The organism is Leisingera sp. CC-HEC096, assembly GCF_059429235.1.
Genome location: NZ_JCAIJS010000001.1, coordinates 2,761,229 through 2,817,437, shown reverse-complemented (window position 1 = coordinate 2,817,437; position 56,209 = coordinate 2,761,229). Strand labels below are relative to the sequence as shown.

General features: G+C 63.2%; 51 protein-coding genes and 2 tRNA genes (2 of these 53 cut by a window edge). 31 read left to right on the top strand and 22 right to left on the bottom strand.

Annotated elements, in window-relative coordinates; genetic code table 11:
- Positions 1-548, top strand: the 3' portion of a protein-coding gene (locus AC5STI_RS13490; protein WP_495447028.1) for a L,D-transpeptidase. It extends 70 nt beyond the left edge of the window; only the last 548 of its 618 coding nucleotides appear in the window; its start codon lies beyond the left edge, outside the window; it ends in the stop codon at positions 546-548.
- Between the two features lie 138 nt (positions 549-686).
- Entirely contained in the window at positions 687-869 is a 183-nt protein-coding gene (locus tag AC5STI_RS13485; RefSeq protein ID WP_024092111.1) for a hypothetical protein, read from the top strand.
- Between the two features lie 76 nt (positions 870-945).
- On the opposite strand, the gene AC5STI_RS13480 is transcribed toward AC5STI_RS13485, so the two are convergent.
- From AC5STI_RS13480 to AC5STI_RS13470, 3 genes are all read right to left on the bottom strand, one after another.
- The gene (locus AC5STI_RS13480; RefSeq protein WP_495447027.1) at positions 946-3,954 is read right to left on the bottom strand and encodes an aminotransferase class III-fold pyridoxal phosphate-dependent enzyme; all 3,009 of its coding nucleotides are present in this window, start codon (positions 3,952-3,954) and stop codon (positions 946-948) included.
- A gap of 71 nt (positions 3,955-4,025) precedes the next feature.
- Complete coding sequence (hemH, locus tag AC5STI_RS13475) at positions 4,026-5,087, bottom strand: ferrochelatase (RefSeq protein WP_495447026.1); 1,062 nt, start codon at positions 5,085-5,087, stop codon at positions 4,026-4,028.
- A gap of 105 nt (positions 5,088-5,192) precedes the next feature.
- The gene (locus AC5STI_RS13470) at positions 5,193-6,014 is read right to left on the bottom strand and encodes a methyltransferase domain-containing protein (protein ID WP_495447025.1); all 822 of its coding nucleotides are present in this window, start codon (positions 6,012-6,014) and stop codon (positions 5,193-5,195) included.
- Positions 6,015-6,027: 13 nt separating this feature from the next.
- On the opposite strand from AC5STI_RS13470, the gene AC5STI_RS13465 reads away from it, so the two are divergent.
- The 4 genes from AC5STI_RS13465 (at position 6,028) to AC5STI_RS13450 (ending at position 8,382) form a co-directional block, all read left to right on the top strand.
- On the top strand, positions 6,028-6,756 hold the full coding sequence (locus AC5STI_RS13465; RefSeq protein ID WP_495447024.1) for a double zinc ribbon domain-containing protein: 729 nt from the start codon (positions 6,028-6,030) through the stop codon (positions 6,754-6,756).
- Positions 6,757-6,838: 82 nt separating this feature from the next.
- A complete protein-coding gene (gene grxC, locus AC5STI_RS13460) occupies positions 6,839-7,096 on the top strand; it encodes a glutaredoxin 3 (RefSeq protein ID WP_475048435.1) in 258 nt (85 codons plus the stop codon).
- 15 nt (positions 7,097-7,111) lie between these two features.
- The gene (locus AC5STI_RS13455) at positions 7,112-7,942 is read left to right on the top strand and encodes a carbon-nitrogen hydrolase family protein (protein ID WP_495447023.1); all 831 of its coding nucleotides are present in this window, start codon (positions 7,112-7,114) and stop codon (positions 7,940-7,942) included.
- Positions 7,942-8,382 (top strand): MarR family winged helix-turn-helix transcriptional regulator, encoded by a 441-nt coding sequence (locus AC5STI_RS13450; protein WP_024092104.1) that lies wholly within the window; start codon positions 7,942-7,944, stop codon positions 8,380-8,382. The genes AC5STI_RS13455 and AC5STI_RS13450 overlap by 1 nt, the downstream gene beginning before the upstream one ends.
- Positions 8,383-8,691: 309 nt before the next feature.
- Here AC5STI_RS13450 and ubiG read toward each other — a convergent pair whose 3' ends face one another.
- On the bottom strand, positions 8,692-9,438 hold the full coding sequence (gene ubiG, locus AC5STI_RS13445) for a bifunctional 2-polyprenyl-6-hydroxyphenol methylase/3-demethylubiquinol 3-O-methyltransferase UbiG (RefSeq protein ID WP_490397813.1): 747 nt from the start codon (positions 9,436-9,438) through the stop codon (positions 8,692-8,694).
- 50 nt (positions 9,439-9,488) lie between these two features.
- Here ubiG and pip point away from each other — a divergent pair, with 50 nt between their 5' ends.
- From pip to infB, 6 genes are all read left to right on the top strand, one after another.
- Complete coding sequence (gene pip, locus AC5STI_RS13440; protein ID WP_490397812.1) at positions 9,489-10,469, top strand: prolyl aminopeptidase; 981 nt, start codon at positions 9,489-9,491, stop codon at positions 10,467-10,469.
- Positions 10,466-11,311: an ABC transporter substrate-binding protein gene (locus AC5STI_RS13435; RefSeq protein WP_495447022.1), complete on the top strand. Its 846-nt coding sequence runs from the start codon at positions 10,466-10,468 to the stop codon at positions 11,309-11,311. The genes pip and AC5STI_RS13435 overlap by 4 nt, the downstream gene beginning before the upstream one ends.
- 181 nt (positions 11,312-11,492) lie before the next feature.
- On the top strand, positions 11,493-12,083 hold the full coding sequence (gene rimP / locus AC5STI_RS13430) for a ribosome maturation factor RimP (protein WP_475048424.1): 591 nt from the start codon (positions 11,493-11,495) through the stop codon (positions 12,081-12,083).
- Complete coding sequence (gene nusA / locus AC5STI_RS13425) at positions 12,083-13,699, top strand: transcription termination factor NusA (protein ID WP_495447021.1); 1,617 nt, start codon at positions 12,083-12,085, stop codon at positions 13,697-13,699. The genes rimP and nusA overlap by 1 nt, the downstream gene beginning before the upstream one ends.
- Before the next feature lie 26 nt (positions 13,700-13,725).
- Positions 13,726-14,346 carry an RNA-binding protein gene (locus AC5STI_RS13420; protein ID WP_495447020.1) on the top strand — a complete coding sequence of 207 codons (621 nt, stop codon included), beginning with the start codon at positions 13,726-13,728 and terminating at the stop codon, positions 14,344-14,346.
- A gap of 8 nt (positions 14,347-14,354) precedes the next feature.
- Positions 14,355-16,829 (top strand): translation initiation factor IF-2, encoded by a 2,475-nt coding sequence (gene infB, locus AC5STI_RS13415; protein WP_475048416.1) that lies wholly within the window; start codon positions 14,355-14,357, stop codon positions 16,827-16,829.
- Positions 16,830-17,492: 663 nt separating this feature from the next.
- Here the strand turns inward: infB and mutT are convergent.
- The 3 genes from mutT to AC5STI_RS13400 are packed head-to-tail and all read right to left on the bottom strand — an operon-like array spanning position 17,493 to position 19,968.
- Positions 17,493-17,891 (bottom strand): 8-oxo-dGTP diphosphatase MutT, encoded by a 399-nt coding sequence (mutT, locus tag AC5STI_RS13410; RefSeq protein ID WP_475048413.1) that lies wholly within the window; start codon positions 17,889-17,891, stop codon positions 17,493-17,495.
- A complete protein-coding gene (gene argJ / locus AC5STI_RS13405) occupies positions 17,888-19,114 on the bottom strand; it encodes a bifunctional glutamate N-acetyltransferase/amino-acid acetyltransferase ArgJ (RefSeq protein WP_495447019.1) in 1,227 nt (408 codons plus the stop codon). The genes mutT and argJ overlap by 4 nt, the downstream gene beginning before the upstream one ends.
- Positions 19,115-19,116: 2 nt before the next feature.
- Positions 19,117-19,968 carry a peptidylprolyl isomerase gene (locus tag AC5STI_RS13400; protein WP_495447018.1) on the bottom strand — a complete coding sequence of 284 codons (852 nt, stop codon included), beginning with the start codon at positions 19,966-19,968 and terminating at the stop codon, positions 19,117-19,119.
- Positions 19,969-20,144: 176 nt separating this feature from the next.
- Between AC5STI_RS13400 and secA the strand changes: the two genes are divergently transcribed.
- From secA to AC5STI_RS13385, 3 genes are all read left to right on the top strand, one after another.
- Positions 20,145-22,835 (top strand): preprotein translocase subunit SecA, encoded by a 2,691-nt coding sequence (gene secA / locus AC5STI_RS13395; RefSeq protein ID WP_495447017.1) that lies wholly within the window; start codon positions 20,145-20,147, stop codon positions 22,833-22,835.
- A 296-nt stretch (positions 22,836-23,131) separates the two neighbouring features.
- On the top strand, positions 23,132-24,037 hold the full coding sequence (locus AC5STI_RS13390; RefSeq protein WP_495447016.1) for a hypothetical protein: 906 nt from the start codon (positions 23,132-23,134) through the stop codon (positions 24,035-24,037).
- Between the two features lie 24 nt (positions 24,038-24,061).
- Positions 24,062-25,615 (top strand): phosphate ABC transporter substrate-binding/OmpA family protein, encoded by a 1,554-nt coding sequence (locus AC5STI_RS13385; RefSeq protein WP_495447015.1) that lies wholly within the window; start codon positions 24,062-24,064, stop codon positions 25,613-25,615.
- Between the two features lie 19 nt (positions 25,616-25,634).
- Here AC5STI_RS13385 and radC read toward each other — a convergent pair whose 3' ends face one another.
- The 3 genes from radC to dnaK all read right to left on the bottom strand — a co-directional run bounded on the left by radC (position 25,635) and on the right by dnaK (position 29,778).
- Complete coding sequence (radC, locus tag AC5STI_RS13380) at positions 25,635-26,399, bottom strand: RadC family protein (protein WP_495447014.1); 765 nt, start codon at positions 26,397-26,399, stop codon at positions 25,635-25,637.
- Between the two features lie 218 nt (positions 26,400-26,617).
- Positions 26,618-27,778 (bottom strand): molecular chaperone DnaJ, encoded by a 1,161-nt coding sequence (gene dnaJ, locus AC5STI_RS13375; protein ID WP_490397801.1) that lies wholly within the window; start codon positions 27,776-27,778, stop codon positions 26,618-26,620.
- A 77-nt stretch (positions 27,779-27,855) separates the two neighbouring features.
- Positions 27,856-29,778: a molecular chaperone DnaK gene (dnaK, locus tag AC5STI_RS13370; RefSeq protein ID WP_475048400.1), complete on the bottom strand. Its 1,923-nt coding sequence runs from the start codon at positions 29,776-29,778 to the stop codon at positions 27,856-27,858.
- Between the two features lie 214 nt (positions 29,779-29,992).
- On the opposite strand from dnaK, the gene AC5STI_RS13365 reads away from it, so the two are divergent.
- Positions 29,993-30,595: an alpha-ketoglutarate-dependent dioxygenase AlkB family protein gene (locus AC5STI_RS13365; RefSeq protein WP_495447013.1), complete on the top strand. Its 603-nt coding sequence runs from the start codon at positions 29,993-29,995 to the stop codon at positions 30,593-30,595.
- A 76-nt stretch (positions 30,596-30,671) separates the two neighbouring features.
- On the opposite strand, the gene AC5STI_RS13360 is transcribed toward AC5STI_RS13365, so the two are convergent.
- Positions 30,672-31,493 (bottom strand): ABC transporter permease, encoded by an 822-nt coding sequence (locus AC5STI_RS13360; protein ID WP_475048394.1) that lies wholly within the window; start codon positions 31,491-31,493, stop codon positions 30,672-30,674.
- 110 nt (positions 31,494-31,603) lie between these two features.
- Between AC5STI_RS13360 and cysQ the strand changes: the two genes are divergently transcribed.
- From cysQ to AC5STI_RS13320, 8 genes are all read left to right on the top strand, one after another.
- A complete protein-coding gene (cysQ, locus tag AC5STI_RS13355; RefSeq protein ID WP_495447012.1) occupies positions 31,604-32,401 on the top strand; it encodes a 3'(2'),5'-bisphosphate nucleotidase CysQ in 798 nt (265 codons plus the stop codon).
- Positions 32,401-33,201, top strand: coding sequence for a 3-deoxy-manno-octulosonate cytidylyltransferase (locus AC5STI_RS13350; protein WP_475048391.1), 801 nt, complete (start codon positions 32,401-32,403; stop codon positions 33,199-33,201). The genes cysQ and AC5STI_RS13350 overlap by 1 nt, the downstream gene beginning before the upstream one ends.
- A 179-nt stretch (positions 33,202-33,380) precedes the next feature.
- Positions 33,381-34,274, top strand: a complete 894-nt coding sequence (gene galU / locus AC5STI_RS13345) for a UTP--glucose-1-phosphate uridylyltransferase GalU (RefSeq protein WP_475048389.1) — start codon at positions 33,381-33,383, stop codon at positions 34,272-34,274.
- Between the two features lie 47 nt (positions 34,275-34,321).
- Positions 34,322-35,305: a UDP-glucose 4-epimerase GalE gene (gene galE, locus AC5STI_RS13340; protein ID WP_495447011.1), complete on the top strand. Its 984-nt coding sequence runs from the start codon at positions 34,322-34,324 to the stop codon at positions 35,303-35,305.
- A 2-nt stretch (positions 35,306-35,307) separates the two neighbouring features.
- On the top strand, positions 35,308-36,348 hold the full coding sequence (locus AC5STI_RS13335) for a glycosyltransferase family 2 protein (RefSeq protein WP_495447010.1): 1,041 nt from the start codon (positions 35,308-35,310) through the stop codon (positions 36,346-36,348).
- 188 nt (positions 36,349-36,536) lie between these two features.
- Positions 36,537-37,523, top strand: coding sequence for a glycosyltransferase family 2 protein (locus AC5STI_RS13330; protein ID WP_495447767.1), 987 nt, complete (start codon positions 36,537-36,539; stop codon positions 37,521-37,523).
- On the top strand, positions 37,520-39,220 hold the full coding sequence (locus AC5STI_RS13325) for a DUF5927 domain-containing protein (protein WP_495447009.1): 1,701 nt from the start codon (positions 37,520-37,522) through the stop codon (positions 39,218-39,220). Before AC5STI_RS13330 ends, AC5STI_RS13325 begins: the two co-directional genes overlap by 4 nt.
- 6 nt (positions 39,221-39,226) lie before the next feature.
- On the top strand, positions 39,227-40,663 hold the full coding sequence (locus tag AC5STI_RS13320; RefSeq protein WP_495447008.1) for a nodulation protein NodH: 1,437 nt from the start codon (positions 39,227-39,229) through the stop codon (positions 40,661-40,663).
- Positions 40,664-41,014: 351 nt separating this feature from the next.
- On the opposite strand, the gene AC5STI_RS13315 is transcribed toward AC5STI_RS13320, so the two are convergent.
- The 8 genes from AC5STI_RS13315 to AC5STI_RS13280 all read right to left on the bottom strand — a co-directional run bounded on the left by AC5STI_RS13315 (position 41,015) and on the right by AC5STI_RS13280 (position 46,083).
- Entirely contained in the window at positions 41,015-41,479 is a 465-nt protein-coding gene (locus tag AC5STI_RS13315; protein WP_475048378.1) for a PTS sugar transporter subunit IIA, read from the bottom strand.
- A gap of 52 nt (positions 41,480-41,531) precedes the next feature.
- Complete coding sequence (gene hpf, locus AC5STI_RS13310) at positions 41,532-42,089, bottom strand: ribosome hibernation-promoting factor, HPF/YfiA family (protein WP_475048377.1); 558 nt, start codon at positions 42,087-42,089, stop codon at positions 41,532-41,534.
- Positions 42,090-42,361: 272 nt separating this feature from the next.
- Positions 42,362-43,120 (bottom strand): LPS export ABC transporter ATP-binding protein, encoded by a 759-nt coding sequence (gene lptB, locus AC5STI_RS13305; RefSeq protein ID WP_259967740.1) that lies wholly within the window; start codon positions 43,118-43,120, stop codon positions 42,362-42,364.
- Positions 43,120-43,632: a lipopolysaccharide transport periplasmic protein LptA gene (gene lptA / locus AC5STI_RS13300; RefSeq protein WP_475048374.1), complete on the bottom strand. Its 513-nt coding sequence runs from the start codon at positions 43,630-43,632 to the stop codon at positions 43,120-43,122. Before lptA ends, lptB begins: the two co-directional genes overlap by 1 nt.
- 3 nt (positions 43,633-43,635) lie before the next feature.
- Positions 43,636-44,235, bottom strand: coding sequence for an LPS export ABC transporter periplasmic protein LptC (lptC, locus tag AC5STI_RS13295; RefSeq protein WP_495447007.1), 600 nt, complete (start codon positions 44,233-44,235; stop codon positions 43,636-43,638).
- 22 nt (positions 44,236-44,257) lie between these two features.
- Entirely contained in the window at positions 44,258-45,226 is a 969-nt protein-coding gene (locus AC5STI_RS13290; RefSeq protein WP_495447006.1) for a KpsF/GutQ family sugar-phosphate isomerase, read from the bottom strand.
- Entirely contained in the window at positions 45,223-45,837 is a 615-nt protein-coding gene (locus tag AC5STI_RS13285) for a ribonuclease D (RefSeq protein WP_495447005.1), read from the bottom strand. Before AC5STI_RS13285 ends, AC5STI_RS13290 begins: the two co-directional genes overlap by 4 nt.
- A gap of 159 nt (positions 45,838-45,996) precedes the next feature.
- Positions 45,997-46,083 (bottom strand) — tRNA-Leu (locus tag AC5STI_RS13280).
- A gap of 176 nt (positions 46,084-46,259) precedes the next feature.
- Between AC5STI_RS13280 and AC5STI_RS13275 the strand changes: the two genes are divergently transcribed.
- The 5 genes from AC5STI_RS13275 to AC5STI_RS13255 all read left to right on the top strand — a co-directional run bounded on the left by AC5STI_RS13275 (position 46,260) and on the right by AC5STI_RS13255 (position 52,055).
- Positions 46,260-46,335, top strand: a tRNA-Thr gene (locus AC5STI_RS13275).
- A 288-nt stretch (positions 46,336-46,623) separates the two neighbouring features.
- Positions 46,624-47,655 (top strand): NAD-dependent epimerase/dehydratase family protein, encoded by a 1,032-nt coding sequence (locus tag AC5STI_RS13270; RefSeq protein ID WP_495447004.1) that lies wholly within the window; start codon positions 46,624-46,626, stop codon positions 47,653-47,655.
- Between the two features lie 278 nt (positions 47,656-47,933).
- Positions 47,934-48,446 carry a hypothetical protein gene (locus tag AC5STI_RS13265; RefSeq protein ID WP_495447003.1) on the top strand — a complete coding sequence of 171 codons (513 nt, stop codon included), beginning with the start codon at positions 47,934-47,936 and terminating at the stop codon, positions 48,444-48,446.
- Between the two features lie 388 nt (positions 48,447-48,834).
- A complete protein-coding gene (locus AC5STI_RS13260; protein WP_495447002.1) occupies positions 48,835-51,024 on the top strand; it encodes a dehydrogenase E1 component subunit alpha/beta in 2,190 nt (729 codons plus the stop codon).
- On the top strand, positions 51,021-52,055 hold the full coding sequence (locus AC5STI_RS13255; RefSeq protein ID WP_495447001.1) for an ACP S-malonyltransferase: 1,035 nt from the start codon (positions 51,021-51,023) through the stop codon (positions 52,053-52,055). Before AC5STI_RS13260 ends, AC5STI_RS13255 begins: the two co-directional genes overlap by 4 nt.
- A gap of 243 nt (positions 52,056-52,298) precedes the next feature.
- Here AC5STI_RS13255 and AC5STI_RS13250 read toward each other — a convergent pair whose 3' ends face one another.
- The 3 genes from AC5STI_RS13250 to AC5STI_RS13240 all read right to left on the bottom strand — a co-directional run bounded on the left by AC5STI_RS13250 (position 52,299) and on the right by AC5STI_RS13240 (position 54,970).
- Complete coding sequence (locus tag AC5STI_RS13250) at positions 52,299-53,873, bottom strand: DUF427 domain-containing protein (protein WP_495447000.1); 1,575 nt, start codon at positions 53,871-53,873, stop codon at positions 52,299-52,301.
- A gap of 130 nt (positions 53,874-54,003) precedes the next feature.
- Positions 54,004-54,705: a winged helix-turn-helix domain-containing protein gene (locus AC5STI_RS13245; RefSeq protein WP_495446999.1), complete on the bottom strand. Its 702-nt coding sequence runs from the start codon at positions 54,703-54,705 to the stop codon at positions 54,004-54,006.
- On the bottom strand, positions 54,677-54,970 hold the full coding sequence (locus AC5STI_RS13240; RefSeq protein WP_495446998.1) for a hypothetical protein: 294 nt from the start codon (positions 54,968-54,970) through the stop codon (positions 54,677-54,679). Before AC5STI_RS13240 ends, AC5STI_RS13245 begins: the two co-directional genes overlap by 29 nt.
- 170 nt (positions 54,971-55,140) lie before the next feature.
- Here AC5STI_RS13240 and AC5STI_RS13235 point away from each other — a divergent pair, with 170 nt between their 5' ends.
- Positions 55,141-55,659, top strand: coding sequence for a hypothetical protein (locus AC5STI_RS13235; protein WP_490397783.1), 519 nt, complete (start codon positions 55,141-55,143; stop codon positions 55,657-55,659).
- Between the two features lie 99 nt (positions 55,660-55,758).
- Positions 55,759-56,209: the 5' portion of a ribonuclease HII gene (gene rnhB, locus AC5STI_RS13230; RefSeq protein WP_490397782.1), read on the top strand. It continues 167 nt past the right edge of the window; the window shows 451 of its 618 coding nt (coding positions 1-451); its start codon is at positions 55,759-55,761; its stop codon lies beyond the right edge, outside the window.

The following is a 56,209-nucleotide window of genomic DNA, read 5'->3' as shown; positions in this document are numbered from 1 at the left end:
CTACCGCCCTAGCGCAAGAAGACACCGGAGATACTCAGCAGGCGTACGATCCGCTGCGGCCGCCGCCAGAGCCGGAGCCGCCGGTTCAGCGCAATATTTCCGCTTTCCGGGCCAAGACGTGGTCGCCGTATTTCGACAATTTGCGCAACGGCGCGATTCTTGTCGATATCGACAGCCGGGCGCTGCACTACTGGTCCGCGGATGGAGCCACCTATAAGCTGTTTCCTTCATCGGTGCCGCTGTCAGACGATCTGACACGCCGCGGCCGCACCAGGGTGGTGCGCAAGGTTGAAGGGCCCAGCTGGTCGCCGACGCCGAACATGCGCAAACGCAATCCGGAATGGCCTGCATATGTCCCGCCGGGTCCGGACAACCCGCTGGGCACACATGCGCTGTACCTCAGCTGGAAGTATTACCGGATCCACGGAACCCACGACACGCGCAAAATCGGGCGCAAATCTTCCAATGGCTGCATCGGGCTATACAACGAACACATCGCCGAGTTGTTCAGTCTGGCCAAAGTGGGCACACAGGTGTTGCTAATTTGACGCCACGGGAGCGGGCCCTAGCCTGTTAACTATAACAAGCAATTGCAATCGCGCGATTTTGCTGGTTAGAAAAAAATACGAGGTATGTCTTGGGTGCACGGATTCTAAATTTGTTCCGTGCAAATTCTGGAGGTTAACATGAAAAAACTCGTTATCGCTGCTGCGCTGACCGCTGCTGCTTCGACCGCTACCGCGGGCAACCTGTCCGAGCCGGTTGTTGAACCGCCGGTCATCGTTGAAGAAGCACAGGGCTCTTCCAGCGGCATCCTGCTGCCGCTGCTGCTGCTGGTCCTGGTTGGCGCAGCTGTTGCATCGAACTAATTTCGATACACGGTTACGGAAAAGGCGGTGGTTCTCCACCGCCTTTTTTGTTGCCTGAAGGCCGCTGCGGGAGCGGTCAGACCGCCGCCACCTCGCGCAGGATGCTGTCCAGAACAATGGTGATCATGTCTGCATCCTCCGGCTCTATCGTCAGGGGCGGACGGATTTTCAGGATGTTGTCCTTGGGGCCTTCGCTGCCGATCAGGATCCGGTGATCGCGCATCCGGTTCTTGACGTAGGAACAGATCTCCGTGGCTTCGGAGCCATCCGGATTGATCAACTCCACCCCTAGGAACAGGCCCATACCGCGCACATCGCCGATGCAGGCGTGTTTCTCCTCCAGCGTCTTCAGCCCGCTGAACAGCTGAGCGCCGACAACGCGGGCATTTTCCTGAAGCTGTTCGTCATCGACGATATCCAGCACCTCTTTGCCGATTCGGCAGGAGAGGGTCGAGCCGCCAAAGGTTGAAAAAAATTCGATCCCGTTGTCGAAACTTTCCGCAATTGCCTTGGTCGTCACCAGCACGCCCAGCGGGTGGCCGTTGCCGATGGGTTTGCCCATCACCACGATGTCCGGCACCGCGCCCTGATGTTCAAAGCCGAAGTAGTAGTCGCCCAGGCGGCCGAGTCCGGTCTGCACTTCATCAGCGATGCAGACACCTCCAGCGGCGCGAATCTTCTCATAGACCGCAGGCAGGTACCCCTTGGGCGGGATGATCTGGCCTCCTACAGACGGGAAGGTTTCGGCAATGAACCCGGCAACGCCGTGGTCCTTCTCCTGCAGTCGGGCAATTGCCGGGTCGACGAGGTCTGCAAACTTCTGTGCCCGGTCCGGGTCGCCGCGCCGGTATGAGCCGCGGTAGTCATCGGCGACTTCCACCAGTTCCACCCAGTCCGCCTGCCCGACACCGCCGGGCTTGTTGAATTTGTAGGCAGAGATATCAATCGCACCGGTGGTATTGCCATGGTAGCCATGATCGGGTGTCACCATACCTTTGGCGCCGGTGTGGGCACGGGCCAGGCGCAGGGCCAGCTCATTGGCCTCAGTGCCGGAGTTCACGAAGAAGCAGACCTCGAAATGGTCAGGCAGCTTTGACAGCACTTTATCCGCAAACGCGATCTGTGCCGGGTGCAAGTAACGAGTGTTTGAGTTCATCCGTTTGAGCTGATCCGCCGCCACCGCCTGAATGCGCGGGTGGGCGTGACCGACGTGGGGGACGTTGTTGTAGGCGTCCAGATAGGGTCGGCCCCATTCGTCGAATAGGTGGTGCTTCCAGCCGCGCAGCAGCATCACCGGGTCTTTATAGGTCAGGCTGAGATTGCCGCCAAAATGCGCACGGCGGCTGGCCAGCACGTCGTCCTTGCTGGTTGGGCGATAGAAGAGCTTTTCATCCGGCAGGTTCAGCAGCGCCGCAGGGTTCGGGCAGAGCGCGCGCCACAGGTACATCTCATCGGGATCGCCAACGCCGGGCCAGTCAGCCTCGATCCCCTCGGTGGTCAGTGCCAGCTGGAAATGGACATGCGGCGCCCAGCCGCCGTTTTGGCCGGGATCGCCCAAGCGGCAAAATTCCTGACCTTTCTCTACTGTTTCGCCGGGCTTCAGCCGGTCGAGGAACTCCGGGTCCAGATGGCCATAGAGCGTAAAGAACGGATCACCCTCCGGTGTCTCATGCCGCAGGATGATCACGCCGCCATAGTCCAGATGACCGTCGCGGTATTCGGCGGCAAAGACCTCACCGCGCAAGGGGGCAAACATCGGAGTGCCCGCCGGGGCAAAGGCGTCGACGGCCAGATGCACGGTGCGGCGGTTGCTGGCTTTCCACGGTCCTTTGCTGAACGCAGCGTCCGTATAGATCAGCCGCGGCTCGTGGTAATAACCCAGCCAGATCCGGCCATTGTCCTCGAACTCCTCGCCGACCTTGGCGGCCTCCTCCGGCGGCATGTGGAACGGGTTTTGCGGCCATGTGGAGTCCTCGACCGACAGCGACCCCATCGGTGCGTTCGACAGGTCCTGCCCCATCAGCGGGGCGAAATTGCCGCGTTCCTGCTCGAGCCAGACCATCACCCGCTCGGCGCCGTCCACCACCGGCAGGCCGCAGGCGGCGCGCAACCGGGCCGCCAGCAATCCGCAGTGCAGCATGTTGCCTTCCAGGAACCGCCAGGCCGGTGCTTGTGAGATGGTGACATAGGGATCATCAGGGTTCTCCGCCGCCATCAGGGTGGAGTTCACCACGCTGACTGCCAGCCGCGCTCGCAGCAGCGGCCAGACCATGTCCACCTCGGCGGGCGTCAGCGGATAGGCCTCGTGATAGCCCGCCACCAACGCCGCAAGCGCAGCCTCCGGCGCCGGATGGTCCAGAACGATATAGGCCGCTGCAATCGCCAGATCGCAAACCCGCGGTGCGGCGCACATATCACCTAGGTCAATGAGGCCCGACACCCTGCGCGGCTCGCACAGTTCACCCGCCACCATGATGTTGTAATCATTGGCGTCATTGTGGATTGCCTGCTTGGGCAGTGCCCCCAGAACAGGCTCTAACTTGGCGAAATCTGCGCAAATCGCTGCAAGAATTGCACGGCGTGCCGGATCGGTGATGCAAGAAAGCTGGTCTTCGATCCAGCCCGCGCGCATCAGGTCCCATTTGAAATCGCGCTCCAGGCCTTCGTGCCGGAAATCCGCCAGTGCCTTGGCCGACCCGCCCAGAACCTGTCCAACCTCATGGATCAGTGCGTCGCTTTTCGGCTCAGCCTTGGCGTAGCAGCGACCGGGCAGCTGGTTCAGCAGCCAGACCAGACGGTCCTGGCCATCTTCATCGGGGAGTGTCAGCAGAGACTGCCCGTCAGCAGAGGCGATCACCCGCGGGCACGGCAGATCCGGCTGACGCGCGGCGATGTGCTCAAACGCCTTTACCTGCATGTCGACCAGCCAGGTATCGCAGCCGGGGCGCATGGCCTTGAGGATATAGCCTTGACCGTCGGCGCCCTTGGCCAGGAAGTTCAGGTCATACTCCCCATCGAGACGGCTCAGCTCCGCCTTTATCCCCCAATGTTCCTCAAGGGCGGCGGCCCAATGCGCAAACGTCATCCAAACTCTCCCCGGTCTGCCGGCGTGCCCGGCGATCCAATATTGGATCCTATTTGGACCGGGATGGCGGTTTAGTCCAGCCAGCCTTGCAGGTTCTGTTCGATAACCCCGGCCAGTGCGGCGATATGGTCATCATCATCGTTGAGGCAGGGGATATAGAGAAAGTCCTCGCCGCCGGCGTGTTCAAAGCTTTCGCGGATTTCCTCGTTGATCTCCTCCAGCGTCTCGATGCAGTCGGCGGAGAAGGCCGGCGCGATCACCGCGATGTTCTTTTTGCCTTCCTTGGCGAGCGTCGCGACGTGGTCCACGGTATAGGGTTTCAGCCATTCCTCAGGCCCGAACACGGACTGGAAAGTCGTGGTGATTTGAGTGTCGTCCCAGCCCAGCCGCTCCTTCAGCAGGCGCGTCGTTTTCTGGCACTGGCAATGATAGGGATCGCCTTCCATCAGATACCGTTTCGGCATCCCGTGGTAAGACACCACCAGGATGTCAGGGCGCTTCTCTGCCTTGGCATAGGCCTCTTCCACCGACCGCGCCAACGCGTCGATATACGCGGGCTGATCGAAATAGGGCGCGATCGTGCGTGCGGCTGGCTGCCAGGGTTCGTCCATCAGGGCGCGGAAGAACTGGTCATTGGCGGTGCCGGAGGTCGCGCCAGCGTATTGCGGGTACAGCGGCACAAACAGGATCTTCTGGCAGCCGGCCTCCACCATCTGCCGCACCTTGGATTTGGTCGAGGGGTTGCCGTAGCGCATGCAGAAATCGACCATCACCTGATCGCCGTACCGCGCTTTCATCGCCTCGGCCATCTTGGCGGTCTGGTCCTTGGTGATAGTCATCAGCGGGCTTTCACCCTTGTCGTGGTTCCAGATCGACTTGTAGGCCGCGCCGGAGGAGAACGGGCGTTTGGTCAGGATGATCAGCTGCAGCAGCGGCTGCCATTTCCACGACGGGTAGTCGATCACCCGCTTGTCGGACAGGAACTCGTTCAGATACCGGCGCATCGGCCAATAGGAGTGATCGTCCGGCGTGCCAAGGTTGGCCAGCAGGATGCCGACCTTCTCCGCCGGGATCTTGGGGTGATCGGCAGGGGCGTGGGCAGGGCATTTGGCGGTCCGGGCGGCGTCCAGCATGGGCAGGTCCTGTGGGGCTGAGAATTTCGGTGTTGGCGGCAAACTACTGTCTTTACGCGCAGAAGGCCAATTGGATCACATTGGCGCAGCCATAGCGGAAACTTATCAAGGCTTGAGCTTGGTTTCCGGCACCTTCAACGCATCGGCCAGGCGCACCTGGGCAGAGCCGGGGCGCAGGGGTTTCTGCTGACTGTCCGATGGTGACCAGCCGGTGAGGCAGACCAGCTCGAACGTCGCGGGCAGCCGGCCGTCTGCAGTGGCGAAATGCTCGCGGTAGATGTGGTCGGCCAGCTGGAACAAGGCGCGCGGTGCCGGGCGTTTCAGGCGCTGGGTGAGGGCATTGGTCTCTCCCATGCCGCGCAGGTCGTGGATCAGGTGTGTGAGGTCGCGGTATTCTGCGGTCAGCGGCACCAGGTCGGCCACCGGCAGCGCAAAACCGGCCCGCTGCAGCAGCCCGCCCAGGTCGCGGATCTCTCCCATCGGGGCAACCCGCGGCGACAGTCCTCCCATCACCACGGTTTCTGCCTCAGCCATGGCCGCGCGCAGCTCGTGCAGGGTCTGGCCGCCCAGCAGGATGACCAGCAGCAGCCCGTCTTCTTTCAAGGCGCGGCGGCATTGGATCAGCTGGCCGACCGGATCGTTGGCCCAATGCAGGCACATGGCATGGATCACCGCATCATGCGCGCCTTCTTCGAGCGCCAGAACATCCGCATCTGCCACGACCTTTGCCGCAGGCTGAAACCCTTCCCAGACCTCCGGAAAGGGGCTGACCACGGCGGGCGCTGTAAAGGTTCTGTTAACCAGGCTCAGGCGATCCTCGGCCTCATCCCGCGCCATCTGGTGCAGGAACAGGGCATCCGCGCGCCGTCGGGCGCGGCGGGCTGCCAACGTGGTTCGGTCGAAGAGTTGTGCGGGCGCTTGTGTCATGGAGGCTATTTAGATGCTGCTGGCCAGGATTCAAACCGCTGTTTCACTGATCTATCCAGCCCAATGCCTGGGCTGCGGCGGGCTTGTGTGCAGCGACTTTGGCCTGTGCGGCACATGCTGGTCAGGCATGCATTTCATCAGCGGCACGGTCTGCGAGGGCTGCGGCGCTCCGCTGCCGGGGGAGGCGGACGGCTTCCGTCTGGAATGCGACAGCTGCCTGCGCCATCCACGGCCCTGGAGCCAGGGGCGGTCCGCACTGCTTTATGAGGGGCAGGGGCGCAGGATGGTGCTGGCCCTGAAGCACGGCGACCGGACAGAGATCGCGCAAATGGCAGCAGGTTGGCTGGAGCGGGCCGCGGAACCGCTTTTGCGGGGCGGTCCGCTGATCTGCCCGGTGCCGCTCCATTGGACCCGGCTGCTCAAGCGCAAGTATAACCAGTCTGCACTGCTGGCAGAGGCGCTAGCGGAACGCACTGGATTGGAGCACTGCCCGGACCTGCTGCGCCGCACCCGGCAGACGCCCACGCTGGAGGGGAAGACGCGGGACCAGCGCTATCAGCTGCTGGGGTCTGCCATTGGGGCGCATCCGGGCAGGCTGGGCAGGATCAAGGGCCGCAGCGTGCTGATCGTGGATGACGTGATGACTTCTGGCGCCACCCTCAGCGCCTGCACGGATGCCTGCCTGCAGGCGGGAGCAGCCGAGGTGCGGGTAGCGGTGCTGGCCCGGGTCACGCAAACGTGAGCCCGCCCGGCGGCCTCTGGCAATTGTTGCAATGAATCCCCAATTCCTCCACAACCTTCGAAACCAGAACATGGGGTCATGAATGAAATCGGTTGAAATCTACACCTCGCCTCTGTGCGGCTACTGCCATGCGGCCAAGCGGCTGCTGAACCAGAAGGGCGTGGCTTTTTCGGAAGTCAACGTGCTGGAAGAGCCGGAGCGCAAGGCGGAGATGATCCAGCGCGCCAATGGCGGCCGCACGGTGCCGCAGATCTTCATCGGCGAAACCCACGTCGGCGGCTGTGACGATCTTTATGCGCTGGAGCAGGCAGGCAAGCTCGACCCGCTGCTTGCGGCCTGAGACCGGAGAGACAAGATGCGCGCAGCTCTGCTTCAGATGACATCCACCGATATCCCGGCCGAAAACCTGGAAACTGTGAAAGCAATGATGGCGGAGGCTGTGCGCGGCGGGGCCGGTTTTGTGCTGACGCCCGAGGTCACAAATTGCCTATCGGGCAGCCGGACGCATCAGAATGGTGTCCTGTGCCACGAGGAGGACGACCCGACCCTGGCCGCCCTGCGTGAAGAAGCTGCCAAACATGGTATCTGGCTGCTGCTGGGCTCGCTGGGGATCAAGACCCACGACGACGATGGCCGCTTCGCCAACCGGCAGTTTTTGATCAGTCCGCAGGGGGAAATCACCGCACGCTACGACAAGATCCACATGTTCGATGTGGAGGTCACGCCCGAGGAGACCTATCGCGAATCCGACGGCTACCGTCCGGGGACCAAAGCCGTCGTTGCGCAAACACCCTTCGCCAGCATTGGCATGACCATCTGCTACGACGTACGCTTTCCGCATCTGCACCGGGCGCTGGCCAAGGGCGGGGCGCAGATCCTGACCGTGCCGGCGGCGTTCTCCTATGTGACCGGCCAGGCGCATTGGCACTCGCTGCTGCGCGCCCGAGCGATCGAGACCGGCTGTTTCGTGCTGGCACCGGCGCAGACCGGCAAGCACCCGGCCTCCCGCGGGCCCAGCCGCAAAACCTTTGGCCATTCCCTGGCCGTCGCCCCATGGGGCGAGGTGCTGGCGGATGCAGGTCAGGAGCCGGGTGTGACTTACGTTGATCTCGACCTCGAAAAAGTGGCAGAAGCACGCAAGCGCGTGCCTTCCCTGACTCACGACCGGGAGTTCGACGGACCCTGATGGACGAGACCCATTCCCTGGCGGTATCGCTGTTCAGCGAGATACTCATGGCTGACCAGCTGGCCCGGTCACGCCTCAGCAAAGTGCTGCCCAAAGGGATGGAGTTGTCGCATTTTTCGGTGCTGAACCACCTGGCCCGCGCCGGGTTGGAGCGCTCGCCTGCACAATTGGCCAAGGCGTTTCACGTGACGCGCGGGGCAATGACCAACACGCTGAGCAAACTGGAAGTGGCGGGATATATACACGTCCGTCCCGATTGGGATGATGCGCGGCGCAAGATGGTGGCAATCAGCCCGGCGGGCAAACAGGCCCGTGATGCGGCTCTGGCCGGGATCATTCCGGTGATCTCCGAGGTGGTCGGTGAATTGGGCAGCGACCGGGTCCGGGCCACCCTGCCGATCCTGCGCGAGTTGCGCGGCAAGCTGGAAGAAAGCGGCTGAGCCGGCAGATCCGGCAGCCTTCTGACTGAGACGTCTGCCCAAAAAAGAAGGACGCCCGCAAGCAGGCGCCCCTCTTCCCCATCAGTCCCCACCAATCCGTGAGTGGCGGTCCTGGCAACCTCTGGGCGGACCCGCCGAAAACAGCGGTAAGCAATTATTCAATTCAAGGGCTTTCCCCGGAGGCGGACCGGGTAACATTCCAAATCCGCTAACTGAACTTAACAATCAGCGCGGCTCAACTAAAGGGTGCATAAGGATTACCACCTATCCTTTAGGATAGGCGGCAGACTTAGGGGAGGCAGCGGCAGCTCAGCCGGGTTTCACACTGGCGGTCACATAGTTCACTGACAGATCCCGTTCCGAAATCGACCAGTTCCAGGTGATCGGGTTGAACACGAACCCCTTGCGGTCCACCGGCTTCAGCCCGGCCTTGCGCAGCAGCTCGAACAGCTCATCCGGGGTGATGAACTTGGACCATTCATGCGTGCCGCGCGGCAGCCAGCGCATGACCACTTCGGCGCCGATGATGGCCATGGCAAAGCTCTTGGGGTTGCGGTTGATGGTTGAGCAAATCTCCAGCCCGCCGGGTTTCAGCAGCTGCTGTGTTGCGGTCAGATAGCTGAGCGGATCGGCGACATGCTCCACCACCTCCATGTTGAGCACCACATCGAATTGCTCGCCAGCCTCGGCCAGCGCCTCGGCGGTGGTGTGGCGGTAGTCGATCTCCAGCCCCGATTGTTCGGCGTGGATCCGCGCGACCGGCAGGTTGCCCTCGGCAGCATCGGCGCCCACAACCGTAGCACCCAACCGGGCCATAGGCTCACTCAGCAGCCCGCCGCCGCAGCCGATATCCAAAAGCCGCAACCCCTCGAACGGGTTCCGTGCCGTCAGGTCGCGACTGAATTCGGCGGCAATTTGCTTGGTGATATAGTCGAGCCGGCACGGGTTCAGCATGTGCAGGGGCTTGAATTTGCCATGCGGATCCCACCACTCCGCCGCCATCGCCTCGAATTTGGCGATTTCCGCAGGGTCGACCGTGGATTGAGGCGCTTGCATTCCTGTCTCCGTGTGCTCTTTTGTAGTCTGACGTCTCACTAAGGTCAGTAATGGATAGATACCCGGACCAAAAGCGCGCAGTGCATTATCTTTACCCGCCGGTCGAGCCCTTTGACCAGCGCATGATCGACGCAGGCCAGGGGCACCGTATATATGCAGAGCAGAGCGGGAATCCAAACGGCATACCCGTGATTGTGTGCCATGGCGGCCCCGGCGGCGGCAGCAGCCCTGCGATGCGGCGCTACTTCGATCCCGAAATCTACCGGATTATCCTGTTTGACCAGCGCGGCTGCGGCCGCTCGCGCCCCTATGCCTCCTGCGAGGACAACACCACCTGGCATCTGGTCGCCGATATGGAGCTGATTCGCCGTCAGATCGGTATCGAGTCTTGGATCCTGTTCGGCGGCAGCTGGGGGGCGACGCTGGCGCTGATCTATGCCCAGACCCACCCCGACCGGGTGCAGCAGATGATCCTGCGCGGCGTCTTTCTGATGACAAAAGCTGAGCTCGACTGGTTCTACGGCGGCGGCGCCGGTAAGTTCTGGCCCGAAACCTGGGCCAAATTCGTCTCGCTGATCCCCGATGGCGAGCGCAGCGACATGATCGGCGCCTACCACAAGCGGCTGTTTTCCGGAAACCTGGACGAGGAAGTGCGCTTTGGCCGCGCCTGGTCCTCCTGGGAAAACGCGCTGGCGTCGGTGCACTCCAACGGTCACAGCGGTGAAAGCCCCGGCGACTACGCCCGTGCCTTTGCCCGGCTGGAGAACCATTATTTCCGGAACGGCGGCTTTCTCGACTATGACGGCCAGATCCTTGCCAACATGGGGCGTATTTCCCATATCCCCGGCGTGATCGTGCAAGGGCGCTATGACATGATCTGCCCGCCGTCGTCCGCCTGGCGCCTGAATGAGCTGTGGCCAAATGCGGAGTTGAAGATGGTGCGCAATGCCGGCCATGCTCTGTCGGAGCCGGGAATCAGCGCTGAGCTGGTCCGGGCGATGGACCGGATTGCAGGAGAGCTTGTGCCATGACGCGCATCGACCGCCGCGCGCTGTTCACCTCGGGTGCTGCCGCTGCCCTGCTGGCCGCCGCCGGCGGATCGGTCCATGCGTCGCCCAAGGCAGGCGGCGTGCTGCGCCTGGCGGTCCCGCGCGATGGCGGGATGCTGGAGCAGGCCGCCCGCGGTGCGATCTATGACACGCTGACCGAAATTGCCCCGGACGGGCTGCTGCGCGGCGAGCTGGCCAAAGGCTGGCACTCCACAGAGGATGCGCGGACCTGGACCTTCAACCTGCGTGAGGACGTGGCGTTTCATGACGGCAGCCCGCTGACAGCGGACGATGCCGCCGCCTCGCTTCTGGTGCAGGGAATCACCGGGGCGGAGGTGCGGGCCGTCACCGCGCTGGGCGGCCATCAGATGCTGGTGGAGCTTGCGCAGCCCAATCCGCATCTGCCTTATCTGCTGGCCAGTGCGGATCAGATGATTGCCCCCGGCGGCGATTTGCCCGTGCCGCTGTCAGATGCGGTGGGCACCGGTTGCTACAAGGTGGAGCGGGCGCAGGAAGACCGTCATTTCCGCGCCTCAAAAGTGGCGGATCACTATAAGGCCGGAACTGCCGGCTGGGCGGATGCGGTGGAGATCATCGTTATCCCCGACGCCGCCGTCCGGGCTGAGGCTCTGCGCGACGGCTATGTCGACGTGGCGGCCTTGCCGGAACCGCGCGGCCTGCTGCGCCGGGGCGAGTTCCTGTATCACCCCTCGTCCAGCAACATGGCGCTGGCCGCCCGGCACACCGTCGGCATCCCGCGCAAGGTGGGCCAGCGTGCGCCGCTGGATGACGGCCGCATCGCCGAACGCTGGTGGATGGCCTGACACCGCCACGCGGCCATCCCCGAAGACAAGCCTTGCAGTTTTCCCCAATCCCCCCTATATGGCTTTGACAACAGCGGCGCGTTGAACCTCTGGCTCAAGGCTCCACCGGGAATTTCGACGGGCCGCGCGCCCGTTTTTTTGTGTTTGCAGGTTCGCGCCTGCCGCTCCAAGTGGAGGTCTGATGACCAACGACCTGATTGCCAAAGCTGCCATCGACCGGCGCCTGGCCGAGATCGTCACCCCGGTGATCGAGGATCTGGGGTATGAGCTGGTGCGAATCCGGCTGATGTCTGGTAAGTCGACGACGCTGCAGATCATGGCCGACAAGCCCAACGGCGGCATCGAGGTGGATGATTGCGCCGACATTTCGAATGCCGTCAGCGCCGTGCTGGATGTCGAAGACCCGATCATCGATGCCTATGCCCTGGAAGTGTCGAGCCCCGGCATTGACCGTCCGCTGACCCGGATGAAAGACTTCGAGATGTTCGAGGGCTACGAGGCCAAGCTCGAAACCGCCGAGATGGTCGGCGGCCGCCGCCGCTTCAAAGGCGAGCTGGCGGGTACCGAGGACGACGAAGTCCTGATCAATATCGAGGATCAGGGCGAGACCGTGACCATTGGTCTGAAATTTGACTGGCTGAGCGATGCCAAGCTGGTTCTGACCGATGATCTGATCAAGGAAATGCTGCGTCAGCGCAAAGAGGCCGGGACGCTCAACGAAGACGCATTCGACGAAATCGAGACCGAAGAGTCCGAAGAGGAGAAAAAGTAATGGCTATCACCTCTGCAAACCAGCTGGAGCTGTTGCAAACCGCCGAGGCCGTGGCGCGCGAAAAGATGATCGACCCGGGTCTGGTGATCGAGGCGATGGAAGAGAGCCTCGCCCGTGCGGCCAAAAGCCGCTATGGCGCCGAGATGGACATCCGGGTGTCGATCGACCGTAAGACCGGCCGCGCCACCTTTACCCGCGTGCGCACCGTTGTGGCGGATGACGAGCTGGAGAACTATCAGGCCGAAATGACCGTCGAGCAGGCGCGCCAGTACATGGCGAACCCCGAAGTGGGCCAGACCTACGTCGAGGAAGTGCCGCCGGTGGAAATGGGCCGGATTGCTGCCCAGTCGGCCAAGCAGGTGATCCTGCAGAAGGTCCGCGAAGCTGAGCGTGACCGCCAGTACGAAGAATTCAAGGACCGCGCCGGCACCATCATCAACGGCCTGGTCAAGCGTGAGGAATACGGCAACGTCATCGTCGATGTGGGCGCCGGCGAAGCGATCCTGCGCCGCAACGAGAAAATCGGCCGCGAAAGCTACCGCCCGAACGACCGCGTGCGCTGCTACATCAAGGACGTGCGCCGCGAGCCGCGCGGCCCGCAGATCTTCCTGTCGCGCACCGCGCCGGAGTTCATGGCCGAGCTGTTCAAGATGGAAGTGCCGGAAATCTATGACGGCATCATCGAGATCAAGGCGGTTGCCCGCGACCCCGGCTCGCGCGCCAAGATTGCTGTTGTCTCCTATGACGGCTCGATTGACCCGGTCGGCGCCTGTGTGGGTATGCGCGGCTCCCGCGTGCAGGCCGTTGTGAACGAGCTGCAGGGCGAGAAGATCGACATCATCCCGTGGAACGAGGATCAGCCGACCTTCCTGGTGAACGCGCTGCAGCCGGCCGAAGTGACCAAGGTGGTGCTGGACGAGGAAGCCGGCAAGATCGAGGTTGTGGTGCCGGAAGAGCAGCTGTCGCTCGCCATCGGCCGCCGCGGTCAGAACGTGCGCCTGGCGTCGCAGCTGACCAACCTCGACATCGACATCATGACCGAGGAAGAAGAATCGGCCCGCCGCCAGAAGGAATTCGAGGCGCGCACGAAATTGTTCATGGAGACCCTTGATCTCGACGAGTTCTTTGCCCAGCTTCTGGTGTCTGAGGGCTTCACCAACCTGGAAGAGGTTGCGTATGTCGAGCTCGATGAACTGCTGGTCATTGACGGTGTCGACGAAGGCACCGCCGAAGAACTGCAGGCCCGTGCCCGCGACTATCTGGAAGCCCAGGCCAAGGCGGCCCTGGATGCAGCCCGTGCGCTGGGCGCCGAGGAAAGCCTGATCCAGTTCGAGGGCCTGACCCCGCAAATGGTCGAGGCGCTGGCCAAGGACGACGTGAAGTCGCTGGAAGACTTCGCCACCTGCGCCGACTGGGAACTGGCAGGCGGCTGGACCAACGATGGCGGCGAGCGGGTCAAGGACGACGGCATCCTGGAGCCCTTTGGCGTATCGCTGGAAGAGGCGCAGGACATGGTCATGACCGCGCGCATCATGCTGGGCTGGGTGGATCCGGCTGAGCTGGAAGCGGAAGCGGCGGAAAGCGAAGACGCTGGCGAAGAGGAAGGCGAAGCCTGATCCCGGGCTTTGCAAAGGAGACCTGCATGACACGCGGCGGCGTACAAAAAGACCGGTCCGAAGGCAGCGAGCGCAAGTGCATCGCAACCGGCGAGACCCAGCCCAAACAGGGCCTCATCCGTTTTGTGATGGGTCCTGAGGGCCAGGTCGTGCCCGACGTGATGGAAAAGCTGCCGGGCCGCGGCGTCTATGTCGCGTCCAGCCGTGCGGCGCTGGAAACCGCTGTCAAAAAGAAGCTGTTCGCCCGCGGCTTCAAATCGCAGGTCCAGGTCTCCGCCGGGCTTGTCGGGGAGGTGGAGGACCAAGTGGTTCGCCGTCTGGTCGGGCTGATCAGCCTGGCGCGCAAGTCGGGCGACGCGGTGGCCGGCTTTGAGAAGGTCAAGGACTGGCTGGCCAAGGAAGAGGCCCGGGTGCTGATCCAGGCCTCTGACGGGTCCGGCCGCGGAAAGTCGAAGCTGAGCACGCCCTACAAGGGCAAATTCATCGGCTGCCTCACGGCGGACGAGCTGGGAATGGCATTTGGGCGCCAAACTGTGATACATGCCGCCCTCGCCTCTGGCGGACTCAGCAAACGTGTTGTAGATGAGGCGCAACGACTGCAAGGTTTGCGCGAAATGGTGGGCGGCAACGGCCGCACGGAAGGATAAGTAGCTTTATGAGCGATAGTGACGGCAAAAAGACACTGGGTCTGCGTGGGGGTTCCCGTCCGGGGAACGTGAAACAGAGTTTCAGCCATGGACGGACCAAGAATGTCGTAGTGGAAACCAAGCGCAAGCGCGTTGTGGTTCCCAAGCCGGGTGCGGCCAAAAGCGGCAGCGGTGCTGCACCGGCAGCGTCCGGATCCCGCCGGCCCGCCGGCATCAGCGATGCAGAGATGGAGCGCCGCCTGAAGGCGCTGCAGGCCGCCAAGGCCCGCGAGGCGGAAGAAGCCGCGCAGCGCGAAGCCGAGGAAAAGGCCCGCGCCGAAGAGCGTGAACGCCGCCGCGCCGAAGCGGAAGCCAAGGAGCGCGAGCAGCGCGAAGCCGAAGAGCGCGCCCGTCAGAAAGCCGAAGAGGAAGAGCGCAAGCGCGCCGAGGAAGAAGAGGCAGCCAAACGCGCTGCCGCTGCCCCCGCGCCCGCTCCCAAGGCAGAGCGTCCGGCACCGAACAAGCCGGCTCCGGCTGCAACTCCGCGCAAATCCGATCGTGAACGCGAACAGCGCCCGTCCCGCGGCAAGGGCCGTGACGACAACCGCCGCTCCGGCAAGCTGACGCTTGGCCAGGCGACCGGCGGCGAAGGCAACCGCCAGCGTTCCATGGCGGCGATGAAGCGCAAGCAGGAGCGTGCGCGCCAGAAAGCCATGGGCGGCTCGGTTGAGCGGGAAAAGGTTGTGCGTGACGTGCAGCTGCCGGAAACCATCGTGGTGTCCGAGCTGGCCAACCGTATGGCCGAACGCGTTGCCGACGTGGTGAAATCGCTCATGCAGATGGGCATGATGGTCACCCAGAACCAGTCGATCGACGCCGATACCGCTGAACTGATCATCGAGGAATTCGGCCACAAGGTGACCCGCGTGTCCGACGCCGACGTTGAAGACGTGATCAAGGAGGTCGAGGACAAGGACGAAGACCTGAAGCCGCGTCCGCCGGTCATCACCATCATGGGTCACGTCGACCACGGCAAGACTTCGCTGCTGGACGCAATCCGCGACGCCCGCGTTGTGGCAGGCGAAGCCGGCGGCATTACCCAGCACATTGGCGCCTATCAGGTGACCACCGAAAGCGGCACCGTGCTGAGCTTCCTGGACACCCCGGGCCACGCGGCCTTCACCTCGATGCGCTCGCGCGGCGCGCAGGTGACCGATATCGTGGTTCTGGTTGTTGCAGCGGACGACGCGGTGATGCCGCAGACCGTCGAGGCGATCAACCACGCCAAGGCGGCCGGTGTTCCGATGATCGTGGCGATCAACAAGATCGACAAACCGGCGGCCGACCCGAACAAGGTCCGCACCGACCTGCTGCAGCATGAGGTGATCGTGGAAGCCATGTCCGGCGAAGTGCAGGACGTGGAAGTCTCCGCTGTCACCGGCCAGGGCCTGGACGAACTACTGGAAGCCATTGCGCTGCAAGCGGAAATCCTGGAACTGAAAGCCAACCCCGACCGCGCCGCACAGGGTGCCGTGATCGAGGCGCAGCTGGACGTAGGCCGCGGCCCCGTGGCCACCGTGCTGGTTCAGAACGGCACCCTGCGCCAGGGCGACATCTTTGTTGTGGGTGAGCAGTACGGCAAGGTCCGTGCGCTAATCAACGACAAGGGCGAGCGGGTTGAGGAAGCCGGCCCCTCGGTTCCGGTTGAGGTTCTGGGCCTGAATGGCACCCCGGAAGCGGGTGACGTTCTGAACGTCACCGAAACCGAAGCTCAGGCGCGCGAAATCGCCGAATACCGCGAGCAAGCGGCCAAGGACAAGCGCGCCGCAGCCGGTGCCGCGACCACGCTGGAACAGCTGATGGCCAAGGCCAAGGAAGACGAGAACGTCTCCGAGCTGCCGATTCTGGTCAAGGCTGACGTGCAGGGTTCTGCCGAGGCCATCGTTCAGGCGATGGAAAAGATCGGCAACGAGGAAGTGCGTGTGCGTGTGCTGCACTCGGGCGTCGGTGCGATCACCGAAACCGATGTCGGTCTTGCCGAAGCTTCCGGTGCGCCGATCATGGGCTTCAACGTTCGTGCCAATGCCTCGGCCCGCAACACCGCCAACCAGAAGGGCGTGGAGATCCGCTACTATTCGGTGATCTATGACCTGGTGGATGATGTTAAGGCGGCAGCCTCTGGCCTGCTGTCGGCGGAGATCCGCGAGAACTTCATCGGCTACGCGCAGATCAAGGAAGTCTTCAAGGTCACTGGCGTTGGCAAGGTTGCCGGCTGTCTGGTCACCGAAGGCGTTGCCCGCCGCTCGGCCGGCGTGCGCCTGCTGCGCGACAACGTGGTGATCCACGAAGGCACCCTGAAGACCCTGAAGCGCTTCAAGGACGAAGTCGCCGAGGTTCAGTCCGGTCAGGAATGCGGTATGGCGTTCGAGAACTACGACGATATCCGCCCGAACGACGTGATCGAGATCTTCGAGCGCGAGGAAGTGACCCGCACCCTCGACTGATCCGGTCGCGATCCAAAAAAGAAAGGCCCTGGCGCGGATGCCGGGGCCTTTTTCATTTACGCCTGACGGCAGAGCCGACGCCGAATACCCGTGCAGCAGCTATCGAAGCTTCGGGGGAGTGCCGATCCGTTGCGTTTCGGCGGCGCATCAAACCAGGCCCTTCGCTGCTGCGCTGCGAAAGTGCACGGGTCCGCTGGTAAATGACAGCTGTCGAAAGGCCGGATCCCTTTTTCAATGGGGCAGCTGATCAGTCCTGAAAGCGCCATTCAGCACTGCGCCTTTGCCGCAGCCGGTGAATCCGGAAAAGGGCAGCTGTTGGAAGCTGCCCTCTCTGTCTGCCTGATGTGTGTGAGTGGCGGCTCAGGCGGCTGGTGTAACTGGCTGGCCCTGAAAGGTTTTTGACCCAACCCGTACCGCGATTTTCCCGTCAGGGAGTGCCCGTATGAAACTGCCTTGAACCAGGGAAAACTTGCCTACTGCGATTGTTCTAAGCATGGTCTAATCCTGCCTATGTGCAATTCAGGGTAGTGGTTTGCTCCGTATCCTGATGCTCAGCCAGATTGATTAACAAAGCGTTACCCGTGCGGGCAGCATCAGTTAAACGCCCGATAAACCGCTAATAACCCGGATTGACAGAGGGGCCAGCCTGGTGTTCCGGGCCTGTCAGAGCCAGTCGCGAAGGATGGGGATCAGCGGAATATCGGCCGGTGGCATCGGATAATCACGCAGGTCCTGCGGCCGAACCCATTTCAAAGTCTGGCCTTCTTGGGCCCGCGGGATGCCCTCCCACTTTCGGCAGGCAAACAGCGGCATCAGCAGGTGGAAGTCCTCGTAGGAATGGCTCGCAAAGGTCAGCGGCGCCAGGCAGGAGGCCCAAGTGCCAATTCCCAGTTCCTCCTGCAGCTCGCGGATCAGCGCTGCTTCGGGGGTTTCCCCCGGCTCGATCTTGCCGCCAGGAAACTCCCACAGGCCCGCCATCGACTTTCCTTCGGGACGCTGCGCCAGCAGCACCCGCCCGTCCACATCAATGAGCGCAACAGCCGATACCAGAACAGTTTTCATGACCGGTAATCCGCGTTGATCGAGATGTACTGATGGGTCAGGTCGCAGGTCCAGACAGTGGCCTGGCCGCTGCCAAGGCCCAGATCCACCTTGATGGTGATCTCCTGCTTTTTCATCTCCGCCGCACCCAGTTCTTCCTTGTAGTCCGGCGAGACCCAGCCCTTTTCCGCCACCAGAACATCGCCAAAGGAGATCGACAGCAAGTCCCGGTCCGCTGCGGCGCCGGACTTGCCGATTGCCATCACCACGCGGCCCCAGTTCGGATCCTCGCCGGCAATGGCGGTTTTGACCAGCGGCGAGTTGGCAATCGCCAGGCCATGCACCTTGGCATCCGCGTCCGAAGCTGCTCCGGTCACCTGGATTTCCACGAACTTGGTTGCGCCTTCGCCGTCGCGCACCACCTGGTGCGACAGGTCCAGCATGACCCGCTCCAGCCCCGCCGCAAATTCCGCGTTGCCGGTGGCATCCACACCCGAGGCGCCGGTCGCACACAGCATCAGGCTGTCGGAGGTCGAGGTGTCGCTGTCCACCGTGATGCAATTGAAGGTCCGGTCGCAAATCTCCGTCAGCTGCGCCTGCAGCGCCGCTTGCTCCACCTTGGCATCGGTGAAGATATAGACCAGCATTGTCGCCATGTCCGGTGCGATCATGCCGGAGCCTTTGGCAATGCCGGCGATCTTGACGGTCTTCCCTTCAATCCCGACCGTTGCGCTGGCACCTTTGGCGAAGGTGTCGGTGGTCATGATCGCCCTGGCGGCACCTTCCAGCGCGGTCTCGTCCAGCGCATCGTTCAGCTCGCCGACCTTCGCGACGATGCGGTCATGCGGCAGCGGCTCGCCAATGACACCGGTCGAGGCTGTAAAGACACGCTCCGCCGGGACGTTAGCCGCGGCAGCGACCGCAGTGGTAATCTCTGCCACCGAGGTTTGCCCGTAACGGCCTGTAAAGGCGTTGGAATTGCCGGAGTTCACCAAGATGGCCGCACCGGCATCCGCCGCGCCGCCCAGCTTGGCTTGGCAGTCCAGCACCGGGGCGGACCGGGTCTTGGAGCGTGTGAACACGCCGGCCACCGAAGTGCCCGGATCCATCACCGCCAGCATCACGTCGGTGCGGCCCTGGTACTTCACGCCGGCAGCGGCTGAGGCAAAGCGCACCCCCTTGATTACTGGCAGGTCGGGAAAGCTGGCCGGGGCCAGCGGCGAGACGGGCAGGGATTTCGCCATGATCAGTTCCTTACCAGGCTGAGGTCTTTGAGGATGGCCGGATCCAAATCCTCGATTTCGGGACGTTCGATTTCTGACGCTGCGGTCAGCTCGTTCACGCGGTTTTCCACCGCCTTCTGGCGCAGCTCGTCGGCGATCTGCGCCCGCACCTCTTCGAATTCGGGGGCCTCTGTCTTGCGGCGCTCATGCAGCAGGATCACGTGCCAGCCAAACTGTGTCTGCACCGGACCGGAGACATCTCCGGAGCGCAGCTCCAACACTGCTTCTTCAAATTCCGGCACCATGCGGCCGGTGGTGAACCAGCCCAGATCGCCGCCGCTGGGACCGGAGGGGCCGGTGGATTTCTCCTTGGCGAGGGTTGCGAAATCGGCGCCGTCATCCAGCTCCTTGATGATCTCCTGCGCGTCTTCTTCGCTTTCGACCAGAATGTGGGCTGCATGGAACTCATCGCCGCCGTCGCCTGAGGAGTATTTCTCATCATAGGCCGCGCGCAGCGCCTCTTCACCGCTGGCATTGTCCATCACCATCTGGAGAACATTGGCCGCCAGCATAGCGCGCTGTTCGTTTTCGACCGACAACTCGACATAGCGGGGCACCTCACCGTGCAGCTGCTGTTTCAGCGCAGTCTGTTGCACCAGCTGGTCGAGGATCGCGTTGAACAGCACGTCATCCGGCAGCTGCTTATACTGCTCCGGCAGGTTTTCGCGCGCCATAATCATGTGGCCCACAGTGATCTCCTCGCCATTGACCGAGGCAACAACCGTGTTGGCATGCGGCGCGGCCACCGCCGCCAGCGGAAGCGCTGCGCAGGCCGCCATAGCCATACCGCACAGAAAAGTGAGACCTTTACGCATAGAAATCTTCCTATTCCTTGGCCGCTGGGGGGCGCGCCGTTGACACTCTATACCCTGCCGCTTACATCGCCTTGAGGCCATTGGCAGGACCGTCTTTCCACCTTGTTTATGGGTTGCGGACACGGCGGGCAAGCCTGCCCGATGCACAGGCCGGACATAGGATCGCTGGAGAAGATATGCTGGGTTTCGGAACACTCGCCAAAAAGGTTTTCGGTACGCCGAACGACCGTAAGATCAAGGCGACGCGGCCGCTGATTGCACAGATCAACGCGCTGGAGGAGGAGTTCGCGAAGCTCAGCGACGACGGGCTGATCGAAAAGACTGAAGAGCTGCGCAAGCGGGCCCTGAACGGCGAAGGCCTCGACGCGCTGTTGCCGGAGGCTTTTGCCAACGTGCGCGAAGCGGCCAAGCGGGCCCTGGGCCTGCGCGCCTTTGACACCCAGCTGATGGGCGGCGTGTTCCTGCATCAGGGTAACATCTCCGAGATGAAGACCGGCGAGGGCAAGACCCTCGTGGCGACGTTCCCGGCCTATCTGAACGCGCTGACCGGCAAGGGCGTGCATGTGGTCACGGTGAACGAATACCTGGCCAAGCGCGACAGCGAATGGATGGGCAAGGTGTTTGCCCAGCTCGGCATGACCACGGGCGTGATCTGGTCCGGCCAGGCGGATGCCGAGAAGATGGCCGCCTATGGCTGCGATGTCACCTATGCCACCAACAACGAACTTGGCTTCGACTACCTGCGCGACAACATGAAACCGTCGCTGGACCAGGTGTTCCAGAAGCAGCACAACTTTGCGATCGTCGACGAGGTGGACTCGATCCTGATCGACGAGGCCCGCACCCCGCTGATTATTTCTGGCCCTGCCGAGGACCGCTCCGAGCTTTATGCGACCATCGACAAGATGATCCCGCTGCTGGCCGAGGACCACTACGAGATCGACGAGAAAACCCGCGGCGTGACCTTCACCGAGGACGGCAATGAGTTTCTGGAGCAGACGCTGCGCGAGCACGGGCTGCTGGAAGCAGAGGCCTCGCTCTATGATCCGGAAAGCACCACCGTCGTTCACCACGTGAACCAGGCCCTGCGCGCGCACAAGCTGTTCCAGCGGGACAAGGACTACATTGTCCGCGACGGCCAGGTTGTGCTGATCGACGAATTCACCGGCCGCATGATGCCGGGTCGCCGCCTGTCCGAAGGTCTGCACCAAGCCATTGAGGCCAAGGAAGACGTGCAGATCCAGCCGGAGAACACCACGCTGGCGTCTGTGACCTTCCAGAACTACTTCCGCCTCTATGACAAGCTGTCGGGCATGACCGGCACCGCGATGACCGAGGCGGAGGAATTCGCCGAAATCTACAGCCTCGGAGTGGTCGAAGTGCCGACCAACCGCCCGATCGCGCGGGTGGATGAGGACGATCAGGTCTACCGCACGGCCCGCGAGAAATACGAGGCAATGATCAAGGAAGCCAAGACGGCGCATGAAAAGGGCCAGCCCGTCCTCCTGGGTACCACCTCGATCGAGAAATCCGAACTGCTGAGCCAGCTGCTCGAGAAGGAAGGCATTCAGCACAACGTTCTGAACGCCCGCCACCACGAGCAGGAAGCGCAGATTGTTGCCGATGCCGGCCGCTTTGGCGCGGTGACCATCGCCACCAACATGGCTGGCCGCGGCACCGACATTCAGCTGGGCGGCAACGTCGAGATGAAGGTGCTGGAAGCGCTGGCGGCAAACCCCGAGGCCGACCCGGCCGAGCTGCGCGCCGCCGAAGAAGCCAAGCACGCCGAGGAAAAGCAGAAGGTTCTGGACGCCGGCGGTCTGTTCGTGATGGCGTCTGAGCGCCACGAAAGCCGCCGCATCGACAACCAGCTGCGCGGTCGCTCCGGCCGTCAGGGCGACCCGGGCCGCACCCGCTTCTACCTCAGCCTCGAAGACGACCTGATGCGCATCTTCGGGTCCGAACGTCTGGACAAGCTGCTGTCGTCGCTCGGCATGAAAGAAGGCGAGGCGATCATCCACCCCTGGGTGAACAAATCGCTGGAACGCGCCCAGGCCAAAGTCGAGGGCCGCAACTTCGACATGCGCAAGAACGTGCTGAAGTTCGACGACGTGATGAACGACCAGCGGAAGGTGATATTCAGCCAGCGCCGCGAAATCATGGCCGCAGAAGACCTGTCCGAGATCGTCGACGACATGCGCCACGAGGTGATCGACGACCTGCTCGACACCCACATGCCGCCCAAGACCTATGCCGACCAGTGGGATACCGCTGGCCTCCAGGAGCAGGTGCGCGAAATGCTGGGAGTCGAAGCGCCGGTGGCCGAATGGGCTGCCGAGGAAGGAGTCGATGACGAGCAGATCCGCGAACGCCTGGTGGAAGCCTCCGACAAGATGATGGCGGAAAAGGCCGAGGCCTTTGGTCCGGAAAACATGCGAAACATCGAAAAGCAGGTGCTGCTGCAGACAATCGACAAAAAGTGGCGCGAACACCTGCTGACGCTGGAGCATCTGCGCTCGGTTGTCGGCTTCCGCGGCTATGCTCAGCGCGATCCGCTGAACGAGTACAAGAACGAGAGCTTCCAGCTGTTTGAAAGCATGCTCGACTCCTTGCGGGAGGAAGTGTCCCAGCAGCTGAGCCGGGTGCGCCCGATGACCGAGGAAGAGCAGCAGCAGATGCTGATGGAGATGGCAGCCCGCCAGGCCGCCATGCAACAGGCCGCGGCCCAGCCCGCGCCAGCAGCAGAAGAGCCGGCACCGGGATTTGTCGAGGATGATCCATCCACTTGGGGCAACCCCTCGCGCAATGACAAATGCCCCTGCGGCTCTGGCAAGAAGTTCAAGCACTGCCACGGCAGCCTCGCTTGAGCGCATGACAGGAAAACTCAGGGTTCGGTTTCAGCCGGACCCTGCCGCCCGGCCGCGGAAACGGGACCTCCCGCCCGTCGCCGGTCTTTCAAAAAGACCGCTCCCGTTGGGCTCTGGCACAGTCGGAGCACCCGCAGGCGCGGAAGTTCTCCCTCGCGTTTACCCTTTGTTGTTTCCGTCTCTGCAACAATGATGGCGGAACTGCCGCATTTGCCGGATTCTCTCCCGTTTAAGGCCACAAACCGGCCGGCATTTTCCAGCAAGCTTTTCTGATCAGACAGGTTCAGGAGGATCTCATGCTGAGCAAACAGGTGATGCTGACAAGTGCAATGACGCTGGCGTGCGCACTGGGCATCGGGTTCTACATGCAGGCATCAAGCCCCCGCTGGGCAGATGACGCATCTGCCGCCGCTGATCCCCAACTGCCGGCTGAACCCGGTCCGGCGGAGCTGAAAATTGAGAACATCACTCTGACCTCGCTCGCGGCTGATACCGCCCCTGCTGCCGCTGAGCCGCAAAGACCGGCTCCGGCGCAACCGGAACACTGCCGTGTGACGGCATCGGCCGAGGCTGCCCCGATGGCCATGGTCACGCTCTCCGTCGCCGCGCCGTGCCATGGCGGCGAGCGCCTGACCGTTCATCACAGCGGAATGATCTTCACGGCCGCGCTGGACCGGACCGGGCACTACGCTGCACAGGTTCCGGCCCTGACACGGACCGCGGTGTACATTGCGGAGACCGCTAGCGGCGGCGGGGCCGTTGCCGTCGCCGAAGTGGCCGGTACGGAGGCCATGGAGCGCGTGGTGCTGCAGTGGAGCGGCCCCAGCGGCCTCGAAATGCACGCCCGGGAGTTTGGCGCCGAGTATGACAGCGCCGGGCACGTCTGGCACGGGGCCGCATCTGACGCGGCCGCCGGGCGGGTGGTTCGCCTCGGAGACCCCAGTTTGGTGGCGCCGCGGATTGCAGAGATCTATAGTGTGCCGGCCAACCGCTCGGACCGGTCCGGCATCATTACCCTAACCGCAGAAGCGGAGGTGACGGGCCTTAACTGTGGCCGCGATATTTCCGCTCAGGCGCTGCAGCTGAGCGGAGGCCGGCTCAGCAGCCGCGATCTGGTGATGGCAATGCCGGATTGCGATGCGCAAGGCAGTTTTCTTGTGTTGAATAATCTGGTGGAAGACCTGAAAATCGTCGCCAACTGATTTGCGGTAACTTCAGGTATCCACATGACCTTCATTCGTGCGGCCATTTGCGCCGCACTTTTTCTGGCAGCTTTTGCGCGTGCGCTTGCGGCCGAGGACGTCACCCTCTCTTCCCCGGATGGTGCAGTTGAAATAACCGGCACCCTGCTGGGCTTCGATGGCGAGTTCTACCGGATCCAGACGCAGTTCGGCGAGCTGACCGTCGATGGCTCCGGCGTGACCTGCGAGGGGCCGGGCTGTCCCAGCCTGTCCGGCTTTGTGGCGGAAATCACCCTCGCCGGATCTTCCACCATGTCAGAGGTGCTGCTTCCGGCTCTGATCGAGGGCTTTGCGCTGCGCAACGGCTATCAGACCCGGCGCGAACCGCTGCCGGCAGGGAATTTCAGCCATGTCCTGCTGCGTGGGCAGCAGCCGGCCGCGCGGTTCACCTTCACCGCCAGCAACACGGATGCCGGTTTCGCCGCGCTTGTCGCGGATGAGGCGGATGTCGCGATGGCGCTGCGGGAGATCCGCCCGCTTGAACGCAAGGCTGCCCACGCTGCGGGGCTTGGGGATCTGACCGGACCGGGCCGCAGCCGGGTTCTGGCGCTGGATGCCTTTGTGCCGGTGGTAGCGCCGAGCAACCCGGTGACGGAGATTTCCTTGCCGCAATTGGCGGGAGTCTTGTCCGGCCGGATCGGCAACTGGCAGGAGCTAGGCGGCCCTGATGCGCCGATTTCGCTGCATATGCCGGTGTCCGGCTCAGGACTGGCACAGGCGGTGGAGGACAAGCTGATGGCGCCGTTTGGCGCCGGGTTCTCGCCGCAGATCCGGCGCCATGATCGCAGCAGCACACTGGTGCGCCGGGTACTGGTGGATCCCTTTGCCATCGGCATCGCCAGCTATGCTGAGAAGGGCGCGGCGCGGGTGCTGACGCTGACGGGGCCGTGCGGGTTTTCTCTTCAGGCGAGCCGCCGGGCAGTGAAGACCGAGGATTATCCGCTGACGGTGCCGATGTTCCTGTACCTGCCGGCCCGCCGCCTGCCCAAGGTGGCGCGGGATTTTCTGACCTATGTGCGCGGACCCGCGGCGCAGGCGGTGATCCGGCGGGCGGGGTTCGTGGATCAGGCGCCGGAGCTGATCCCGGTCAGCCGCCAGGGCAGCCGCTTTGCCAATGCGGTCCTGGCGGCGGAAGGTCAGGCCGGGCTGGAGGAGCTGCAGCGGCTGGTCACGGTGCTGGGCGGGATGCGGCGGCTGACCGCCTCGTTCCGGTTCGAGCCCGGCTCGGCCCGCCCGGATGCGCAGTCCCGTAGCAATATCGAGCAGCTGGCCCGCGCGCTGGAAGCCGGGGAATTTGACGCCAAGGAGCTTGTTTTTGCGGGGTTTTCCGATGGCGTTGGCCCTGCGGAGGGCAACCGGCAGATCGCGCTGAAACGAGCCGGCGCGGTGCGCGACGCGGTGGTGGAGGCGGCGGAGACTGCTGATATCAGCCGGGTGCAGGTCCGGACAGAGGGGTTTGGCGAAGCGCTGCCGATGGCGTGTGACGACAGCGCCTGGGGCCGACAGATCAACCGCCGGGTCGAGGTCTGGGTGCGGTAAGCCTAGGGGACCGGGCGCGCTAGAAGAGGCCCTGGGCGCGGAAGCTGAGTTCGGTGGATTTTCCGATGATAAGGTGATCGTGCAGGGTGATCCCCAGCGCGGTGAGAGCTGCCTGGATCTGGTCCGTCATGGCGATGTCGCTGTCTGACGGCGTTGGGTCGCCGGACGGGTGATTATGCACTAAAATCAAGGCGCTGGCGTTCAATTCAAGGGCGCGTTTTGCGACCTCGCGGGGATAGACGGGGACGTGGTCAACGGTGCCGCGGGCCTGCTCCTCGTCGGCGATAAGAACGTTCTTGCGGTCCAGGAACAGAATGCGGAACTGCTCCGTCTCGCGGTGGGCCATGGTGGTGTGGCAATAGTCCAGCAACGCGTCCCAGCTGGAAATCACCTGCCGCTGCATGATGCGGGCGCGGGCCATGCGGTGGGCGGCGGCCTCCAGCACTTTGAAATCGGTGATAACGGCGTCGCCAATGCCGGGGACATTGGCCAGGCGTTCCGGAGAGGCTGTTACCACGCGGTTGAAATCTCCAAATGTTTCAAGCAATTGCCGCGCCAGAGGCTTCACGTCGCGGCGCGGGATGGAGCGGAACAGGACCAGCTCCAGCAGTTCGTAATCGGGCATCGCCGCGGCGCCGCCCTGCATGAAGCGTTCGCGCAAACGGGCGCGGTGGTCCTTGATGTAGGAGGGCAGGCGGCCCGGGTCTGCGGGCACGACCGCGGCCTCCTCGCTGCCGGGAAACAGCGGCAGGGAGACGTCCTGGAAAGCGGGATCCTGTGCCATGCCGCCATGGTGCGGCCATCATGGTTGAGGAAGTGTTAATATCTGCCGCAATGCGGCGGCAGAATGGGGGTGACAGGCGTGCCCCCTCTGTGCACCGCCGCGGCGCAGCGTGACTGTTTTCTGCCGTGACAGGCTGGCAGCTGGTCTGGCTGGCGCAAAAGAAAAGCGCCCCGGTTGGGGCGCTTTCAAATGCGGCTTGGGAACGCTAATCCCGGCGCTCAGCCTTTCATCCCATCCCAGAAGCTTTTCACCGAAGAAAAGAAGCTGCGGGATTCGGGGTTGGTGTTTTCCTCGGAGATCTCCTCGAACTCGCGCAGCAGCTCCCGCTGGCGCGAGGTGAGGTTGACCGGGGTTTCCACCGCCAGTTCGATGAACATGTCGCCGGTGGCACCGCCGCGAAGTGCCGGCATGCCCTTGCCGCGCAGGCGCATCTGGCGGCCGGACTGGCTGCCCTCGGGGATTTGCACCCGGCCGCGGCCGCCGTCGATGGTCGGCACCTCGATGGAGCCGCCAAGCGCCGCCTTGGCCATGCTGACCGGCACCCGGCAATAAAGGTTGTTGCCATCACGCTCGAACAGGCTGTGCGGTGCCACCTCGACAAAGATGTAGAGGTCGCCCGGAGGGCCGCCGCGCAGGCCGGCTTCGCCCTCGCCTGCCAGGCGGATGCGGGTGCCGGTTTCGACGCCTGCCGGAATGTTCACCGACAGCGAGCGGTCCTTTTCCACCCGGCCGTGGCCGTGGCAGGATTTGCACGGGTTCTTGATGATCTGGCCGAGGCCCGAACAGGTCGGACAGGTGCGTTCGACGGTGAAGAAGCCCTGCTGCGCGCGGACCTTGCCCATGCCGGAGCAGGTCGGGCAGTTGGTCGGCTCAACCCCACCTTCGGCGCCGGTGCCCTCGCAAGAGGTGCAGGCCACCGACGTCGGCACCTTGATGGTCTTGTGCAGGCCGGCAAAAGCCTCCTCCAGCGAAACCCGCAGGTTGTAGCGCAGATCGGCGCCGCGGGTCGCCCGCTGCCGTCCGCCGCCGCCGCCGCGTTGGCCGCCCATGAAATCGCCGAACAGGTCGTCGAAGACATCCGAGAAGGCGGAGGAGAAATCGCCGCCGCCAAAGCCCTGGCCCTGACCGCCGCGCTGGCCGCCGCCCATGCCGTTTTCAAAGGCGGCATGGCCAAATCGGTCGTAAGCCGCTTTTTTCTCGGCGTCCTTCAGAACGTCATAGGCCTCATTGGCCTCTTTGAACTGCGCCTCTGCGTCCGGATTATCCTTGTTCCGGTCGGGGTGCAGTTCCTTGGCCTTCTTGCGAAAGCCTTTTTTGATTTCGTCTGCGGAGGCGCCTTTGGCCACCCCGAGAACGTCGTAATAGTCACGTTTTGACATCGGTTACCCCATCTGCCTCAACGAAAATGGGCCGGTCCGGGGTACGGACCGGCCCGCCTTGGCCTGCGTGTCAGGCGTTAGCGCTTGTCGTCGTCCAGGTCTTCGAATTCGGCATCGACGATGTCGTCATCGGCCGGGCCTGCTGCGGCGTCATCCGCGGCTGCGGGCTCTTCCTCAGCTTCTTCGGCCTGCGCCTTGTAGATCGCCTCACCCAGCTTCATGGCGGCTTCGGTCACGTTCTGGATGCCGGATTTGATCTTCTCGGCGGTCGATTTCTCGTTCTCCAGATCGTCCTTCAGCGCGGCAACGGCCAGCTCGATCACCTCGACGGTGGACGGGTCGACCTTGTCTCCATGCTCCTCGACCGACTTCTCGGTGGAGTGGATCAGCGATTCTGCCTGGTTCTTGGCTTCCACCAGCTCGCGGCGTTCCTTGTCCGCCTCGGCGTTGGCTTCGGCGTCCTTGACCATCTTTTCGATGTCGTCGTCCGAGAGGCCGCCCGACGCCTGGATGGTGATCTGCTGTTCCTTGCCGGTCGCCTTGTCCTTGGCGCCGACCGACACGATGCCATTGGCGTCGATGTCGAAGGTCACTTCGATCTGCGGCATGCCGCGCGGTGCCGGCGGGATTTCCTCGAGGTTGAATTGGCCGAGCATCTTGTTGTCTGCCGCCATTTCACGCTCGCCCTGGAACACGCGGATGGTCACGGCGTTCTGGTTGTCTTCCGCGGTCGAGAACACCTGCGACTTCTTGGTCGGGATGGTGGTGTTGCGGTCGATCAGGCGGGTGAAGACACCGCCCAGGGTTTCGATGCCCAGGGACAGCGGGGTCACATCGAGCAGCACCACGTCCTTGACGTCGCCCTGCAGAACGCCGGCCTGGATGGCAGCGCCCATGGCAACCACTTCATCCGGGTTCACACCCTTGTGCGGCTCCTTGCCGAAGAACTTGGTCACCTCTTCGATGACTTTCGGCATCCGGGTCATACCGCCGACCAGAACCACCTCGTCAATGTCGGAGGCGGAGAGGCCTGCGTCCTTGAGGGCCGCCTTGCAGGGGTCCATCGAGCGTTTGATCAGGTCGGAGACCAGGCTTTCCAGCTTGGCGCGGGTCAGCTTCATCACCATGTGCAGCGGCTGGCCCGAGGACGGGTCCATCGAGATGAACGGCTGGTTGATCTCGGTCTGCGAGGTGGAGGACAGTTCGATCTTGGCCTTTTCAGCGGCTTCTTTCAGGCGCTGCAGGGCCATCTTGTCCTTGGACAGATCGACGCCGTTTTCCTTTTTGAACTCATCCGCCAGGTAGTTGACGATGCGCATGTCGAAGTCTTCGCCGCCCAGGAAGGTGTCGCCGTTGGTCGACTTCACTTCGAACAGGCCGTCGTCGATTTCCAGGATTGTCACGTCGAAGGTGCCGCCGCCGAGGTCATAGACGGCGATGGTCTGGGTATTTTCCTTGTCCAGGCCATAGGCCAGGGCGGCCGCGGTCGGCTCGTTGATGATGCGCAGCACTTCGAGGCCCGCGATCTTGCCGGCGTCTTTGGTGGCCTGACGCTGAGCGTCGTTGAAGTAGGCAGGTACGGTGATCACCGCCTGGGTGACTTCCTCGCCCAGGTAGGATTCCGCGGTTTCCTTCATCTTGCCCAGAGTGAAGGCGGAGATTTGCGACGGGGAGTACTTCTCACCCTTGGCTTCAACCCATGCGTCGCCGTTGCCGCCGTCGACAATGGAGAACGGCACCATTTTCTTGTCTTTTGCGACAGCGGGGTCGTCAAACCGGCGGCCGATCAGGCGCTTGACGCCGAAAACGGTGTTGTCGGGGTTGGTCACCGCCTGGCGCTTGGCAGGCTGGCCGACCAGACGCTCGTCGTCGGTGAAGGCGACAATCGACGGGGTGGTGCGCGCGCCCTCGGCGTTTTCGATCACGCGGGGCTGGGAGCCATCCATGATGGCCACGCAGGAGTTGGTGGTACCCAGGTCAATGCCGATAACTTTGCTCATGTTCGATCCCTTACATTTACTCAAGGCGATTACCCGAGGCCTGAACCCGTTGCGGCATCCCGGCCCCGATGGAAGTTGCGGTTTGGTCTGCACCTTGCCGCGTCCCGGCGTATATAGGGACGTGAAAACGGCCCTGCAAGCGCTCAGGCGCGTGGCCAAGCGTGAATCAATGCGCTTTTTTGCGGCGGCTTTGGTTAAGGATGGATGAACGGCAATGACCCTGCTGCGCGTGCGCGGATTTGATATCCACAAGGGCTGTCTGGAGCCCGACCGCCAGGCGGCGCTGATCGAGGCGCTGCGGCCGGTGCTGAAGGCGGTGCCGCTGTTTTCGCCCAAGGTGCCGGGCGGCGGGCAGATGTCGGTGCGGATGACCTCGGCCGGGAAGTTCGGCTGGTATTCGGATGCTTCCGGCTATCGTTACGCCGAGGCGCATCCGTCGGGGCGGCCCTGGCCCGCGATCCCGGAGCCGGTGCTGGAGATCTGGCGGCAGCTGACCGGGCTGGAGCGCGAACCGGAATGCTGTCTGCTGAACTACTATGGCGAGGGCACCCGGATGGGGCTGCATCAGGACAAGGATGAGGCGGATTTCTCCTATCCCGTGGTGTCTGTCTCGCTGGGGGATGACGGGCTGTTCCGGATCGGCAACCGGACCCGCGGCGGCAAGACGGAATCGGTCTGGCTGAGTTCAGGCGATGTTGTGGTGATGGGCGGCGAGGCGCGGCTGATGTATCACGGGGTGGACCGGATCCGGTTCAAATCCTCCCGGCTGCTGCCCAAGGGCGGGCGGATAAACCTGACATTGAGGGTGGTCACCTGACACCGGCGGCGGGCGCAAAAGTTTTACGGAAAACTTTTGCCAAGACTTTTGCTGAAAAGTCTTGGGGCGTTTTGTATCAGCGGCGCGCGCTCCAGCTGATGGAGACATGGCGGCGGGTGTAGAATTCGCCCATCAATCCGATCACGGTCAGCACCAGCGCCACCCAGGCCGCATATTGCCAGCTGCTGAAATGCGGGTTGTAGTTGATGAAGACAAACCCGCGCGACTGGTCGATGCAGTGAAACAGCGGGTTCCAGTCGAACATGGCCAGCATGAAGCTGGGCAGCGTGTTGGCCAGGAACATCTTGCCGGAGGCAATCATGTTGGCGCGCGAATAGATCATCGTCAGGATGCTGACCAGGTTGGGCGCCCAGGGTTTCAGCACCAGAAACACCAGCCCCACCGAGGCGCCGGTTACCCAGGCCAGCAGCACCATGCCGAAGGCGGCAACCGGCTCCTCGATATGCAGGGGGGTGAAGGCGACATGGTAGACAAACAGGATGATGAACAGCGACAGCACCTGAATATAAAGCGCGCCGATGGCTGCGGACAGAATGGCCACCATCGTGTTCATCGGGGCGTGCTGCATCATCGGGCTGCTTGGCCCTTCGGCGCCGGCGACGGCGCTGACGGTCTTGGTGTGCACCAGGAACAGGAAGACGCCGGACATCACATACAGCAGGAAGTCGCCGCGGATGGCGGAGCCGCGCAACCCCAGAAGGGCAAACATCACGTAAAACGCGGCCACAAAGAGAACCGCCTGCAGGATGTTCAGGCCAAGCGCCGCAAAAGCATTGTTGTGCTTGGAACGGACGCTGCGCACTGCCGAGTGGAACACGACCTCTGTGAGGGCGACAAAACCGGAGATCCAGGATTGCTGCGTGCGCTGCTGAAACATGAGACCTGTATTCTCTGCTCGAATCCGATGCGGCTGCTTGCCGTTCTGCTGTCAGCGCATCATAAGAGGCGAGAGGCAAATTTTCAATTAAACCCGACAGGGAGGTCCGCGTGACTTATGAAGACCTGGTGCCTGTGATCCGCCGGCTGGCCATCGAGGCTGGCGCAAAGATCATGGAGATCTACAATTCCGACGATTTCGGCGTGAAGGTGAAATCCGACGAGAGCCCGGTGACCGAAGCGGATGAGGCGGCGGACGCGCTGATCTCGGCGGGCCTGCGCGCGGCGTTTCCGGATATGATGCTGGTCACCGAGGAGCAGGCGGACTCGCACAGCGCGCGCGGCGACACCTTCCTGATCGTCGACCCGCTGGACGGCACCAAGGAATTCATCCACCGCCGCGGCGATTTCACTGTCAATATCGCGCTGGTGGAGAAGGGGGTGCCGACCCGCGGCGTGGTCTATGCGCCGGCCAGGGAGCGGATGTTCTTTACCTTGGCGGATGGCAGCGCGGTCGAGGAGACCGGCGCGTTCGATCCTGAAACCATCGGGGAAACCCGCCCGATCCGGGTTGCCGAGAGCGACAATTCGGCGTTGATGGTCGTGGCTTCGAAATCGCACCGGGACCAGGCAACCGACGACTACATCGGCAAGTACAATGTGAAGGACAGCAAAAGCGCGGGTTCTTCGCTGAAGTTCTGCCTGGTTGCCACGGGCGAGGCGGATCTGTACCCGCGCGTCGGCCGCACCATGGAGTGGGACACCGCCGCCGGTCACGCGGTTCTTGCGGGCGCAGGCGGCAAAGTGGTGCGTTTTGACGATCATTCCCCGCTGATTTATGGCAAAGAGGGCTATGCGAACCCGTTCTTCATCGCCTATGCACCAGCCGTGGAACTGAAGAAAGCCTGATGTCTGTCCTGATTGTCATCCCCGCCCGCTATGCCTCGACCCGCTATCCCGGCAAACCGCTGGTGCCGCTGACCGGCGCCACCGGCGATAAACGCACCCTGGTGGAACGGTCCTGGCGGGCGGCTTGCTCGGTCCAGGGCGTGGACCGGGTGGTGGTGGCGACGGATGACGATCGCATTAAACAGGCGGCTGAGGCGTTTGGTGCCGAGGTGGTGATGACCTCTGAGGCGTGCGCCAACGGCACGGAGCGCTGCGCCGAGGCGCATGCGGCGCTGGGCGGCGGTTATGAGATCGTGGTCAACCTGCAGGGCGATGCGCCGCTGACCCCGCACTGGTTTGTCGAGGATCTGGTGGCCGGCTTGCGCGGCGCGCCCGGCATGGAGCTGGCAACGCCGGTTCTGCGCTGCAATGGCGAGACGCTGAACAGCCTGCTGGCCGACCGCAAGGCGGGCCGCGTTGGCGGCACAACGGCGGTGTTTGCCGAGGACTGCAGTGCGCTCTACTTCTCAAAAGAGGTGGTGCCCTATTGCGGCAGGACCTATGGGGATGGCGAAAATACGCCGGTCTATCACCACGTCGGCGTCTATGCCTACCGTCCGGACGCCCTGGCGGCGTATTCAGGGTGGCGGACCGGGCCGCTGGAGAATCTGGAGGGCCTGGAGCAACTGCGGTTCCTGGAGAATGGGCGCAAGGTGCTGTGTGTTGAGGTTGAAGCGCGCGGGCGCGAGTTCTGGGAATTGAACAACCCTGAAGACGTGCCGCGGCTGGAGGCCATGATGAAGAAAATGGGGCATGAGTAAGCAGAAGATGGTAATGAGGAAAAGAACGGTCAGACAGCCGCTGCTAAGCGGCAGCCAGAGGCAGCGGGCAGCTGCCCTACAATTTGTTGGAAAGAGCCGGGCATGACGCGCGCCAGCTTTCCCGCGTGTGATGCGGGATTGAGCCGTCAGGTCTGGAATTTGAGTATTGAGAGAACGCCATGCGCAAAAAAGTAACTAAGGCAATTTTTCCTGTTGCGGGTCTGGGGACACGGTTCCTGCCGGCAACGAAGTCCGTCCCGAAAGAGATCATGACCCTGGTCGACCGGCCACTGGTGCAATACGCCATTGACGAAGCGCGCGCCGCCGGGATCAAGGAGTTCATCTTTGTCACCTCGCGCGGCAAAGGTGCGCTGGAAGATTATTTCGACCATTCGCCGGTTCTGGAACAGGAGCTGCGCAAGAAGGGTAAGGATGATCTGCTGGACATCCTGAAGAGCACCGACATGGAATCCGGTGCCATCGCCTATATCCGCCAGCACAAGGCGCTGGGCCTGGGCCATGCGGTCTGGTGCGCCCGCCGGCTGATCGCCAACGAACCCTTTGCTGTGATCCTGCCGGATGACGTGATCGCGGCGGAAAAGCCCTGCTTGCAGCAGATGGTCGAAGCCTACGAGGAAACTGGCGGCAACATGGTTGCGGCAATGGAAGTGCCGCCGGAGAAGACCTCCTCCTATGGCGTGCTCGACGTCAAAGATGATATGGGCCAAGTGGTTGCCGCTAACGGCATGGTGGAAAAGCCGAAAGCCGGAGAGGCGCCGTCGAACCTGGCGGTGATCGGCCGCTACATCCTGGCGCCGTCTGTGCTGAAAAACCTCAACAAGATGAAGCAGGGCGCGGGCGGCGAGATCCAGCTGACCGATGCGATTGCCGAGGATATTGCCCAGGACGTTCCGGTTTACGGCTACCGTTTCAACGGTCAGCGGTTTGATTGCGGCTCCAAAGCGGGCTTCCTGCAGGCAACTGTGGCCTTTGCGCTGGCGCGCGATGAGCTGCGGGACGACCTGATGAGCTACATCACCGAAATCGCGCAGGTCGGAAAGGCCGCGCAGTAACCGATCTGGCCGCCCTTCCGGGGGCGGCCCAGCATGGGGCAGAGACAGTGACGAATATCCTTGTGACCGGCGGTGCCGGCTATATCGGCTCGCACGCCTGCAAGGCGCTTAAGGCGGCGGGCTATACACCTGTAACCTACGACAACCTGGTGACCGGCTGGCAGGACGCGGTCAAGTTCGGCCCGTTCGAGAAGGGCGACTTGAATGACCGCGCCCGGCTGGATGAGGTGTTTGCCAAGTACCAGCCGGCGGCAGTGATGCATTTCGCTGCGCTGAGCCAGGTCGGCGAGGCGATGAGCGAGCCGGGCCGCTACTGGGCCAACAACACCGGCGGCTCGTTGAACCTGGTGGAGGCCGCAGTGGCGGCGGGCTGCCTGGACTTCGTTTTCTCCTCGACCTGCGCCACCTATGGCGAGCATGACAACGTGGTGCTGGACGAAAACACCCCGCAGCTGCCGCTGAATGCCTATGGCGCCTCCAAGCGCGCGGTGGAGGATATCCTCAAGGATTTCGGCGCCGCGCATGGGCTGCGTTCGGTGATCTTCCGCTACTTCAACGTAGCGGGTGCCGATCCCGAGGCCGAGGTGGGAGAGTTCCACCGTCCCGAAACCCATCTGGTGCCGCTGGTGCTGGATGCGATTGCGGGCAAGCGCGACGCGCTGACCATCTTTGGTACCGACTACGACACCCCGGACGGCACCTGCATCCGCGACTATGTGCATGTCTGCGACCTGGTGGACGCGCATGTGCTGGGCCTGAAGTGGCTGGAAGACGGCAAGGGCAGCCAGGTGTTCAACCTGGGCACCGGGTCGGGCTTCTCGGTGCGCGAAGTTATGGACAAGGCCGAGGCCGTGACCGGGCACAAAGTGCCCTGCAACACCGGTGAACGCCGGGCAGGGGACTGCACCAAGCTGGTATCGGGCTCGACACTGGCGGTGACCGAACTGGGCTGGGAGCCGCGGCGGTCCACCCTGGAGGTGATGATCGCCGATGCCTGGAAGTGGCATAAGACGGGCCACTACGAGGCCTGAGCATGATTGGCCCCGCCGCCCCTGAGCTGCCGCCGCTGGGCCTCACAGGGGCCTACCGGATGCGGTGGAAGCGGCGGCGGATGCTGTGGCGGGCTTTGCGGGCCCGCCGCCAGATGGCCAAGGTTTCAGACCGCACCGCGCAGATCCCCAGGGAGGGGGTGCTGGTCTTTATCGTGCTGCGCAATGAAAGCACCCGGCTTCCCTACTTCCTGGAATACTACCGCCGCCTGGGCGCGGTGCATTTCCTGGCTGTGGACAATTGCAGTGACGACGGCAGCGCCGGGCTGCTGGCGGCGCAGCCGGATGTTTCTTTATGGCGTGCGGATGGCAGTTACCGGGACACCCGCTTTGGCCTCGACTGGCTGGGATGGCTGCTGATCCGCTACGGCCACGGGCGCTGGTGCCTGACCGTGGATGCGGATGAGCTGCTGGTCTATTCAGGCATGGAGGATCACGGGCTCGGCGCCCTGACGCAGCGGCTGGCGCAGGACGGCCGCGACGGCTTCGGCGCGCTGATGCTGGATTTGTATCCCAAGGGGCCGCTAGGGGCGCAGAGCTATGCGCCGGGGCAGAACCCGTGCGAAGTGCTGCAGTGGTTTGACGCCGGGCCTTACCGCTCAGTGCGGCAGCAGCAGATGGGCAATCTGTGGGTGCAGGGCGGTGCGCGCGAACGGGTGTTCTTCCCGCAGGAGCCGGAGCGGTCGCCAACTTTGAATAAGATCCCGCTGGTGCGCTGGAACCGGCGCTATGCCTATATCAACTCCACCCATTCGCTGCTGCCGCGGCGGCTGAATGCGCTGTATGACGGCCCGGGCGGCACGGCGCCGTCCGGGGTGCTGCTGCACACGAAGTTTCTGCCGGAGATTGTTTCCAAATCAGCAACGGAGAAACAGCGCCGGCAGCACTTTCACACGCCGCAGCAATTTGATGGCTATTATGACCGGATCACGGATGCGCCGGATATGTGGCACCAGAGATCTGTCCGCTTGCGCGGCACGGGCCAGCTGGCGGAGCTGGGTCTGATGACGCCACCCGCCTGGTGACGGGGGGCGGGGGACTGTTGCAGCTGCGCCGTACGCCCGCGTAACTGTTTCTAAATTCATTGTTAATAGACTATGCGCGTGACATATTGCGCGGAAGCTTGAAGCGGGTTCAAGAAAAGCCCGTGCAGGCCGGGGCGCTCCTGGGATAGCGAGTTGGAGTAGACGTGGGGCTTTGGGATTCTTACCGGATGCGGTTGCGGCGCAAACGGCGGCTGGTCCGCGCGGTGCGCAAGTCCGGTGAGCTGCAGTCTGTTCAGGACAACACCCGCGCCATCCGTCCTGACGACATCCTGCTGGTCTGCACCATGCGCAATGAGCAGATCCGGCTGCCGTACTTCCTGCAATACTACCGTGGTCTGGGGATCAATCATTTCCTGTTCGTGGACAATGGCTCCACCGACGGAAGCGCTGATTATCTGCGCGGGATGGAGGACGTGTCGCTGTGGCACACCACCGCCAGCTATAAGCGTGCAGGCTTTGGCATCGACTGGATGAACTACCTCAAGCGCAAATATGCGCATGGGCACTGGGTGCTGGTGGTCGATCCGGATGAGTTCTTTATCTATCCGTTCTGCGACACACGGCCGATCCGGGCGCTGACTGACTGGCTGGACAATTCGGCGATCCGCAGCTTCTCGGCGATGCTGCTGGACGTCTATCCCAAGGGCCGGATTGATGAGGTGCCGTACCAGGCCGGGCAGAACCCGCTGGAGATTGCTCATTGGTTCGACAGCGGCAATTACACCATCAGCCACAACCCGGAATACGGCAACCTGTGGATCCAGGGAGGGCCGCGGGCGCGGGTGTTCTTTGCCGATCAGCCCAGGAAGGCACCGGCGCTGAATAAGATCCCGCTGGTCAAATGGCACCGCCGCTATGCCTATGCCAGCTCCACCCATGCGCTGCTGCCGCGCGGGCTGAACCAGGTCTATGAGACGGACGGCGGCGAAAAGGCGAGCGGCGCGCTGCTGCACACCAAGTTCCTCGATACCTTCAGCGGCAAAGCGGAGGAGGAGCTGGTGCGCGGCCAGCATTATGCCGGCTCGGCGGAGTACAAGGCTTATGCCGGTAAGCTGTCCGAACAGCCGGAGCTGTGGTGCAAATGGAGCGAGAAGTACATCAATTGGCGCCAGCTTGAGATCCTGGGGCTGATGTCCAAAGGGAACTGGGCATGAGCACGTTTGGCGTTGTCATGCTGGTCCACACCGCGCTGGAGCGCGCGGAGCAGGTGGCCCGGCACTGGACCGCCAGCGGCTGCCCGGTGGTGCTGCATGTGGACAGCAAGGTCGACCGTCATGTGTTCGACTGCTTCAAGGAGGCGCTGAGCGGCAATCCGCTGGTCCGCTTTTCCGCCCGTCACCGCTGCGAATGGGGAACCTGGGGTATTGTCGCCGCCTCGCAGGCCGCTTCCGAGGTGATGCTGGCGGAGTTTCCCGGCGTGCAGCATGTTTACCTCGCCTCTGGCTCCTGCCTGCCGCTGCGCCCGGTGCAGGAGCTGATCGACTATTTGGCGGCCCGGCCGGACACTGATTTCATCGAAAGCGCCACCACCGCCGATGTGCCCTGGATTGTCGGCGGCCTGAGCCAGGAGCGGTTCACCCTGCGGTTTCCGTTCTCCTGGAAACGGCACCGCTTCTTGTTTGACCGCTACGTGGACCTGCAGCGCAAGCTGCGCATCCGGCGCCGGATCCCCGCCGGGCTGGTGCCGCACATGGGCAGCCAGTGGTGGTGCCTGACACGGCAGACCCTGTCGGCAATTCTGGAGGACGCGGAGCGGCCGGTCTATGACGCCTACTTCCGCAAGGTCTGGATCCCGGACGAAAGCTACTTCCAGACCCTGGCGCGGCTGTATTCCAGCAATATCGAGAGCCGCTCGCTGACGCTCAGCAAGTTCGATTTTCAGGGTAAGCCGCATATCTTCTATGATGATCACCTGCAGCTCTTGCGCCGGTCCGACTGCTTTGTCGCGCGCAAGATCTGGCCGCACGCAGAGCGGCTCTATCAGGCGTTTCTGACCGACTCTGCCGGCGCGATGAAAAGGACGGAGCCGAACCCAGGCAAGATCGACCGCATCTTTGCCAAGGCGGTGGAGCGGCGCACCCGCGGCAGGCCCGGCCTGTACATGCAAAGCCGGTTTCCCTCGCGGGGGTCGGAGAACGGTGTCACCTCCAGCCCCTATTCGGTGTTTCAGGGATTTACCGAGCTGTTCGAGGATTTCGAATCCTGGCTGGCCCGCACAACCGGGGCCCGTGTGCACGGGCACCTTTTTGCGCCGGAAGGGGCGGAATTCTCTCAGGGCCAGAGCCAGATCAACGGCTGCCTGAACGGCAATCCCAAGGTGCGGGATTACAACCCGGAAAGCTTCCTCACCAGCCTGATCTGGAACACCCGCGGCGAGCGCCAGTGCTTCCAGTTCGGCCCGAGCGGCAATCAAGCAGTGAATTGGCTGGTGGCGCGGGATGCAAATGCGCAGGTCTCGGTGATCAGTGGCGCCTGGGCGGTGCCGCTGTTCAAGTCAGACCGCAGTTTCGCGGAACTCCGGCAGGAGGCGGCCCGGCTGCAGCAGATTGAGGCGGAACAGCTTAAGATCCTTCGTTCGCAATGGACCAAGGCGCGGGTGCGGATCTGGAGCATGGCGGAATTTGCCGAAGCGCCGATGGAACCGTTGCAGACCATTGCCGGTGAAATCGGCCAGATGGCGGTGCGGCATCTGAGTGAGGCGCCAACGATGACGGATCTTGAGGGCTTTGGCCAATTTCTGCAAAATCTGAAGAACCAGGGCATGCACCCGTATCTGATGGGCGATTTCCCGGTCGGGCAGAGCCCGGTACGCCACTCCAAACCGCAGCGCAAACCCTATCTGGTGCGATAATTCCCGATGTCTTCTCCTTCCTTTGATTACTTTGTTGTCTTTGCCGAAATGCGGACCGGGTCCAATTTCCTGGAGACCAATCTGAATGCCTTTGACGGGCTCACCTGCCATGGCGAGGCCTTCAACCCGCATTTCATCGGCTACCCGAATTCAGGGGAAATCCTTGGCGTGACTCAGGCCATGCGCGAGGCGGATCCGGCGCGGCTGATCGAGGAGATCAAGGCGCAGAGCGGAGTGCTGGGGGGCTTTCGCTATTTCCATGACCATGACCCGCGGGTGCTGGATCTGATGCTGGAGGATCCGCGCTGCGCCAAGATCATCCTCACGCGCAACCCGCTGGACAGTTATGTCTCATGGAAGATCGCCCAAGAGACAGGGCAGTGGAAGCTGACCAATGTGAAACGCCGCAAGGAGGCCAAGGCCCGGTTTGATGCGGCGGAATTTGCCGCCCATGTGGAGGTGCTGCAGGAATTTCAGGTGACGCTGCTGAACCGGCTGCAGGCGCTGGGGCAGACGGCGTTTTATGTGGCCTATGAAGATTTACAGAACGTCGTGGTGATGAACGGTCTGGCCCGCTGGCTGGGCGTGGCAGAGCAGCTGGAGGCGCTGGATGATAGCCTGAAACGGCAGAACCCGGCGCCGGTGGTGGCCAAAGTGGCCAACCCGGATGAGATGCAGGAGGCGCTGTCGGGGCTGGACCGGTTCAACCTGACCCGCACGCCGAACTTCGAGCCGCGCCGCGGTCCGGCGGTGCCCGGTTATGTAGCGGGTGTGGTGACGCCGCTTCTGTACCTGCCTCTGAAGGGCGGGCCGGAGGCGGAGGTCGTGCAGTGGATGGCGGGGCTGGACCGGGTCGAGCCGGACGGGCTGATCCGGGGCATGAACCAGAAGCAGCTGCGCCAGTGGAAGCGCGGCAATAAGGGGTTCCGCAGCTTTACCGTGCTGCGGCATCCGGCGGCGCGGGCGCATGCGGTGTTCTGCCGCCGGATCCTGAATGCGGGCGAGGGCAGCTTCCGGCAGATCCGCAACACGCTGCGGCGGCAGTTCGGGCTGGCGGTGCCGGAGGAAGGGCCGGGCGGCGGATACACCCGGGCGCAGCACCGGGAGGCGTTTGCGGCCTTCCTGGAATTCGTGCGGGCCAGCCTGGCAGGCCAGACCTCGATCCGGCTGGACGCGGAATGGGCCAGCCAGAGCCAGGCGCTGGAGGGCTTTGCCGGGGTCGGGGTGCCGGACCTGCTGATCCGTGAGACGGAAATGGCGGAGGACCTGCCGGCCCTGGCGCGGAAACTGGGGCGGATGGAGCCTGGGCCTGTTCCGGTTGCGGCGCCGGAGCAGCCGTTTGCCCTGGGCGATATCTATGATGCAGAAATGGAGGCGCTGATCGCTTCGGTCTACCAGCGCGACTATCTGGCGTTCGGCTTCGGCCCCTGGCGCGCAGACTGATCCGGCAAGCCCGAGGCAGGCGGGGACTCTCCCGCGCCCGCAGGATTATGGCTGCGCCAAACATCCTTGGCGGCCTTGGGCCCGGCGCCGCACAGAGTGCGGCGCGGCGGCTGGCGCAGGGCTGGGTGCTGACACTCAGAGCGGGTCAAAGGTCGCTGCCGCATGGGGCTGGGCCGCAGGCCCTGGCCCATGCGCGGCCCAACGGGAAGAGTGCCGCCGGAGGGCGGGTGATGACGGGCGGGAGCGTTTGTGGCCTCTGCACAACGTCAGTCAACGGCCGCGCCGCCGGGGCTGCTGCGTGCTGCCCTGCGGGTCAGCGGTTGAGCGAGACCAATAAGAACGGTGCGCGGATCAGGCGGCCTGGACCGACTGGTCCTCGGTCAGGATGGTGTAGAGGGTGGCCGGGTCATGGTTGGCGCGCAGCTTGGTGCAGAAGCTTTGCTCCCGCAGGGTGCGCGACACCAGCGCCAGCGCCTTCAGATGCTCGACACCGGCATCCTCAGGCGCAAACAGCGCAAAGGCGATATCCACCGGCTGGCGGTCAACGGCGCCGAAATCCAGCGGTTTCTCGAGGATCAGGAAAACGCCGCAGACCTCGCTGATGCTGTCGAGACGGGCGTGCGGCAGGGCGACGCCGTGTCCGACCCCGGTGGGGCCGAGGCTCTCGCGGTCCAGCAAGGCCTCGACAGTGGGCTGGGCGTCCAGCCCATAGGCCGTCTGAGCAATATCTGCGACTTCCTGAAACAACCGCTTCTTGCTTGAGGCCGCTCCGATAACCCGGACGGCCTCTGGCTTGAGGATGCTGGAAATCTGCATGTGTCTGCTCCGTTCCGGCGCCCCGGCGGGGGCGCCGATGCCTTAGATGTGTTTACGGATCGATCCAGCCGATGTTGCCGTCTTCGCGGCGGTAGACCACATTCAATCCGTCCTTGCCTTCATTGCGGAAGACCAGAACCGGGGCGCCTGCAAGTTCCATCTGCATCACCGCTTCCCCCACCGACAGCGACGGAATGCGGGTTTCCATTTCGGCGACGATGATCGGTTGCAGCGAGTCCGGTTCGGTTTCCGCTTCTTCAGACGCGAGGATATACGAGTTAGCGCCCAAATGTTCAACAGGCTCGCTGCGGTCCTTGTGGTGATCCTTCAGACGGCGTTTATAGCGGCGCAGCTGCTTTTCCATCTTTTCGCAGCAGGCCTCGAAGGCGGCGTAGATCTCCGTTGCATGCGCCTTGGCCTGAGCGCTTAGTCCGGTCGACAGATGGACGGTGGCTTCACACACATATTCATGCGCCGAACGGGAAAAGACCACAGCCGCGTCGGTCGGGCGTTCGGCATACTTTTGCACGGCCGAACCCAGCTCGTTCTGCACGTGGGTCTGCAGAGCTTCACCGATGTCGATCTGTTTACCGCTGATTTTATAACGCATGTGATCTCCTTCACAAATTATTGCGGCCGGGCCCGCCGCCAAGGCAATAGCTTGGCGGTGTCACGTCAGGTCCGGAACCGGGGGGCAGGCCAGCCGTCCGGGTGCATCCATCCGGGCCCTGTTGCCAAGGCTGGTAAGCGGATTGCATCGGACTGCGCGTATGCCATGGGTCAATTCGACGGCAAGACAGCGGGAGAGTCAATGGATATCGCCGAAAAAAGAAGCCTGTCTTTCAAGCAGTTTTTCCGGGTGTCCGCTGCCCGCGCCGCGGCTCAGGAGATGCGGAAATTGTCGCCAAGATAGACCCGGCGGACGTTCTCGTTTTCGACCACTTCCTCGGGGCTGCCGGACATCAGAACCTGGCCGTCGTGCAGGATATAGGCGCGGTCGACGATCTCCAGCGTTTCGCGGACGTTGTGATCGGTGATCAGCACGCCGATGCCGCGTTTCTTGAGGTCGGCCACCAGATGGCGGATGTCGCCGACCGAGATCGGATCGACGCCGGCAAAGGGTTCGTCGAGCAGCAGATACTTGGGATCGGCTGCCAGGCAGCGGGCGATTTCAACCCGGCGGCGCTCACCCCCGGACAGCGCCAGTGCGGGCGCGCGGCGCAGGTGTTCGATCGAGAAATCCGACAAGAGTTCTTCCAGACGCTCGCGGCGCTTGTGCTCGTGCTTTTGCGAGATATCCAGAACGGCGGAGATGTTGTCCTCCACCGACAGGCCGCGGAAGATCGACATTTCCTGCGGCAGGTAACCGATGCCGAGCCTCGCGCGGCGGTACATCGGCAGGCCGGTCACGTTCTGGCCGTCGATGCTGACGGTGCCCGCTTCGGGGAACACCAGGCCCGCGATGGCGTAGAAACTGGTGGTCTTGCCGGAGCCGTTGGGACCCAGCAGCGCCACCACCTCGCCGCGATTCAGCGACATCGAGACATCCCGGATCACCACCCGCTTGCGGTAGGATTTGCGCAGCTTTTCGATACGCAGCCCGGAGGACCCTTCGGTTACGGTCAGGTTGGGTTTTGCCATCAGTTGCTGCCGCCGTTCGGGTTCAGGATGGTCTTCACCCGGCCCGCCATCTGCGCGGTGCCCGAGGTCAGGTTTACCTCCAGACGGTTCGACGCCAGGGTGCCGCTTTCCTGGTTGAGCAGCACATTGCCGGTCATCACGATAGTGCCCTTGTCGATGGTATATTCGGCGCGCTCTGCCTCGGCGGCGTCGGGGCCGCTGACCAGCACGACGTTGCCAGTTGCCTCAAGCCGTTCGATCCCGGCCTTGGCGCCGCTGTCGTCCGCGGTCTTGTAGATCACCAGGACGTTGTCGGCGGACAGCCGCATGATACCCTGCACAATCAGAACATTGCCGGTGAATTCGGCAGATCCGTCAGCCTGGTTGACCGCCAGGTTGTCGGCAGTGACTTCGACGGGCTGGCTGGGGTCGGCCTTGACGGCGCCAAAAGCGACGGAGGCCGTTTGCGCTGCCGCGAGGCCGGGAAGAACCGCCAGCGGCAGGCAGAAAATCAAGGCGCGCAAATAGGACACAGGTTATCTTTCCGGTTGCTGGGGATCATATAGCAGCTTCACCCCGTTTTTGAACAGCATATGGACAGGGCCGCCTTCGGTTTTGACGCCGATGTGCATATTTCCCGCAGTCAGCTCGCCAATGGCGCCGGTGGCGCGGACCGGGCCGGGGCTGTCGGCTTCCAGGCCGCTCAGGGCGGTGTTCAGCTCCTCGGTTTCGACAATCAGCCCGTCGGCGGAGGTGATTGTCACCTTGCCGGTAAACTTCGCCATGTCCCGGCCCGGGTGAATGGCGCCGGTTTCGGACGCCAGCGTGATCCTGCCGCCCTGGGCCAGCCGGATGTCGGCGGACAGATCGCTGGCGACCGCCGGGGTACCGTCGCCGCCGGGACGCGCCAGCGCGGCGGTGACCATGATCTCATCCCCGCCCGCAGTGGTGCCGGAGAAGAAGGGAGCGGTGACCTGCTGGCCTTTCATCCGGTCCTCGATCTCTTTTTGCGCAAAGGGGATCACCGCCTCGGTGTTTACTCCCCGCGAGATCAGGAACAGGGTGGACAACAGAACCAGGGCCGCCAGCGGCAGCAGCACCTTGAGATAGGCAACGGCTCTGGAATGGCTGTCCATTGTCAGCTCCCCCTGGCCCAAGTCAGCCCAGGCCTGCGCGCAGGCAGTCGTGGATATGCAACAGGCCCTCAGCCTTTTGGCCATTGTCCGGATCGACGACAAACAGGCAGGTGATCTTGCGCTGGTTCATTACCGCGACCGCCTCCTGCGCCATGGCGCCGGGGGCGATGGTGGCGGGGCCGGTTGTCATTACCTCCGCCGCTGTCTTGTTCAGCAGACCGTCCATGTGGCGGCGCAGGTCGCCGTCGGTGATGATGCCGGCCAGCGAACCGTCGGCAGCTGCCACGCCCGCGACGCCGAAGCCCTTCTGGCTGATCTCGATCAGCGCGTCGGCCATCGGGGTGTCCCCGCTGACCAGCGGCAGGGCGTCGCCTGCGTGCATCAGGTCGCGCACCTTGCTGAGCTGCGCGCCCAGCTTGCCGCCCGGGTGGAAGTCGCGGAAGTCTTCGGGGCGGAAATCGCGGTGCTTCATCAGCGCAATCGCCAGCGCATCGCCCATCGCCAGGGTGAGCGTGGTGGAGATCGAGGGCACCATGCCAAAGCCGCAGGCCTCGCCCAGCGAGGGGATCTGCAGGTGAACGTCGGCCTGTTTCATCAGGGTGCTGTCCATTTTGCTGGACAGCCCGATCAGCGGAATCGCAAAGCGGCGGGTGAAGGCCAGCAGGTTGGCCAGCTCCGGTGCCTCGCCCGAGTTGGAGATCGCCACCACAACGTCGCCTTCAGAGAGCATCCCCAGATCGCCGTGGCTGGCCTCAGCCGGGTGCACGAAATAGGCCGGTGTGCCGGTGGAGGCCAGGGTCGCGGCAATCTTGTGGCCGATATGGCCGGACTTGCCGATGCCGCTGACGATTATGCGGCCCTTGGCTTGCAAAATCAGCTGCAGCGCTTCGGCAAAGCGCTCATCCAGGCTTTCGGCCAGGGTGTTCAGCGCCTTGGCTTCATCGGTGATCACCTGCCGCGCGGTGACGAGGAATTTTTCTGCGTCGGTCATGAGTGGGCAAAGATGTCCGTTTCGGGCCAGCCAGCCAAGTCCAGCTTGGCGCGCGTGGGGAGGAAATCAAAGCAGGCCTGGGCCATCTCGGTGCGGCCCTCACGGGTCAGCCGCTTGTCCAGCGCCGCGCGCAGCTTGTGCAGGTGCAGGACGTCGGAGGCCGCGTAGTCCAGCTGCGCCTCGGTCAGCTCTTCGGCGCCCCAGTCGCTCATCTGCTGCTGCTTGGAGATATCGACGCCCAGCAGTTCCTGGGTCAGGTTCTTGAGGCCATGGCGGTCGGTGTAGGTGCGTACCAGGCGGCTGGCGATCTTGGTGCAATAAACCGGCGCGGCCAGGGAGCCAAAGGCGTGGTACATGGCGGCAATGTCGAAGCGGCCGAAATGGAACAGCTTCAGCACATTCGGGTCTTCCAGCATCCGGCACAGGTTGGGCGCTGCGGTCTGGCCTTTTTCCACCTGCACGATGTGCGCGTTGCCGTCGCCGCCCGACATCTGAATCACACAAAGCCGGTCGCGGTGCGGGTTCAGGCCCATGGTCTCGCAGTCGATGGCGACAACGGGACCGAGGTCCAGCCGGTCGGGCAGGTCGTTTTTGTACAGGTGGTTGGCCACTGGAATTCCCTTTTGATGATCATCGCGCCGGCAGGGGCTGGAGAGGAGATAGGCGCTTTGGCCTTCAAACTCAACTGCGCCGACCACGCTGGTTTGCGCGGGCACACGTTCGGATCCCCGGTCAGCCGGGCAGGATATTGAATTTACATGCAGGGGGAATGGTGCCCAGGAGAGGACTCGAACCTCCACGTCCATACGGACACTAGCACCTGAAGCTAGCGCGTCTACCAATTCCGCCACCTGGGCAGGTGTCGTGGGACCGGCGTATAAGATGGTTTTCAAGGGGCGTCAAACGGAAATAGCAGGCTGGAAGCAAGGTTTTCCGAGTTTTGCGGCCTGGCCCGAAAAGGTCTTATGCCGCCGCTGGCGGCGCGGCAATTTCGCTTGCCTACGGCACCACCCAGCATTATGAAACCAGCGGCGCCGGTGTAGCTCAGCTGGTAGAGCACGTCATTCGTAATGATGGGGTCGTAGGTTCGAGTCCTATCACCGGCACCAGATCTTCTCATAACTCTCTGTGGTTTCTGTCCCGTGCCCGTGTTCGGAAGCCTGGCTGGCAGGTGCCGAACGTTGCGCGGATCCTGCTGAGCCGGTTCCCGCTGGTGTCAGTGAAGCTGCCGATCCTTTGCGCCGAACCAATTGGCGTTACTGGAATAAACCGCCGGGGATGGTATGCCCCTGCCCGGTTTGCCATAATGCCCGGCGGGTGGTCCGGCGCCTGGAGAAACTACACCCCATGGCCGGGGTCCGGATCCCGGCGGTTCAGACAGGCCTCTGGAGCAGAAGATGACACAGCAAACCGTTCTCGTCACCGGTTCCTCCGGATTCATCGGCTACCACCTGTGCCGGCGACTGCTGGACGACGGCTTCAGTGTCGTGGGCATCGACAACCTGTCGGATTACTACAGCGTCGGGCTTAAGCGGGACCGGCAGGCAATGCTGGAACAGAACCCGGGTTTTTCCGTCGTCAACCGCAGTATCGAAGAGCCCGGAGTCATGATGGCGCTTTTCGCAGAGCACAGACCCGACTATGTCGTCCACTTGGCGGCGCAGGCCGGGGTGCGCTACTCCATCGAGAACCCCCGCTCCTACCTGGAAAGCAATATCACCGGCACCTTTGAGATCCTCGAAGCCGCCCGCGCCCATCCGCCCAGGCACATGCTTCTGGCCTCCACCTCCTCCGCATTCGGGGCCAATACCGAGATGCCCTATAAGGAGACCCAGAAGGCCGATCACCAGATGTCCTTCTATGCCGCCTCCAAAAAGGCGACCGAGAACATGGCGCATTCCTATGCGCATCTGTTCGATCTACCGGTCACCATGTTCCGCTTCTTTACCGTGTATGGCCCGTGGGGGCGGCCGGATATGGCGTTGTTCAAATTCACCAAGGCGATCCTCTCAGGGCAGCCGATCGACGTCTACAACTATGGCGGCATGCAGCGCGACTTCACCTATATCACCGATCTGGTGGAGGCCGTCCGGCTGCTGATGGACGCGGTGCCGGAACGCCCGGCGGATGGGGCTGTGCCGGAGGGCGACAGCCTGTCGCCGGTGGCGCCGCACCGGGTGATCAACATCGGCAATTCCGAGTCGGTGCAGCTGAACGACTTTATCGCGGCTGTTGAGGCTGCCACCGGCCGCACCGCTGACCGCAATCTGATGCCGATGCAGGCTGGCGATGTGCCGGCCACATGGGCCGATGCATCGCTGCTGCGGCGGCTGACGGGCTATGCGCCCAAGACCGGAGTGGCCGAGGGGGTGGCGCAGTTCGTGGAGTGGTACCGGGAGTATTATACAGCCTCCCCGTCTGGCCGCTGAGCGAAGCGGCGTTTTTCTGACTGCCGGGTTTCAGAACCGAAAGGGAAACCAGTGGCGATCGGGTGTCTGCCTGCGGCAGCTCTTTCCGGCAAAAAGTGTGATCTGGCCCCGGACGGCCGGGGCGCAGAAGATCGCGGCAATAACTCTTAAAATTTGCCTAACATGCGGGCTAAAGTGTTGATAATGTACTAATTTTTGCCACATCCGCACCCCGGCCAGCGCGCAGGGTTTTTCTATTCAGTCTCCAAAGCCCGTTTCATTGCATTGGAGATCTGACCATGCCGGCACTGAATTTCGCATCTTCTTCGGCTGCCCTGCTGGGCCGCGCCCGCTCCACCGTCCGCACAGCCGCCAAGGCCGCAGCCGCTGCCGGCCTGGCACTGGCGCTGCTGCAACCGCAGGCGGCTGCCGCTCAGCAGACCTATGTGGTGGGCAGCGACCGCGGCGGCTATCTGCATGACCGGCTGATCGAGCTGAACAACCTGCAAAAAAACGGTGTCCGGGTCGAGATCCGCGGCCGGGTCTGCTATTCCACCTGCACCATGTTCCTCGGATTGCCAGGGGCCTGTGTCGATCCCAGCACCACCTTCGGCTTCCACGGCCCCTCGCGCAACGGCCGCCGCCTGGCACAGAAGGATTTTGATTATTTCAGCCGGGTGATGGCCGATCACTATCCTAAGCCGCTGAAAGACTGGTTCATGGCGGAAGGCCGCAACCGGATCTCCGGCATCTACAAGATAAAGGGCAGCGAAATCATCCGTATGGGAGTGAAGTCCTGCCGCAGCGCCTGATCCGGCCTGTGTGCCTCAAATGGGGCAAGTGGTTCTCACGAGCCTGACGGAAAAGGCCCCGGCGCAGTCGCGCCGGGGCTTACGGCGCCCGACAGGCCAGGGGCAGCGCTGTTCGGCGCGTTGTGACCCTTGTTGAGGCACGGGAAGGGCGCTGCCGTCTCGAACCTGCCGGCTGCGATTTCTTTGACGCTGCATACCGGAAGCGTGGCTGGAGGCCGGATAACTCAAACTGCGGCCGAGGGCGGATTGGGCGACCTATCATGTGATAGATCGGACTGAATTGGCAGGCTATCATTCCATTTCGGAATGGCAGCAGTACGCAATCTCATTGGCGTTGTACCGGGGTTTCGCGGATAACTGCCCGCAGCAAGTGTTCCAAGGAGGCCGCATGGACCGCGCCCAGATCGTGCATCAGAATTTCCTCGAACGGGTTCAGGCCGGGACCCTGCCTGCAGGCGCTGCGCCGGCAGGGCCGCTGACCGCGGCGAAGGCCGTTGGCACCTTCCGGGCGCAGGTGCTGAGCCGGGCGCTGGATCTGACCAGCCGGGCTATGCAGAAGGCGGGGGAGGGGTTTTATACCATCGGCTCTTCCGGGCATGAGGGGATGGCGGCGGTTGCGCAGGCGCTGCGTCCGGCCGATATGGCGTTTCTCCATTACCGCGATGCCGCTTTTCAGATTGCCCGTGCAGATCAGGTGCCGGGGCAGCGGATCGCCTGGGACATGCTGCTGTCCTTTGCCTGCTCCAGCGAGGACCCGACCTCTGGCGGGCGGCACAAGGTCTTGGGATCCAAGGCGCTGATGATCCCGCCGCAAACCTCGACCATTGCCTCGCATCTGCCCAAGGCGGTGGGGGCGGCCTATTCCATCGGCGCGGCCAAGCGGCACCAGCCGGAGCATCAGCTGCTGCCTGAGGACGCGATTGTCATGTGTTCCTTCGGGGATGCCTCGGCCAACCACTCGACCGCGCAGGGGGCGATCAACACGGCAGGCTGGACCTCGGTGCAGTCGACGCCGCTGCCGCTGCTGTTCGTCTGCGAGGATAACGGCATCGGCATTTCGACCAAGACGCCGAAGGGTTGGATCGAGGCGTCGATGGCGCACCGTCCCGGCATCAAGTACTTCAAGGCCGACGGGCTGGATATCTACAACGCCTTCGCGGTGGCGCAGGAGGCGGCGGAGTATGTGCGGACGCGTAAAAAGCCCGCCTTCCTGCATTTGCGCAGCGTGCGCCTCTATGGCCATGCCGGGGCGGATGTGCCGACCACCTACATGGCAAAGGCCGAGGTGGAGGCGGATGAAGCCAACGATCCGCTTCTGCATTCGGTGCGGCTGCTGGATGAGGCCGGGGCATTGAAGCCGGCCGAGGCGCTGAAGATCTACACGGACACCTGCGCGCGAGTGGAGCGGATCCGGGCGGAAGCGGTGACGCGGCCGCATTTGAAAACCGCAGAGGATGTCGCGGCCAGCCTGATCCCGCCGCAGCGGCAGTGTGCGCCGACCAATGGCCCGAGTGCCGAGGCGCGCGCCGCAGCCTTTGGCAGCGACATGCGCGCGATGGAGGAGCCGCAGCCGATGTCGCGGCTGATCAACTGGGCGCTGACCGATCTGATGCTGGAGCACGGCGAGATCGTCATGATGGGCGAGGATGTGGGCCGCAAGGGCGGGGTCTATGGCGTCAGCCAGAAGCTGCAGCAGCGGTTCGGGCCGGACCGGGTGATTGATACTTTGCTGGATGAGCAGTCGATCCTGGGGCTGGCGATTGGCATGGGGCACAACGGGTTCCTGCCCATTCCTGAGATCCAGTTCCTCGCCTATCTGCACAACGCCGAGGACCAGCTGCGCGGCGAAGCGGCGACATTGCCATTTTTCTCGAACGGGCAATTTTCGAACCCGATGGTGCTGCGGATTGCCGGGCTGGGCTATCAGAAGGGCTTTGGCGGGCATTTCCACAACGACAACTCGCTGGCGGTGCTGCGCGATATTCCGGGGCTGGTGATTGCCTGCCCGTCAGACGGGGCGGAGGCTGCGATGATGATGCGCGAGGCGGTGCGGCTGGCGCGCGAGGAGCAGCGGGTGGTGGTCTTTGTCGAGCCCATCGCGCTTTACCCGATGCGGGACCTGCATGAGGCCAAGGACGGCGGCTGGATGCGGACCTACCCGTCTCCGGACCGCCGCATTGGTTTGGGCGAGGTTGGTGTGCATGGGGATGGCAGCGATCTGGCGATCGTGACCTATGGCAATGGGCGCTACCTAGCGTCTCAGGCGCAGGGGGAACTGGTGGCGCAAGGGGTGAATGCCCGGATTGTGGACCTGCGCTGGCTGGCGCCCTTGCCGGAGGCGGCGCTTCTGGAAGCCGTCGAGGGCTGCAAGAACGTGCTGATCGTCGACGAATGCCGTGTCACCGGCAGCCAGTCCGAGGCGCTGATGGCGCTGTTTGCGGAGCAAAGCGAAATCCCTGCGGCGCGGATCGCGGCTAGCGATTGCTTTATCGCAACCGGGCCTGCCTATGGCGCTACGCTGCCGTCGAAGGACAGCATCATTGAGGCTGCATTGAAGCTGGCAGGAGGCAAAAAATGACCCGCACCGCTGTTCTGATCTGCCCGGGACGGGGCACCTACAACAAGGCGGAGTTGGGGTATCTTCACCGCCACCACGCAGACAAGGCGGCGCTGTTTGCGGGCTTTGACGCGCAGAGGCGCGAGGCCGGGCAGGAAGAAGTCACGGCTCTGGACGGGGCAACGCGGTTCTCCGTATCGAAATATTCGCGCGGGGATATCGCCTCGCCGCTGATCTACGCGTCCGCTCTGGCGGATGCGCAGTCCCTGGCGGAGGATATCGAGGTGGTTGCGGTCACCGGCAACTCAATGGGCTGGTACATCGCGCTGGCGGCGGCCGGGGCGCTGACTGCGGCGGACGGGTTCAAGGTGGTGAACACCATGGGCACGCTGATGCAGGAGCAGCTGATCGGCGGCCAGCTGGTCTATCCCTTTGCCGGGCCGGATTGGCAGAATGATCCCGCGCGCAAGGCGGAGCTGCTGACGCTGGCGGCAGAGATCAATGCGCGCGAGGGGCATGATCTGGCGCTCTCGATCGATCTGGGCGGGCTGCTGGTGCTGGCCGGGAACGAGGCCGGGCTGACGGCGTTTGAAGCGGCAGTGCCGGTGATGGAAGAGCGTTTTCCGATGCGGCTGGCCAACCACGCAGCGTTCCATACCGCGCTGCAGGCGCCGGTGGCGGCAGAGGGCCGCAGGCGGCTGGGGGCGGAGATGTTCACCCAGCCGGAGGTGCCGCTGATCGACGGGCGCGGGCAGATCTGGTGGCCGGGTGCGACGGACACACGGGCCCTTTGGGACTACACCTTGGGGCATCAGGTGGTGGAGCCTTATGACTTCACCCGCGCGGTGAAGAATGCGGCCTGCGAGTTTGCGCCCGACCTGTTCATCGTGACCGGCCCCGGCACCACGCTGGGCGGCGCGGTGGCGCAATCTCTGGTGCAATGCGGCTGGCAGGGGATGACTGGCAAGGAGGCCTTCAAGACACGCCAGTCGAAGGATTCGCTGCTGGTCTCCATGGGGGATCAGGCGCAGCGCGGGGTTGCAACCGGCTGAGTGAAGGGTGGCGGAAAGCTCCCGCGCCTGTTGCCTGCATCGAAGATGCCGGCAAAGCAGCCTTGGGCGTGGCCCTGCCCTTCGGGCAGGGCGGAAGGGGTTTTGCTGAGAAGGCCTTCAGGGGCGGGTTTGCCCGGAAAGCCCTTATCCAGTGTGTATTTTCAGCCCCGCCTCAAGGGTAAACCGCGCCAAAACGCGGCGGCTGCGCCGCCCTTGACCCTGGGTTGAACAGGCGGATGGGGGTTATTCGGCCGCGGCCTGTGGTTCGGTTCTCGCTGGGATTGCATAGCAGGTCACCGGCTGGGAGACATTGTGCAGGCTGACCGCGCCCAGCGGGATGCCCTGTGCTGCGTCGCTCAGAATGTCGCAGCTGGCGACGACCGGATAATCGACCGTCTTGCCATAATCGCCCAGCCGGGCGGCGATATTGGCGGCCTGGCCGATCACCGTGAAGTCCAGCCGCTCCCGCGAGCCGACGTTGCCATAGGTCACCCGGCCATAGGCAATGCCGATGGCGGCCTCGCAGCGGTGGCCGTCCTCTTCGCCCGCGATTTCTTCCAGCCGGGCGACGATGGCGCGGGCGCTGTCCAGCGCCTGGGTGCGGGCCTTTTCCGGGTCGCTGCCGGCCGGGAACACCGCCAGCACAGCGTCGCCGATGAACTTCAGCACCTCGCCGCCGTGATCATGCACGATGGTCGAGGCGGTCTCGAAGAACTGGTTCAGAAGCGCGATATAGTCCTGACGGCCCAGCTGCTCCTCCAGCCGGGTAGAGCCGCGCAGGTCGCAGAACATGATGGCGGCGTCGATCTCGTCGCCGTCGCCGCGTCGGATCTCGCCGCCCAGCACCCGGGCGCCGGTGCGCTTGCCGACATAGGTTTCCAGAAGCGACTGGGCGTTTTCACGCTGCATGAAGATTTCATAGTAGCGCGCGACCACATCCGAGCATTCGAAGATCAGCCCGAGGTTGGAGGTGGAGAAGCCGTCAGGATGGTCGCTGGTCAGGGTCAGAACATTGATCCGCCCGTCGGAAAACCGCAGCGGCATGGCGACATAATCGGTGGCCCCCTCCTTGCGCAGGTCTTCGAGGATCGGGAAGGCGTCGTCGGAGCAGCAGCTGCCGAGCCGGTGGCGCACGCCGCCCAGGCCGTTGGAGACATGCCGCAGCGGGCTGTTCTGGTAGGCCGGGTGGTCATGGATCTCGTAAGATGGCGCGTAGGTGGTGACCTCGCCGGTCTTCTTTTGCCAGATAAAGTTCTTGCCCGCGATCAGCGGGTGCAGCGACCAGGCCATGACCGAGAGGCGGGAGAGATAGATGCCCTGCTCGACGAATTTTTCCGCCAGGGCGGCGGTCAGCTCTTCCGGGGTTGGCACCAAGGCCGCATCGCGCAGCAGCCAGTCGATCACCGGGCCGGAGATATTGCCGTAGTCCGGCATCTCCACCTTGTTCCGGCCCAGGTCGAATTCAGCCTCTGCACCGGGCATGAAACCGATATGGCCGGAAATCGCCGCGGCCTCGGGCATCGCGTCCTCATAGGCCCAGACACCGTTTTGCACGCTGTTGCCGGGCAGCAGGATGTCGCGGTAGCTGGCGGTGCCCTTGAACGGGCAAAACGTTTGCAGGTCGGTATGGGGGGAGAGCGGGGCGGTGACGTCTTCTGCCGGGAAGTAGATCGCCGGTGGAAGGCGGGTTTCATACATCACCTTGGCGCGGGTGCTTTGCGCCAGGATGATGCCGTTGCGCCGGGCAGTGACCTGGCCGTGCAGCGGCTCGACGACAATGCCGTAGCCCCGGTTACGGGTCTGCACCTGTGCATCCATCCCTGAGGTCCTTGTCCTTGCGGCGGCATCCAAGACCGGCCGGCGTCGGCCGGTTCTGCTCTATCTGGGGTCTGCCGGCAGGAATTCCAGAGCCGAACACATGATATTGAGTGAGCCGGAGCAAGCCAGGTCAGACCATCCGGATCACATCCTTGCTGATGGCCAGCACGTAGCCGCGCTTGGCGATGTTCTTGACCAGCAGCTCACTGACCATCTGATTGCCCAGCGTGTCACGCAGCCGCTTGATACGGGTGGCGCCGGCGGCTTCCTCGCAATCGGCCGAGGTGCGGCCTGAGATGACGGCTTCGATCTCGGCGCCCGACAGCACATCGTCATCCAGCCGGGCCTCGGCCAGGACCGACAGGGTTTCCATCGCGGCGGGCGTCAGCTTGAACCCCATGTTGTTGAGGTAGACGGTGTTTTCATCGCGGCTGATCAGCAGTTCAGTCACCTGAATGCCCGCACGCTCAATTTGCGCCATGCGGCGGTTGAGCATCACCAGCATTCCCAGCACCGCAAGCGCCGCGACCATCATCGCAGTGGCGAAGACCAGCAGCACGAAGATCACCATCCGGTAGCTGGTCAGCGTGTCCGCAAAGGCGGTGCCGGACTGGGCCAGGATTTCCAGCAGCTTGATTTCAGCCTGGGCGGTCAGGTCGTTTTCGACAAACAGCCGCTCGACCCGCGCGTTGAACGCGTTGGCATCCGGTAGGGTCAGCAACAGCACCGTGCCGGCCACCGCCAGAATCGCAACAATGGCGGCGATGCCAAAGCCGATGACTTTGCTGCCGGCGGAACGGGCCTCAGAAACGGAGATAGTAGGATCCGGCATTGGCGCTCCTTTGTTGCAGGCCTTCGGGGCCGAAGACGGACAGGACATTCAGGAGCTTCCATCCATCGGACGCGATGCGCGCCTGGATCTCGCTTTTGGCGGCCTTCTTCTGACAGGGGCCGGAGAGCTGGATCACGCCATAATGCAGGCGCAAGGGGTTGTCCTGCTTGGCCTTGTAGTCGGCATAGCATTCGGCGGCATGCGCCGGAGGGGAGAGCGCCAGTAGGGCGGCCGCAAGGGCGGCTATCAGGAGGGGCTGTTTCATGAGGGCATCCTGCGGTTCTGCGATGTGAAATTCAATAACCGCAGGGGGTTGAACACGGTGTTATCCGATATCAAGGGGCCGATATTGCCTGTCCGGACAGGGCGAGAGCAGGCTGGGGGCATCAAGGCGCATTGGCTGCGCGACAATCTATTTTTGAGAAAGGTCCTGATATGACCCGGACACCCCGCCCGCAACCGCACCGCAAATTCATTGCTTTGATCGTAGCTGTATCCATCGCCATAACCGGTTTCTCGGCAGCGCCTGCCCGTGCCGATGAGGATGTTGCCAAAATTCTTGGCGGACTGGCACTGCTGGGAATCCTTGGTGCTGCGATCAAGCATTCCCGGGACAAAGATGACCATACGGTGACGCATAATTATGCGCCGCCGCCCCACAACCATTCCCATGGCGGCCACAAGCACCGGGGATACGGCCGTGATGACAGGCATGTGAAACCACTGCCGCCGCGGGTGCGCCGCTATGACCTGCCGTCCCAGTGCCTGAAGTATTTCCCGCGCTACAGCCGCAACCACCCGCTGGTTGGGAAGGGCTGTCTTGAGCGCAGCTATGGCTACACCAAGGCGCTGCCGCAGTCCTGCCGGGTGACGTTCTGGAACGGCAAGCGCCATCGCACCGGCTACAAGCCGGGCTGCCTGAACAGCCACGGCTACCGGCTGGTGCGGCGCTGAGCCTGAATACAGATTCGAGCAGCAAACTGGGGGGCTTCGGCCCCCCCCTTTTTTGCTGCCGCCCTTGCATAACCGGCAGGCATTGGCTTTGACGGGGGGATGACACAGCCTGATTACAGCCTTGAAGCCGCCGCCCTTGCGCAAGGGCATGTGAGGATAGCCGGAGTGGATGAGGTGGGCCGCGGGCCGCTGGCCGGGCCGGTGACGGCCGCAGCTGTGGTTCTGGATGCCGCCGCGATCCCCGAAGGTCTGAACGACTCCAAGAAACTGAGCCTGAAAAAGCGCGAGGCGCTGGAAGGTAAGATTTTGTCCTGCGCGCAGGCGGCCATAGCCCACGCAACGGTGGAAGAGATTGATTCCCTGAATATTTTGCGCGCCTCCCATCTGGCGATGGAACGCGCGGTGGCGGCGCTGGACCCGGCGCCGGATTACCTGCTGATTGATGGCAACCTGATCCCCAGGGGGCTGGCTCTGCCCAGCGAAGCGGTCGTCAAAGGCGACGCTAAATCCCTGTCGATTGCGGCGGCCTCAATCATCGCCAAACTGGCAC

Bases quoted from the DNA above. Each gene is read 5' to 3' on its own strand.
- argJ (WP_495447019.1), bottom strand. From the start codon at position 19,114: ATGGCGAAATCCCTGCCCGTCTCGCCGCTGGCCCCGGCCAGCTTTCCC.
- AC5STI_RS13455 (WP_495447023.1), top strand. From the start codon at position 7,112: ATGCGCGCAGCTCTGCTTCAGATGACATCCACCGATATCCCGGCCGAA.
- AC5STI_RS13265 (WP_495447003.1), top strand. From the start codon at position 47,934: ATGCCGGCACTGAATTTCGCATCTTCTTCGGCTGCCCTGCTGGGCCGC.
- AC5STI_RS13360 (WP_475048394.1), bottom strand. From the start codon at position 31,493: ATGTTTCAGCAGCGCACGCAGCAATCCTGGATCTCCGGTTTTGTCGCC.
- radC (WP_495447014.1), bottom strand. From the start codon at position 26,399: ATGGCACAGGATCCCGCTTTCCAGGACGTCTCCCTGCCGCTGTTTCCC.
- AC5STI_RS13485 (WP_024092111.1), top strand. From the start codon at position 687: ATGAAAAAACTCGTTATCGCTGCTGCGCTGACCGCTGCTGCTTCGACC.
- AC5STI_RS13435 (WP_495447022.1), top strand. From the start codon at position 10,466: ATGACGCGCATCGACCGCCGCGCGCTGTTCACCTCGGGTGCTGCCGCT.
- AC5STI_RS13420 (WP_495447020.1), top strand. From the start codon at position 13,726: ATGACACGCGGCGGCGTACAAAAAGACCGGTCCGAAGGCAGCGAGCGC.
- AC5STI_RS13235 (WP_490397783.1), top strand. From the start codon at position 55,141: ATGACCCGGACACCCCGCCCGCAACCGCACCGCAAATTCATTGCTTTG.
- dnaK (WP_475048400.1), bottom strand. From the start codon at position 29,778: ATGAGCAAAGTTATCGGCATTGACCTGGGTACCACCAACTCCTGCGTG.
- AC5STI_RS13325 (WP_495447009.1), top strand. From the start codon at position 37,520: ATGAGCACGTTTGGCGTTGTCATGCTGGTCCACACCGCGCTGGAGCGC.
- AC5STI_RS13320 (WP_495447008.1), top strand. From the start codon at position 39,227: ATGTCTTCTCCTTCCTTTGATTACTTTGTTGTCTTTGCCGAAATGCGG.
- AC5STI_RS13330 (WP_495447767.1), top strand. From the start codon at position 36,537: ATGCGGTTGCGGCGCAAACGGCGGCTGGTCCGCGCGGTGCGCAAGTCC.
- grxC (WP_475048435.1), top strand. From the start codon at position 6,839: ATGAAATCGGTTGAAATCTACACCTCGCCTCTGTGCGGCTACTGCCAT.
- AC5STI_RS13255 (WP_495447001.1), top strand. From the start codon at position 51,021: ATGACCCGCACCGCTGTTCTGATCTGCCCGGGACGGGGCACCTACAAC.
- AC5STI_RS13365 (WP_495447013.1), top strand. From the start codon at position 29,993: ATGACCCTGCTGCGCGTGCGCGGATTTGATATCCACAAGGGCTGTCTG.
- AC5STI_RS13245 (WP_495446999.1), bottom strand. From the start codon at position 54,705: ATGCCGGATCCTACTATCTCCGTTTCTGAGGCCCGTTCCGCCGGCAGC.
- nusA (WP_495447021.1), top strand. From the start codon at position 12,083: ATGGCTATCACCTCTGCAAACCAGCTGGAGCTGTTGCAAACCGCCGAG.
- AC5STI_RS13290 (WP_495447006.1), bottom strand. From the start codon at position 45,226: ATGACCGACGCAGAAAAATTCCTCGTCACCGCGCGGCAGGTGATCACC.
- AC5STI_RS13260 (WP_495447002.1), top strand. From the start codon at position 48,835: ATGGACCGCGCCCAGATCGTGCATCAGAATTTCCTCGAACGGGTTCAG.
- AC5STI_RS13385 (WP_495447015.1), top strand. From the start codon at position 24,062: ATGACCTTCATTCGTGCGGCCATTTGCGCCGCACTTTTTCTGGCAGCT.
- galU (WP_475048389.1), top strand. From the start codon at position 33,381: ATGCGCAAAAAAGTAACTAAGGCAATTTTTCCTGTTGCGGGTCTGGGG.
- AC5STI_RS13450 (WP_024092104.1), top strand. From the start codon at position 7,942: ATGGACGAGACCCATTCCCTGGCGGTATCGCTGTTCAGCGAGATACTC.
- AC5STI_RS13465 (WP_495447024.1), top strand. From the start codon at position 6,028: ATGCTGCTGGCCAGGATTCAAACCGCTGTTTCACTGATCTATCCAGCC.
- AC5STI_RS13335 (WP_495447010.1), top strand. From the start codon at position 35,308: ATGATTGGCCCCGCCGCCCCTGAGCTGCCGCCGCTGGGCCTCACAGGG.
- hemH (WP_495447026.1), bottom strand. From the start codon at position 5,087: ATGCTGGACGCCGCCCGGACCGCCAAATGCCCTGCCCACGCCCCTGCC.
- AC5STI_RS13400 (WP_495447018.1), bottom strand. From the start codon at position 19,968: ATGCGTAAAGGTCTCACTTTTCTGTGCGGTATGGCTATGGCGGCCTGC.
- infB (WP_475048416.1), top strand. From the start codon at position 14,355: ATGAGCGATAGTGACGGCAAAAAGACACTGGGTCTGCGTGGGGGTTCC.
- pip (WP_490397812.1), top strand. From the start codon at position 9,489: ATGGATAGATACCCGGACCAAAAGCGCGCAGTGCATTATCTTTACCCG.
- AC5STI_RS13240 (WP_495446998.1), bottom strand. From the start codon at position 54,970: ATGAAACAGCCCCTCCTGATAGCCGCCCTTGCGGCCGCCCTACTGGCG.
- dnaJ (WP_490397801.1), bottom strand. From the start codon at position 27,778: ATGTCAAAACGTGACTATTACGACGTTCTCGGGGTGGCCAAAGGCGCC.
- AC5STI_RS13315 (WP_475048378.1), bottom strand. From the start codon at position 41,479: ATGCAGATTTCCAGCATCCTCAAGCCAGAGGCCGTCCGGGTTATCGGA.
- rimP (WP_475048424.1), top strand. From the start codon at position 11,493: ATGACCAACGACCTGATTGCCAAAGCTGCCATCGACCGGCGCCTGGCC.
- lptB (WP_259967740.1), bottom strand. From the start codon at position 43,120: ATGGCAAAACCCAACCTGACCGTAACCGAAGGGTCCTCCGGGCTGCGT.
- AC5STI_RS13350 (WP_475048391.1), top strand. From the start codon at position 32,401: ATGTCTGTCCTGATTGTCATCCCCGCCCGCTATGCCTCGACCCGCTAT.
- mutT (WP_475048413.1), bottom strand. From the start codon at position 17,891: ATGAAAACTGTTCTGGTATCGGCTGTTGCGCTCATTGATGTGGACGGG.
- secA (WP_495447017.1), top strand. From the start codon at position 20,145: ATGCTGGGTTTCGGAACACTCGCCAAAAAGGTTTTCGGTACGCCGAAC.
- hpf (WP_475048377.1), bottom strand. From the start codon at position 42,089: ATGCGTTATAAAATCAGCGGTAAACAGATCGACATCGGTGAAGCTCTG.
- lptC (WP_495447007.1), bottom strand. From the start codon at position 44,235: ATGGACAGCCATTCCAGAGCCGTTGCCTATCTCAAGGTGCTGCTGCCG.
- AC5STI_RS13250 (WP_495447000.1), bottom strand. From the start codon at position 53,873: ATGGATGCACAGGTGCAGACCCGTAACCGGGGCTACGGCATTGTCGTC.
- AC5STI_RS13470 (WP_495447025.1), bottom strand. From the start codon at position 6,014: ATGACACAAGCGCCCGCACAACTCTTCGACCGAACCACGTTGGCAGCC.
- ubiG (WP_490397813.1), bottom strand. From the start codon at position 9,438: ATGCAAGCGCCTCAATCCACGGTCGACCCTGCGGAAATCGCCAAATTC.
- AC5STI_RS13270 (WP_495447004.1), top strand. From the start codon at position 46,624: ATGACACAGCAAACCGTTCTCGTCACCGGTTCCTCCGGATTCATCGGC.
- AC5STI_RS13390 (WP_495447016.1), top strand. From the start codon at position 23,132: ATGCTGAGCAAACAGGTGATGCTGACAAGTGCAATGACGCTGGCGTGC.
- AC5STI_RS13480 (WP_495447027.1), bottom strand. From the start codon at position 3,954: ATGACGTTTGCGCATTGGGCCGCCGCCCTTGAGGAACATTGGGGGATA.